Source organism: Gardnerella greenwoodii 00703Dmash (genome assembly GCF_000263635.1).
Lineage (GTDB): Bacteria > Actinomycetota > Actinomycetes > Actinomycetales > Bifidobacteriaceae > Bifidobacterium > Bifidobacterium greenwoodii.
In genome coordinates this window covers 173,015-217,576 of sequence record NZ_ADEV01000007.1, presented here as the reverse complement: position 1 = coordinate 217,576, position 44,562 = coordinate 173,015, and the positions used below count along the sequence as shown (strand labels likewise).

Annotated in this window: 41 protein-coding genes and 2 tRNA genes; 11 read left to right on the top strand and 32 right to left on the bottom strand. The window is 42.4% G+C overall.

What is annotated here, in order from left to right; all coding sequences use genetic code 11:
• The 14 genes from NG78_RS02630 to NG78_RS02695 form a co-directional block, all read right to left on the bottom strand.
• Positions 1-570, bottom strand: a 570-nt coding sequence (locus tag NG78_RS02630; protein WP_004134614.1) for a hypothetical protein, incomplete at its 3' end; no start/stop codon positions are given.
• Positions 571-712: 142 nt separating this feature from the next.
• A complete protein-coding gene (locus NG78_RS02635; protein WP_004128639.1) occupies positions 713-1,321 on the bottom strand; it encodes a recombinase family protein in 609 nt (202 codons plus the stop codon).
• Between the two features lie 544 nt (positions 1,322-1,865).
• Positions 1,866-3,344, bottom strand: coding sequence for an Lsa family ABC-F type ribosomal protection protein (locus NG78_RS02640; RefSeq protein ID WP_004113321.1), 1,479 nt, complete (start codon positions 3,342-3,344; stop codon positions 1,866-1,868).
• 107 nt (positions 3,345-3,451) lie between these two features.
• A complete protein-coding gene (locus NG78_RS06205; RefSeq protein ID WP_004114737.1) occupies positions 3,452-3,736 on the bottom strand; it encodes a hypothetical protein in 285 nt (94 codons plus the stop codon).
• Positions 3,737-3,827: 91 nt separating this feature from the next.
• Positions 3,828-4,421, bottom strand: coding sequence for a DUF4097 family beta strand repeat-containing protein (locus tag NG78_RS02650; protein WP_004134611.1), 594 nt, complete (start codon positions 4,419-4,421; stop codon positions 3,828-3,830).
• 274 nt (positions 4,422-4,695) lie between these two features.
• Entirely contained in the window at positions 4,696-6,102 is a 1,407-nt protein-coding gene (locus NG78_RS02655) for a class I SAM-dependent RNA methyltransferase (RefSeq protein WP_004134609.1), read from the bottom strand.
• Positions 6,103-6,171: 69 nt separating this feature from the next.
• Positions 6,172-6,945 (bottom strand): DUF3159 domain-containing protein, encoded by a 774-nt coding sequence (locus NG78_RS02660; protein WP_004134608.1) that lies wholly within the window; start codon positions 6,943-6,945, stop codon positions 6,172-6,174.
• A 30-nt stretch (positions 6,946-6,975) separates the two neighbouring features.
• Positions 6,976-7,737, bottom strand: a complete 762-nt coding sequence (locus NG78_RS02665; RefSeq protein ID WP_004134605.1) for a DUF3710 domain-containing protein — start codon at positions 7,735-7,737, stop codon at positions 6,976-6,978.
• 154 nt (positions 7,738-7,891) lie between these two features.
• Positions 7,892-8,758, bottom strand: a complete 867-nt coding sequence (locus NG78_RS02670) for an exodeoxyribonuclease III (RefSeq protein WP_004134604.1) — start codon at positions 8,756-8,758, stop codon at positions 7,892-7,894.
• A 153-nt stretch (positions 8,759-8,911) separates the two neighbouring features.
• Positions 8,912-10,927 carry a dipeptide ABC transporter ATP-binding protein gene (locus NG78_RS02675; RefSeq protein WP_004134603.1) on the bottom strand — a complete coding sequence of 672 codons (2,016 nt, stop codon included), beginning with the start codon at positions 10,925-10,927 and terminating at the stop codon, positions 8,912-8,914.
• Positions 10,928-10,951: 24 nt separating this feature from the next.
• On the bottom strand, positions 10,952-11,929 hold the full coding sequence (locus tag NG78_RS02680) for an ABC transporter permease (RefSeq protein ID WP_004134602.1): 978 nt from the start codon (positions 11,927-11,929) through the stop codon (positions 10,952-10,954).
• Between the two features lie 14 nt (positions 11,930-11,943).
• Positions 11,944-12,870: an ABC transporter permease gene (locus NG78_RS02685; protein WP_004128653.1), complete on the bottom strand. Its 927-nt coding sequence runs from the start codon at positions 12,868-12,870 to the stop codon at positions 11,944-11,946.
• A 213-nt stretch (positions 12,871-13,083) separates the two neighbouring features.
• Positions 13,084-14,721 carry a peptide ABC transporter substrate-binding protein gene (locus NG78_RS02690; RefSeq protein WP_004134600.1) on the bottom strand — a complete coding sequence of 546 codons (1,638 nt, stop codon included), beginning with the start codon at positions 14,719-14,721 and terminating at the stop codon, positions 13,084-13,086.
• Positions 14,722-15,105: 384 nt separating this feature from the next.
• On the bottom strand, positions 15,106-16,074 hold the full coding sequence (locus tag NG78_RS02695; protein ID WP_004134598.1) for a tyrosine recombinase XerC: 969 nt from the start codon (positions 16,072-16,074) through the stop codon (positions 15,106-15,108).
• Positions 16,075-16,152: 78 nt separating this feature from the next.
• Between NG78_RS02695 and NG78_RS02700 the strand changes: the two genes are divergently transcribed.
• Positions 16,153-16,446 carry a DUF6725 family protein gene (locus NG78_RS02700; RefSeq protein ID WP_004134596.1) on the top strand — a complete coding sequence of 98 codons (294 nt, stop codon included), beginning with the start codon at positions 16,153-16,155 and terminating at the stop codon, positions 16,444-16,446.
• Positions 16,447-16,483: 37 nt separating this feature from the next.
• Here the strand turns inward: NG78_RS02700 and NG78_RS02705 are convergent, their stop codons facing one another.
• The 10 genes from NG78_RS02705 to asnB all read right to left on the bottom strand — a co-directional run bounded on the left by NG78_RS02705 (position 16,484) and on the right by asnB (position 26,672).
• The gene (locus tag NG78_RS02705; RefSeq protein WP_004134595.1) at positions 16,484-17,587 is read right to left on the bottom strand and encodes a prephenate dehydrogenase; all 1,104 of its coding nucleotides are present in this window, start codon (positions 17,585-17,587) and stop codon (positions 16,484-16,486) included.
• On the bottom strand, positions 17,581-18,579 hold the full coding sequence (locus NG78_RS02710; RefSeq protein ID WP_004134593.1) for a prephenate dehydratase domain-containing protein: 999 nt from the start codon (positions 18,577-18,579) through the stop codon (positions 17,581-17,583). Before NG78_RS02710 ends, NG78_RS02705 begins: the two co-directional genes overlap by 7 nt.
• 71 nt (positions 18,580-18,650) lie before the next feature.
• Complete coding sequence (locus NG78_RS02715; protein WP_004134591.1) at positions 18,651-19,058, bottom strand: hypothetical protein; 408 nt, start codon at positions 19,056-19,058, stop codon at positions 18,651-18,653.
• Between the two features lie 45 nt (positions 19,059-19,103).
• Complete coding sequence (typA, locus tag NG78_RS02720) at positions 19,104-21,026, bottom strand: translational GTPase TypA (RefSeq protein WP_004134589.1); 1,923 nt, start codon at positions 21,024-21,026, stop codon at positions 19,104-19,106.
• 185 nt (positions 21,027-21,211) lie between these two features.
• Complete coding sequence (locus tag NG78_RS02725; RefSeq protein WP_004134586.1) at positions 21,212-22,051, bottom strand: ParA family protein; 840 nt, start codon at positions 22,049-22,051, stop codon at positions 21,212-21,214.
• 48 nt (positions 22,052-22,099) lie between these two features.
• On the bottom strand, positions 22,100-23,095 hold the full coding sequence (locus NG78_RS02730) for a site-specific tyrosine recombinase (RefSeq protein ID WP_004134584.1): 996 nt from the start codon (positions 23,093-23,095) through the stop codon (positions 22,100-22,102).
• 99 nt (positions 23,096-23,194) lie between these two features.
• Positions 23,195-23,578, bottom strand: coding sequence for a 50S ribosomal protein L20 (rplT, locus tag NG78_RS02735; protein WP_004105106.1), 384 nt, complete (start codon positions 23,576-23,578; stop codon positions 23,195-23,197).
• Between the two features lie 68 nt (positions 23,579-23,646).
• Positions 23,647-23,841, bottom strand: coding sequence for a 50S ribosomal protein L35 (rpmI, locus tag NG78_RS02740; RefSeq protein ID WP_004128670.1), 195 nt, complete (start codon positions 23,839-23,841; stop codon positions 23,647-23,649).
• On the bottom strand, positions 23,822-24,559 hold the full coding sequence (gene infC / locus NG78_RS02745; RefSeq protein ID WP_019260841.1) for a translation initiation factor IF-3: 738 nt from the start codon (positions 24,557-24,559) through the stop codon (positions 23,822-23,824). The genes rpmI and infC overlap by 20 nt, the downstream gene beginning before the upstream one ends.
• A gap of 226 nt (positions 24,560-24,785) precedes the next feature.
• Entirely contained in the window at positions 24,786-26,672 is a 1,887-nt protein-coding gene (asnB, locus tag NG78_RS02750) for an asparagine synthase (glutamine-hydrolyzing) (protein ID WP_004134583.1), read from the bottom strand.
• Positions 26,673-26,917: 245 nt separating this feature from the next.
• On the opposite strand from asnB, the gene NG78_RS02755 reads away from it, so the two are divergent.
• The 4 genes from NG78_RS02755 (at position 26,918) to NG78_RS06250 (ending at position 29,800) form a co-directional block, all read left to right on the top strand.
• Positions 26,918-27,715 (top strand): thiamine diphosphokinase, encoded by a 798-nt coding sequence (locus NG78_RS02755; RefSeq protein WP_004134582.1) that lies wholly within the window; start codon positions 26,918-26,920, stop codon positions 27,713-27,715.
• A 171-nt stretch (positions 27,716-27,886) separates the two neighbouring features.
• A complete protein-coding gene (gap, locus tag NG78_RS02760; protein WP_004134581.1) occupies positions 27,887-28,942 on the top strand; it encodes a type I glyceraldehyde-3-phosphate dehydrogenase in 1,056 nt (351 codons plus the stop codon).
• Positions 28,943-29,118: 176 nt separating this feature from the next.
• Positions 29,119-29,619 (top strand): Cys-tRNA(Pro) deacylase, encoded by a 501-nt coding sequence (ybaK, locus tag NG78_RS02765; protein ID WP_004134580.1) that lies wholly within the window; start codon positions 29,119-29,121, stop codon positions 29,617-29,619.
• Between the two features lie 106 nt (positions 29,620-29,725).
• On the top strand, positions 29,726-29,800 hold the full coding sequence (locus NG78_RS06250; RefSeq protein ID WP_369803150.1) for a 50S ribosomal protein bL37: 75 nt from the start codon (positions 29,726-29,728) through the stop codon (positions 29,798-29,800).
• Positions 29,801-29,860: 60 nt separating this feature from the next.
• On the opposite strand, the gene NG78_RS02770 is transcribed toward NG78_RS06250, so the two are convergent.
• Positions 29,861-30,433 (bottom strand): sigma-70 family RNA polymerase sigma factor, encoded by a 573-nt coding sequence (locus tag NG78_RS02770; protein WP_004134577.1) that lies wholly within the window; start codon positions 30,431-30,433, stop codon positions 29,861-29,863.
• A 131-nt stretch (positions 30,434-30,564) separates the two neighbouring features.
• Here NG78_RS02770 and NG78_RS02775 point away from each other — a divergent pair, with 131 nt between their 5' ends.
• From NG78_RS02775 to NG78_RS02790, 4 genes are all read left to right on the top strand, one after another.
• Positions 30,565-31,344 (top strand): exonuclease domain-containing protein, encoded by a 780-nt coding sequence (locus NG78_RS02775; protein ID WP_032837797.1) that lies wholly within the window; start codon positions 30,565-30,567, stop codon positions 31,342-31,344.
• A gap of 82 nt (positions 31,345-31,426) precedes the next feature.
• Positions 31,427-33,199, top strand: coding sequence for a UDP-N-acetylmuramoyl-L-alanyl-D-glutamate--2,6-diaminopimelate ligase (locus tag NG78_RS02780; protein WP_004134574.1), 1,773 nt, complete (start codon positions 31,427-31,429; stop codon positions 33,197-33,199).
• Between the two features lie 98 nt (positions 33,200-33,297).
• On the top strand, positions 33,298-34,539 hold the full coding sequence (locus NG78_RS02785; RefSeq protein WP_004134571.1) for a carboxylate--amine ligase: 1,242 nt from the start codon (positions 33,298-33,300) through the stop codon (positions 34,537-34,539).
• Between the two features lie 42 nt (positions 34,540-34,581).
• Positions 34,582-35,307 carry an aspartate/glutamate racemase family protein gene (locus tag NG78_RS02790; RefSeq protein WP_004134569.1) on the top strand — a complete coding sequence of 242 codons (726 nt, stop codon included), beginning with the start codon at positions 34,582-34,584 and terminating at the stop codon, positions 35,305-35,307.
• Positions 35,308-35,339: 32 nt separating this feature from the next.
• Here the strand turns inward: NG78_RS02790 and NG78_RS02795 are convergent, their stop codons facing one another.
• Entirely contained in the window at positions 35,340-36,797 is a 1,458-nt protein-coding gene (locus tag NG78_RS02795) for a bifunctional folylpolyglutamate synthase/dihydrofolate synthase (RefSeq protein ID WP_004134568.1), read from the bottom strand.
• A gap of 270 nt (positions 36,798-37,067) precedes the next feature.
• Between NG78_RS02795 and NG78_RS02800 the strand changes: the two genes are divergently transcribed.
• On the top strand, positions 37,068-38,663 hold the full coding sequence (locus tag NG78_RS02800; protein WP_004134567.1) for an aminopeptidase P family protein: 1,596 nt from the start codon (positions 37,068-37,070) through the stop codon (positions 38,661-38,663).
• A 285-nt stretch (positions 38,664-38,948) separates the two neighbouring features.
• On the top strand, positions 38,949-39,845 hold the full coding sequence (locus NG78_RS02805; RefSeq protein WP_004134566.1) for a carbohydrate kinase family protein: 897 nt from the start codon (positions 38,949-38,951) through the stop codon (positions 39,843-39,845).
• A 71-nt stretch (positions 39,846-39,916) separates the two neighbouring features.
• On the opposite strand, the gene NG78_RS02810 is transcribed toward NG78_RS02805, so the two are convergent.
• From NG78_RS02810 to ftsZ, 6 genes are all read right to left on the bottom strand, one after another.
• A tRNA-Ile gene (locus NG78_RS02810) sits at positions 39,917-39,990 on the bottom strand.
• Positions 39,991-40,074: 84 nt separating this feature from the next.
• Positions 40,075-40,800 (bottom strand): ECF transporter S component, encoded by a 726-nt coding sequence (locus NG78_RS02815; RefSeq protein ID WP_004134565.1) that lies wholly within the window; start codon positions 40,798-40,800, stop codon positions 40,075-40,077.
• A gap of 262 nt (positions 40,801-41,062) precedes the next feature.
• A tRNA-Glu gene (locus tag NG78_RS02820) sits at positions 41,063-41,134 on the bottom strand.
• A gap of 600 nt (positions 41,135-41,734) precedes the next feature.
• On the bottom strand, positions 41,735-42,574 hold the full coding sequence (gene trmB, locus NG78_RS02825) for a tRNA (guanosine(46)-N7)-methyltransferase TrmB (protein ID WP_004134564.1): 840 nt from the start codon (positions 42,572-42,574) through the stop codon (positions 41,735-41,737).
• A gap of 155 nt (positions 42,575-42,729) precedes the next feature.
• Positions 42,730-43,194 (bottom strand): cell division protein SepF, encoded by a 465-nt coding sequence (locus NG78_RS02830; protein ID WP_004134563.1) that lies wholly within the window; start codon positions 43,192-43,194, stop codon positions 42,730-42,732.
• 24 nt (positions 43,195-43,218) lie between these two features.
• On the bottom strand, positions 43,219-44,430 hold the full coding sequence (gene ftsZ / locus NG78_RS02835; RefSeq protein ID WP_032837773.1) for a cell division protein FtsZ: 1,212 nt from the start codon (positions 44,428-44,430) through the stop codon (positions 43,219-43,221).
• Positions 44,431-44,562 lie beyond the last annotated feature (132 nt).

Sequence of the window (44,562 nt, the reverse complement as noted above, 5' to 3'; positions counted from 1 at the left end):
CGCGCTAATTAAATTTTGCATCGCTGGGCTTTTTGATTTATAAATAAAAACTTCCATTGTGCTATTAATCTCATCATCATGAGAAGAATCCTCAGCAAAAGTTCTTAAGTCTTGTTTTTGCTTGTTCAATTCTGGGATTTGACTATAATCTGTATCATAAATTTTTTTATTGTCTTGCTGATAGTAATATTCATTTTGTAAGACTGTATAATTAAGTTCCGGATGTTTTAATTTATAAAATAGCATCCTTTTGATTTTCTGAAAATCTCCTTTTCCACCGTTACTAGCATACGTATCTTTCGTAGCATTTTCGTTTTTTGAATATTCCCCTGTGGCTTCATCGGTTTTTCCTGGAGATTGTTTATGATGATCCATACATAAGGACCATTCTGAATCTGTTGTTCCATTTTCACTTATAACTTTTCTATGCTGACTAGCATCATACGCCTGATAAGTCTTATCAGTTTCACTTGCACTTGCACTTGCACTCACATTTAATGGAGCCATGCTTATAAGCATGACCACCGCCAGTAATAGGATCATCCATTTTTTTATTATTCTTGCTGTCATATTTATTCACCCCGCATTTTCATGTTGATGGCAACTAAAGTAGGGTTTAATTTACACAATGGCTTTTTGTCAGCAAGCGTAGTAAAATCAAGAAAAAGGTAGGGTTGATTTGCAATATTTATTTGTAAATTAATTCCTAGATTTATTTACAAATTTTTTCAATTTTTCTTGCATGTAGCCACTTAGAAAAGGTAGTATGCGAAACAGAAAGCATTTCTGCACCCTCACGCAAATTTACCTGTCCACGCTGCCACCTAGTCGCCACAGCATAAAAATCATCAGGAAGCTCAATCTTTGCCCTACCAAACACCACACCTCTTTGTCTGGCAACACGAATCCCTTCCATCTGTCTTTGATGAATATTTTCTCGCTCAACTTGAGCAACATACGATAAAATCTGCAATACAAGATCGGCAATAAACTTACCTGTTACACCATTTACATGTTTTCTCGTATCCAGCAAAGGACAATCCAACACTACAATATTTGCTTCTTTTTCTTTCGTGATTTTGTTCCACTGCTCAATAATCTCATCATAGTTTCTACCTAAACGGTCAATCGACTTCACAAACAACTCATCACCAGATCTCAAACGTCTAAACAATCTCAAATAATTTCTACGGTTGAAATCCTTCCCTGATGCCTTGTCAACATAAATACAGCCTTTTCTAATGCCATTGTCTTCCAAGGCCTTAAACTGTCTGTCTACACACTGATCCTTTGTAGACACCCTCGCATACCCATAGCGCATACTTATTATCTACTCCTTTTTTGAACACCATTATTTCAAAAAAGAAAAGAATAATTCAGCATGAAGAATTATAAAACCCCACTTCATCAGCTGGGTGCAAAGTGGCGAATCGACTTGCATGAGCGATTAAATATAATTCGCGAATGCACTTCGATTCGCTGAGCTTGCTCAAAGTTGAAAGCACAGTGTGCTTTCAACGCAAGCGAAGTACGTTAACATCCTGTGCACTCGACCCCAGAGCGTCGACATCTTCCCTCAAACAGCCAAACTGCACTCAAAAATCACGAGAACCCAGCTTAAAGCCGCCGCACATTAAACCTTTTAACGATAGCCCTCGCTAAACCCTGCTATACAAGGGCAAATTTGCACCCACCTAATCAGCCCTTGACATCAATACGACAGTCTCACATGTTTCAAGACTACCCTGATGATAACCATGCATCAAAAAAGAGCCTTAACGTTCGTTGCAGGAAAGAAGCTGACAAGGGGAATGTCGTATGATGATAAAAGTCTAAGGCACTACAAACTGGGATTTGGATTTTACTTAAAATTGTATTATTTTATTAGCGATATCTTCTACAAATCGCTTATCGTGTTCCACAAATATGAGTGTAGGCTTTGCTTCTTTTATAATTTCCTCAATCTGTATTCTTGATATTACATCTATATAATTCAGTGGTTCATCCCAAACAAATATATGAGCTGGCTTTGAGAAACTTACAGCAATTAAAACTTTCTTTTTTTGTCCATCACTATAATTCTTCATATCCATTTCAAATAATTCTCTTGAAAAATCTAATTTTCTTAGAATTGTTTTACACAATGTTTCATCAACATCTTGCTTGTGAATATATTCATTTAGGCTACCTGTTAAATTAGATGTGTCTTGAGGAATATACGAGATTTTTAAATTACCTGCTAATTTTATCTCACCTGTATACTCGTGATTTATACCTAATAAAATTTTAATCAAGGTTGATTTTCCGCTACCATTACCCCCATATATAGCCACTATGTCGCCTTGCTTTATCTCGAAACTTACATTATTTAGGATCTGTCTCTCTCCATAGCATGATGATAAATTGCTAACCGATATTAGAGGATTTTTATGATGATGTAATGGATGCAATAATAGACTTTCCTTTGTTTCGATATCTTTTAGTAAACTCTGTTTTTCTTCTATTGCCTTGTTTTGTCTATTCTCCAAATTCTTAGATTTTTTCATCATCTTGGCTGATTGATGACCTATATGTCCTTTGTCTGGTTTTACACCTGATACTTTTACACCATTTTTAGTATTTTCAATTTTATCAGACCAAATTTGACTTTGTCTTGCAGACTCTTTTAATCGTTTAATATCTTTTCTTAATCTCTCATTTTGACTAATTTCAAATTGGTCTTTCATCACTTTGTTTTCATACCATGATGTAAAATTTCCCGATTGGACATCAATAGAATTCCTGTTAATAGAAATAACATGATTGATACAACCATCTAAAAAATCTCTATCATGAGATATAAGCAAAAATCCTTTTTTACTTTTCAGATATTCACTTACAATTTTTCTTCCGTCCATATCTAAATGGTTTGTTGGTTCATCAATAAGTAAAAAGCCATCTTCTCTTGTAAACAAAATAGCTAAAAGGATTTTTGTTTGTTCCCCTTTAGAAAGCGTTTCAAACTCTCTGTAAACAAGGTTCTCATCTACATTTAGCAAACTGAGTTCTCTAAATAACTTCCATTCTTCATCATCTGATATTAGTTCTTTATATAACTCAATTCCTAATTTTGAAGTATCGCTTATATTTGGTGGAAATTTAATAAATTCAACATCCTTGCTTATTTTACCTTGATAAGTTTCTTGATTTAAAAGTAACTTAAATAGAGTTGATTTACCGATTCCATTTCTTCCTATCAATCCCGTTTTCCAGTTTGTATCAAAGGAAAACGATACATTTTTAAATATGGGTTTTACATATCCATAATATGAGAAAGTGAGGTTTTCAATTTTAATTACTGACATAAAACGCCTCCCTAAATTATCATTTACCGCCCGGGTGCAAAGTGTGTGCACCTTTTAACGTTTAGTTTTTCATGTATTACTACGGTTATCACTGCTTTGCTTTTCAGTCATTTCAATTCTCGATTAGGTAATTTTCCAGTTCTCAAAGCGACAGTAACAAACTCAACCTCTTGCAAGCACTTCTCGCAAAGTTCATAACCTTCATTGAAGTTCACTCTTGACCTAAATGTGCTAGCAATGAATTCGCATGGTGAGGTGATCCTTTCAACTACACCGCACCGTTCGCACTCAGCATACACATTCCCATCCTTAATCGGAATAAACATTCCATGATCTTTCTCATTTCCCATGACGCTAACATCTTCGAAATCATCAAATTTTACATAGAGCATATACGGCTTCCTCCTTTATCGGTATGTCTATATACGCTCTAATTCCAACTTATATCAAGTTTTATTGCTTCTTTTTTGATCTATATGTCTGCTACTTCGCAATAGCTTTCCCATTAAGACAGTGCACCATGTAATGCGCAAATCCATCGTTTTTACAATTTACCTTCTTCTTATCTGAAACCTCGGTGACACCATTCTCACAATCTACTTCAAGGCTTGCATCCTTGGTGATTGTTCCTTCTAAAATACTCATGCCATTTAACGTATCAAGCGTACAAACATGAGTTACTTCTACGTTTGTTGCTGAAGCCAACCCATTATAACATTTAAGAAAGACATCATCCGCCTTCAAATTAACAACTTCTACCTTGCCATTGTTCACTTCTACATAAAGCTTACCAATCTCAATATCCGTGATGAGCACTTGATTAGAATCAGATTCAACCTCACAAACTTCCACATCATGTGGCAAACTCACAACAATTTCAGGCATACCCTGAGTAAACCACCTCAGCCAATTCGAAGCTGAGACTTTTTTAGTTTGAATAAGCCTTATAACATTTTGCGCTTCCTCAACCCTCAACATATCTTGTTCACAGTTAACAAAGCTCACGCCAAAGGTATCAGCGCGTTTCACCGTTAAACGAACATCTTTCGTCTCTGCGATAAACTTCTTATTATCCATTCCTTAAGCACCTCCTCGTGCACATACTAATAATCAGGTTTCATTTTACCTTTTGAGCTATATTTTCCCACTTCACAGGGTGGGTGCAAAGTGGGTGCACTTTTTAACGTTATCCATCTTGTACACTCGACCCTAGAGCGTCGACATGTTTCCTCAAACAGCCAAAACACGCTCAAAAACCGCGAGAACCCAGCTTAAAGCCGCTTTGCATTAAACCTTTTAACGATAACTCTCGCTAAGCCCTGCTACACAAGGGCAAAAATGCACCCACCTATTAAGCCTTTGACATCAATACGACAGTCTCGACGTGATGAGTGTTGGGATATATGTCGAACGCACGCAAAGACTGAACGCTGTAGCCAAGCTCCCTAAACGTACCAACATCGCGAGCAAGACTAGTCGGATCACAAGCAACATACACAACAGCTCTTGCTCCAGACTTCGCAATCTGCTTACAAACTTGAGCTTTAGCACCAGCACGCGGAGGATCTAACACAACAACATCAGGATGCGCAAATCTACGCACAATCTTAGACGACTTACTCGCCTTAAACACCTGCGATTCAAGCGTTTGCGCAACATCGCCTTCAAGCGCTTCAACAACATCCCTGCTAAGACCTGCGCGCCCAATGTTTCGCCTTGCATTCTTTACAGCAATCGGCGCACCTTCAATACTAAGCACGCGCGCTGGTGCTGCAGAACCAATGGAATCTGCAGCGCCAGAAGAATCTCCGCCAACATTAGCCAAAGTCGCAAGCGGAATCGTAAACAGACCCGAGCCAGAATACAAATCCCACAAAACCGTATTCTTAGTGCGCCCACCAAGCGCAGAACGAACTAATCTCAAAACGTAGTTCACCAAATGCTCTGGAGCTGCGCGATGAATCTGCCAAAAACCACGCGCGTCAACATCGTAGTCAAAAGTACGCATACGCGATGAATCACCATCAACCGCAACGCGCACGCGCTCTCGCAGCAAAGCCGAGCCTGCAATCAACTCATCATTTACTATAAGCGCATAATTTTCGCCAATCGCATCAAGAAGCGCAGCCTTGTCATTAAAATCCAAACCCTCAACCCGAGGCTCTGGAACAGCAAGACGAATTTGCGCATTTGGCAAGAAAGAACGATTCCACAAGTCCAAAGAATCCGCAATAGCCAAAACCGCGCGCGACGCAAGTGGCATAGTATCAATCGCAATGCGCTCATGCGACTCGCGCTTTCGCATAGACAATCGCCCTTCATCATCCGCAACCAACTCCATGCGCGTACGCCAATTAAATCCGTTAAGCTCCTCATCCCCCGGAATGCGCTCAACGCTAACATCGCTTTCCGAAACATCCATGTGCGCTAAACGCTGGAATTGATTAGCAATCACGGCTGCCTTCCAACGAATCTGACCAGGCAAAGAAACGTGAATTAAATCCGCTCCTCCAACTCCGCCGCCCTGTGCTAAAGGACCCGCGAGCTTCCATTGCGGCTCCACACGATACGCGCTAGGCTCCAAAACTTCCACAACTTCGCCAGTAAAAAAGTGCGCTTTTGCACGCATCGGCTCATCCATGCGCACAACAACCAACTCTCCAGGCAACGCAAAACGCACGAATACAACGCGTCCGTCAAGATGACCTACGCATCTTCCTTGATCCGCATATCGCTCGATTCGCATCGTCACTTGCATAAACTACCCCCTAGTTTTGCGTTTTGTTAAGCTGATTTTCTAACGCTGATTTTCTAACGCTGATTTTTGTTAAGCTGATTTTACTTCACTTGAATTTACATCGTTCTGATCTTCGTCAACCTGCTTTTCTTCGCTCTGTTTTTCTTCGCGATTTTTATGATGCAATCTCATAAACGGCGTTGCAATAATCAAGTAAGAAACCCAAATTGCGAGCGCCCAGAACGGCAATCCCATAATCAAACGCACCGTGCCAAGCCACACAACGTGATTTGTCAAATATAATGGCACTTGCAAAACCAGTCTCAGAGCAAAAACACCAATCCACAATCCGGTAACATACATATACGCGCGCTTAAGTGGCCTGTAATCAAGCCATTCGTGCAGCCACGCGCCAAAGTTTTCCGTAGGCATTTTGCGAATTGACTCAATCACAAGCCCTAAAGCAGGCACGCGAACAATCAGCGAAATCGCAAGAAGCACACCATAAACAGCGTTTGTAATAAAGCCCATCATGTAGTAGTCGCGCGCTTGATGACTCGTCCATACCCAAATAAGGCAAATTGCAATGGAAACAAGTCCACTAATTGCTCCCATAAGAGATTGCTTTTGAATAAGACGAACCACAACTTGCAAAACAGCAATCACAGCTGCCACAATAACTGTTGTTTGCACATTTCGTGTTACAACAAAGCAAATAACAAACAGCAAGCCTGGCAGCATAGATTCGATTACGCCTCGAACGCCACCTATGGAATCAATTACAGAAAAGTTTCTTCCATCAGAACCAATAGAGGCAAGGGAAGCAAGCCCAGAACTTTTTTTACCACAAGTGTTATTTTTCAAGACGATATCCTTATGCTACTTAACTTACTGCTATCTAACCTCAGAAAACATTGGTCCGCGAGAAAGCGTAGTTTTTACATCAACTTGCTGATCGTATCCTAAAGGCTTATCTTCTTTTTTTAAAGCGTCATCAGCATTTTCTTCAGATGAACTATTGCTTTCATCATTATTTTCTTCTAATTTCTGTGCTGATTCTTTTTCTTCACGAGTTAATGGCTCGTGCATAGGAATAAGATCGCGAGGAGCTAATGGTTCTTCACCACGATTTACAACAATCCCCTTAAACCATTCGTCTAATTGCTTAGTTTCATTATTATTTTCTGCCAACTCTGTTGCTGCAGGCCCGGAAAATACTCCACGAAGCATCCAGCGAGGACCATCAACTCCAACGATACGAGTTGTAATACTCTTTTCTCCAACTTTTACAGGAAGCAAAAGTTCAGTTCCAAATTCGCCTTGTGCGGTGCAAGCTTGGCTATTTCCGTCAAGTAAGTCTTTGCATACTTCATTCCAAATACCAGTAGATTTCGGAGCAGCAAAAGCTTCAACTTCAACACTTGACGACCCGTAAGTTACTGTTGCTCCAATTACTTGACCATTTTCGCGCTGCTTTTTTACGCGTAATTCTATACCTTGGAAATATGGAATATAAATTGAGCCAAAATCAAGATAATCACTGAAATCAGGAGCATCTTCATCGTTGAAATCCCATGGACCAGTTTTTAACTTTACAACTTCATCTACATCTTTTGAAGATTTTACTTCTTTACTTCGGCCAAATAACCAGCCCATTATTCCTCGTTTCTTAAAACAACAAGCACAACAATAAGCATAATGCCAATCATCGTAAATTGCTCAACTTCATTAGATTACCACAAGCAAAGCACTGAAAATATGCATATAAACAAATACTATTACTTAAGTTTCATTTAATGTAGGTTAATAATCACACACCATATTTTATGGTTAAAGGCGCGTGATCCGACCATCTTGCCTCATAACTTTCAGCGCGATCAATCACAAAACCACAAGCGCTTTCTGCAATTTCTGGCGTTGCAAACTGGTAGTCTAATCTCCAACCAACATTATTGTCGAAAGCTTTGCCGCGCTGACTCCACCAAGTGTATGGTCCTTGAATATCTCCTGCAAGCATGCGCATAACGTCCACAAATTCATACTCGTTAATCCAACGGTCAATATACGCGCGTTCCTCCGGCAAGAATCCTGCACTTTTTTCATTCGCTTTAGCGTTTTTAATATCTAACGGCGTATGCGCAATATTAAAATCTCCGCATAAAATCGCCTGATTTCCACCACTTGCCGCTGCATCTCGAAGCTCACCCAAGCGAGTAAGCATTGTGTCTAAAAAGCGGAATTTTTGCTGCATTTTTTGCGGATCGTCCACGTTTCCAGCGTGAACATAGACTGAAGCAACAGTAATTTCATAACCTTGAGGCGTACGAATATCGGTTTCAATCCATCGTCCAGAATCCACATCCTCGCTTAAACCTGGCAAGCCGTAGCGCTTTGTTACTACAGGAAGCGATGTAACTAGCGCTACCCCAGCTCTACCCTTTACGCGGCAGACTTCGTTTGCATAAGTAAAATTATCATTTTCTAAAGGATTTGCGATATTTTCAGATGCGCGATACCCCATTTCAATTTTTGTCATAATTGGGTCGATTGCGTCCTGCGGAGCGCGCACTTCTTGCATGCACCATACGTCAGGAGTGTGGGCATCGGACCAGTCAAGCATCCCCTTACGCTCGGCCGCACGAATACCATTTAAGTTTGAAGTAGTAATTGTAATCATAAATCTAACTCTAATATGCGCGTTACACAAATATGCACGCTGCACAAAGCAAAAATTAAGGTGCAGAAATTTATAAACCCAGTTATTAACCAAGTTATAAACCCTGCACCTTTATTTTTATTTTATTAGATTAGATTAAATATTTAGATTAAATTAATCCAAGCCAAGTTCCAAGTTTCCACCAGGAATTGCGTCGAGAAGATCGCGAGTGTACTCCTTTTGCGGATGATCAAACACCTCATCGGTTGTGGCATGCTCAACAAGCTTTCCGTGCTGCATAACAACAACCTCGTCTGCAATCTGTCGAACAACAGCCAAATCATGAGTGATGAACAAGTAGCTTAATCCGCGCTCTGCCTGCAAATCGTTAAGCAAGTGCAAAACCTGATCTTGCACAAGCACATCCAAAGCAGAAACAGCTTCGTCACAAACGATAACATCCGGGTCCAAAGCCATAGCACGCGCAATCGCAATGCGCTGACGCTGGCCACCCGAAAGCTCGTTCGGGAATCGAGTCATAACAGAAGCAGGCATACGAACCATGTCCAAAAGCTCACGCACACGATTATGTCTACTCTTTTTATCGCCAATCTTATGAATTCGCAAAGGCTCTTCAATAGAACGATAAATCGAATACATTGGATCGAGCGAACCGTAAGGATTTTGGAATACTGGCTGAACATGACGACGGAAATCAAGCAAATCCGCGCCCTTTAAGTCAGCAATATTCTTGCCTTCGTAAGTAACAGTTCCGCTTGTAGGCTTAAGAAGTCGCAAAACCATGTTTGCAACAGTAGACTTACCAGAACCGGATTCACCCACAATTGCCAACGTTGTTCCGCGCTTAATAGAGAACGAAACGTCGTCAACAGCCTTGAAAAGCTCCTTCTTACGTGGAAGCTTAAACTCGCGAGTTAAGTGGTCGACTGTAATAATGTGCTCGCTCTTTTCAAGAGTTTGCTCACCCACTACGTGATGCTCAAGCAAATTATCCGCATTACCACCATGCTCCTTAACAGAAATGATTCGCTGAGAAGCAAGGCTTGGAGCCGCAGCAACGAGTCGCTTAGTATAAGGATGCTGTGGATGCTGCAAAACATCCAAAGATGGACCAGATTCAACAACGCGACCCTTATACATAACAACAACGTGCTGTGCACGAGCCGCAGCTAAACCTAAATCGTGAGTAATGAACAGAACGGAAGTTCCGAGCGAATCTGTAAGCGTATGCAAATGGTCGAGAATACGCTTTTGCACAGTAACGTCGAGTGCAGAAGTTGGCTCGTCTGCAATAAGCAAATCTGGACGGCAAGCCAAACCAATAGCAATTAACGCGCGCTGACGCATGCCGCCAGAAAACTCGTGCGGGAACTGACGTGCACGAGTTGCAGCATCTGGCAAACCAGCTTCATCGAGCAAACCTGCAATACGATCGTCAACGTTTGCTCCAACAACATACTTTTTGGCAATTGCCCAAGCCTTGTCGTCGTTCACACCATACTTGATTAAGTCATCTGCAACGCGCCAACGAGTTTCGGAACCTGGAACCCACTCTTTTTTGTAGTATTCCATAGCTTCGCTGAGCTTATGATACTCAGGCACAACTTCAGACAAAGCTTCTTGCGCAGCATTCATCAATTCCGGTAATTCTTTAGAACCAAGGAATGTTTCGTCCTCATTGCTTTTAACTTCTACGGCATCGCCTGCAAGAGCTTCTGCCAAAGCAGAACGCTTCTCGTGACTTACATCAACACCATTTGCAAGAAGAGCTTCCTTAACTTGCGTTCCAATACGCCAAACAGGGTTCAGGTTGCTCATAGGATCTTGAGGTACTAAGCCCATTGCGGTACCACGCAAAGCAGCAAACTCTTTTGGTTTCAAGTTGCTAATTTCTTGACCCTTAAGCTTAATAGAACCACCAGTAACGTGACCTGTTCCTGGAAGCAAACCCAAAACAGCCATTGCAGAAGTGGACTTTCCAGAACCAGATTCACCTACGATTGCAACCCACTGGCCGGGATATACACTAAAGCTTGCGTCTCGAACAGCGTGAACAGCTTTCTTGGAATCAGTAGTGAAATCAACCTGAAGATTTTTCACTTCAAGCAATGGACCTTGCTCACGCTGCATAGCGAGAGCGTCTACATTTTTATGCGTTGAAATGCTCATAAGTTTTATTCCTCCACGCTAACTTCACGCCTTACGGCTCTTTGGATCCAACGCATCCTTTACAGCATCGCCCATCATAATGAAGGCAAGAACTGTAATAGCAAGCGCAAATGACGGATAGAACAATACTTCTGGACTGTTATTGAAGTACCTGCTGTAAGTAGCAATATCTCCACCCCAGCTCACGGTAGTAGTTGGCAGACCAATACCCAGGAAGCTAAGTGTTGCTTCCAACACAATGTAGGAGCCAAGAGAAGTTGTGCCAACAACAATAATTGGAGCCAAAGAGTTTGGAATAATGTGCCTAAAGAGATTGCGTATAGGCCTAGATCCTAAAGCTGTAGAAGCTGTGTTAAATTCTAGATTCTTTGATTCCATAACAGCACTTCTAGCTATTCGAGCAACACTTACCCAGCCAAATAGAACCATAACTAGAATTATTTTCCACATTGATTTTGTGGTTCTAAACATTTGAAGAACAACTATAGCGCCAAGAAGCATAGGCAAAGCCAAGAAGATGTCGGTAATGCGGCTAAGAACAGCATCAACCCAACCTCCAAAGAAGCCAGCAATAGCGCCAATTAAAGAACCAACTAAAACAACCAAAGCTGTAGCAATTATGCCGATTGTTACAGAAGTGCGAGTTCCGTATACAACACGAGCGTAAATATCGCATCCCTGCTTATCGAATCCAAGAGGATGACCATGAGAACTTGGCATCAAAGAGTTATTAAGTACGCAATACATAGGATCGTGCTTAACGAGCAATCCTGGGAATAATGCAATAAATAAAATTGCAATAATCAATATTGCGGAAATAATAAACAAAGGATTTCGTCTCAAAGTACGCCAGGCATCAGCCCACATGCTCGTAGCAGGAGCAGACTCGTCAACGGAATCAACTTCTTGTAACGGAGTTTCATCCAAGGAAGCAACATAACGTTCCTGTCCTGGAAGAGCAATATCTGCAGCAGTCAAATTTTCCTCAACTTTTTCTTGCATAATTATGCTTCTCCTTACGCGTAACGAATTCGCGGATCAAGAGCCGCGTACAAGATATCAACAAGTAAATTACTGACTACGAAAATCAGCATAAGCAAGGTAACTACAGAAACTACCAGGTTGCTTTCACCCTTCAAAATACCTTGATAAGTAAGGAAGCCAATACCGTGAATATTAAATATTGTTTCTGTAATCATTGCGCCACCCATAAGAGCGCCTAAATCCTGGCCTAGGAACGTTACAACTGGGATTAAAGAGTTTCGAAGAATGTGCCGAATAATAACAGCGCCTTCTTTTAAGCCTTTAGCGCGAGCCGTGCGAACATAGTCGAGAGCAATATTTGACGAAACTTCAGACCTTGTAAGTCGAATTACATATGCCATAGATACAGATCCAAGAACCATTGCAGGAGTGAGCATATCTAAGAATCCAGGATCATTACTTACATTAGGAGGGAGAATATGCCACTTAATACCAAGCAAATACTGCATAGCGTAACCAGTTACGAAGGTTGGTACGGAAATAAGAAGCAGAGAAACAATAAGAATTACGCTATCGTACCATTTGCCTTTTTTAAGACCAGAAATAATACCGAAAGTTACACCGAACAGCGCTTCAAATGCGAATGCCATAACAGCAAGCTGAATGGTTACAGGGAATGCACGACCAATCTCATCAATAACAGGCTGACCCGCAAAGGTTTGGCCAAAGTCAAGAGTAAGCGCATTCTTTAAGAACAGTAAATATTGAATAATAAATGGTTTATCTAAATTATAATTAGCTCGAATTTGTGCTGCGACAGCAGGATTAACTGGTTTATCGCCAAACATTGCATTTACCGGATCACCCGGCAAAGCAAATACTAAAGCATAAACCAATAATGTTGTGCCGAGAACAACAGGAATCATCTGCAAAATTCGACGCAGAATGTACTTACCCATCGGCTTCTCCTTGAATTGTTAACAATTACTCGCAAAAACAACAAAGCGCCACTCCAGTTGAAGAAATTTTTGGATTAATTCCTTCGTTCCTTCAACTGGAGTAGCAATTTCGCTATAAGCGATATTAAATTATTGAGAGGTGATATCAGAATTAAGTATTTTTCTGAATATCATGAAATTAATTTATATAAACTCCATATGAAGATTTAAATCTTACTTATGAAGCTGGTAGTACAGTGGCATGTTCTGCCAATCCATTACGAATCCCTTCAAATTGTGATTCATAACAGCCTTAGCATTCATGTAAAGCAGTGGTACAGTTGGGAGATCCTCAAGAAGGGTTTCGCCAGCCTGATGATAAAGCTTAGTTGCTTCGCTTGCATCGGAAGATGCAGTAGCCTTGGTAAGCAATTCATCAAACTTTGGATTCTTGTAATCGCCATCATTAGAACCATTGCCATCAGCTGCAACAGAAGCGAACTGCTGAGTCAAGTAGTTTTCTGGGCTTGGATAATCTGGCATCCAGCCTGCACGCCATGCGCCCTTAACCTTACGCTTGGTGCATGCATCGCGGAACTCCTGGAAGGTTGGGATTGGCGTGGTTTCTGCCTTAACACCCAAATTGTTCTTCACATAGTTCACAACTGCATCGAACACAGACTTAGCAACAGCGTTATCAGCATTGTAGGTGAAGGTAAGAGGACCATCATACTTGGAAATTGCTTCTGCCTTAGCCCACAATTCCTTAGCCTTCTTTGCATCGAACTTCAAATGCTCGCTACCCTTCAAATTAGGATCGTAGCCTGGGGTCTTTGGAGAAGTGAAGTCGTTAGCAGGAGCAGCAGTCTTGTTCAACACCTTTTCAGCAATTGCCTTACGGTCGATAGACATAGAAACTGCCTGACGACGCAAGCGGCCTTCTTCAGTCTTAACATCGAAGTGTGGCAAGCTGGAAGCAATGCTGAACTGAAGAATTACAGAACCAGGCTTGTTGTAAGCAGTGATTGTGCTATCGCTCTGGAAGTTGCTGGTTTCAGTATCTGGAATGTTATCGGTCATATCAAGGTTGCCGGACTGTACGTCACGGTAAGCAGCATTACCATCGGTGTAAATCTTGAAGGTAACGCCGTCATTCTGAGCCTTACGAGGGCCTTCGTAAGCTGGGTTCTTTACAACCTCAATCTGCCTGTTGTGATCCCAAGACTTGAACAAGTATGGGCCAGAGGAAACAGGCTTTTCACCATAAGCCTTTGGATCCTTGTAGAAGGATTCAGGAAGTGGAGCAAATGCCAAGTAACCAACCTTAATTGGGAACACGGAATCTGGCTGCTTCAAGTCAACGGTGAAGGTGTTCTTATCTACAACCTTCAAACCGGAAAGCTGTTCGTCGCCCTTCAAGCCTTCCTTCTGCAATTCGTCATAACCCTTAATGGTCTGGAAGAAGGAAGCGCACTTCTGTGCATTCTTAGCGTTAGCAACAAAGCTCCAAGCCTTGGTGAAGCTTTCAGCGGTAACAGGAGTACCATCGCTGAACTTCTTGCCTTCTTTAAGCTTAACAGTGTACTGAGTTGCGTCTGCGTTTGGAGTAACGCTTTCAGCATCCTCATTTACCGGGTTGCCCTTTTCGTCAAAAGTGACCAACGTTGAGTTGACCAACATAGCAGGACGTGCACCAGCGTTTTCATTAATGTTGCCAGGCACCAATTCGTTCTGTGGCTCAGTGTTATTTACGGTAATAATAACTTTTCCACCGTTTGTCTGCGCAGTCTTCGAAGCAGATGAGCCGCAGCCACCAAGCAACATGGCCAACGAGCAGGCTGCAGCGGCAAAAGCTAAAGCCTTATTCTTCATATTTATTCTCCTAACGTCTGGTAGGCAGGATGCTATATCAATACAAAAAGCCAAGTCATGAATAAAATAAAATCCATCTAGTTTTTATTGCCAGATGGATTCTTTTAGCCAATGACAAGGCCTCTTCGTTGATTAAAATTCAATAATACGTATTTTTGCAAACATTGCAAGAGCATAAGTAAATTGTAAAATTTACTGTTTATATCTAAAAATTACTGATTAAAACACCATCTTTTCGCATAAAAACTAAAAAATTTACTATTTTATCAATAATTTTTACTGTTTTTTACTAATCTAGATATATTACATATATGTAAATTATGTAATAAATTATGTAAAGGCCTTGTTAATTAGCGAGAAATTATGCATCTAATATACAGATACTTAAGCACGCGGAAAAGCTTGTAAATAGCGCTGCTTCAACGCTTCTATAGAAACATGCGTATAGCGTTGAGTAGTATTAAGCGAAGAATGACCCAACAATTCCTGCACTTCTCGCAAATCTGCCCCACCGTTAAGCATGTGTGTAGCCGCGCTGTGACGCAAAGAGTGTGGAGAAATATCCGGAACATGCGCACTTTTAGCCGCATCATGAACTACTTGTCTTACTAATCGCTGATCAATGCGCTTGCCTCTAGCACCAATAAATATTGCAGTTTGTTCAGAATCTTTCAATAAAATTTTTCGCCCGCTATTAGAAAGCCATGCAGATAAAGCTTTTGCGGCAGGAATTCCAAAAGGAACAACGCGCTGCTTATTTCCCTTACCTGTAACTTTTATAGTATGCGAGGAAAAATTAATATCTTGAATATTTAAGCCAGTAAGCTCACCAACGCGAATGCCAGTGGCATATAAAAGCTCAATAATTGCAGCATTGCGAAGTTCAATAGCTTTCTGATTTTTGCTACACGAAGATGAATCATTAGCTTTAGAATCAATATTATTCATTAGAGCTTCTGCTTGAGACTCATCTAAAACAGATGGAAGAACATTCTTAATTTTTGGAGTCATCAAAATTTCTGCAGGATCACTATTTATAAACCCAACATGCTGACACCATGCGAAAAATCCGCGCACAGCAACAACTTTTCTAGCCAAGCTTGAACGAGCATGATTTCTGGAAGCGTCTGCCATCCAAGAGCGCAAATCATCTGTAGTAAGATCTGAAATATTTTTAAAACCGTGGCGATTACACCATGCTAAGCACTGTTTAATATCACTTGCGTAAGCCCGATTCGTGCGCTCCCCCAAGCCTTTATTCGCCTTAGCGTACTCAATATAATCATCTACTAAACTCGCATATTTGGCAGGAAAATTTACGAAACTATTGGAAGCCACTCGCTTATTTTCCATGCTTAATCACCCTTGCGTAACTTTATAAACGTTTGCCATACGCGTCAGTCACATGCATAATACAACAAGGAGCATGTTATGGAAACACGTATAAAAAACTTGACTACACTACCACAGCGAATACCTGCAGGCACGCGCATAGTAGTAAGAACATACAAAATTATAGAAGAAAATAACGATGGAACGCAAAAAATAGAGTATCACGATGTAATTGGGCACGTGCTCGAGTGGGATGGGGCAATGCTTCATTTGCTTCGAGATCCTGCAGCAAACGGCACTAGAGCTGCCGAAGAAATGTTCATTGATGCCAAAACTATTTACCGTTTAAAGCCAATGCCGGAACGCAAATTCCAAAAGCCGCTTAAAATATAGACATTAAAACTCGCGCAACATTAAAGAGAAACTCGCATTATAAGTTTCTTAGCGAACTATCTGAACGCAACAGCAGTTGCGAAGATTCGTTGGTATTGGATCCGAAAAGTTCAACAATGGATTCGCCTAAGCGCGCAGATTCTAGTAATTCTTGCTGCCAATTGCTTCTGGAAGCATACTTCCACAATCTGCTATTAGCAGCATCGCTTTGATTCATATCATCGCTTTGATTCGTATTAGTTTTAGACGAGTTGCGCTGCTGGTATTTATATTCTCTCCACGATTGAGCTTTAGCAAAAAACTCTTGCTCATTATCGTCAGCAACTTCTACATCCTGATCCAGCATATTCGCAGCAAAAGTTAGCTCAGAAATTACGGAACGCAATAATTTTGCAGTATTATGCCGATTTTCGCTTACCATTGCGCGAGTGCGTTGAGGATCTGTAAGAGCAACGCGCGTCATATCTCGCCAAGAACCTGCAGATAATTGCAAAGCAATAGCACGATTAGGCTGATCGCATAATACGTTTGCAAGAGAAGTCGCAACAACGTGAGGCATGTGAGAAATAAGTGCCGCAGAATTATCGTGCGTTTCGTCGTCTAAAACTATTGCACGATTCTTGCACAGCGAAACAATCATTTGTAAAACATTTGCTACACGCCAAAACTCTGTGTTGTTATCAACAGTTAAAGCCCACAAAGCACCATTTAAAAGCTCAGCGCTAGAAGCTTTCCAACCAGTAAACTCACTTCCAGCCATCGGATGCGCACCAACGTAGCAATCCTGCAAACCTGCTGCAGCAACCTGATTTCTAACTAAAGTTTTTACGCTACCAACATCGCTAATAGTTGTGCGAGATTTGTCAATATAAGGTGCGATTTCCTGCAAAATACTTGGCATAGCAAACAAAGCATTGCACAAAATCAGAACGTTTGGACGAAGTTTAGCTAAATCTTGCACATTTTCTACGCAGTCAATTCCTAAATTTTCAGCTTCTTCGTATGGGTCATGATGACGATTCCAAGCGTATACTCTACATTCCGGCAATTTTGCAAGTCTTTTTGCAAGAGATCCACCAATAAGACCAAGACCAACAATACCAACAGAAAAATTTTGAGAAAATTCAGCATCGTCTACCATAATAATTCTCTTTCTGCCTGCATTACGTTCAAATTGCGCAAAGCATCAACCGAAGGCTCCACGCACACTCCCCCATTAGGCAACATCCAATCGTTCATCACCGGATTATTGCGCTTATTAGAAGGATACACTGCTAAAACTCGAACCCAATCTCCGTGCTCAACAACCTCTTGAATCATATCTTTACACATAGAATCCCAAGGAGAAGAATCAACAGTTGCAATAAAACTGTATAAACCATCCTGCCCTTTAATCGGCCTAGACATAAAAGAAGTCATATTAAGCCCATGATCTCGCACAACGTCAAGCAAATTTGCTAACACGCCAGCACCAGTAGAACGCGGAATAAAAGCAATAATTGAGGAAAAAGATGAAGAGCTTTCGCGCTGAATATTAACAAAATTTAAAGCCTCATCTCGAGGAGCTAATACTAAAAACTCAGTGCGAGCGCCAGAAAAATCTTCAACGCCTTCGCTCACAATCTGCCTATTGTATAAATCGGCACAAATTCTAGGACATAAAGCAACTTCGCCAGGAACTAAATCCCTACAAGCAGCAGCGTTTGAAGACGCAGTTTTTTCTTTCAATCCGCGCTCTTGAGCAAACTTACGGCATTGTGCCAGCGCGTGCGGATGAGCAACAATAGTAGAACATTTATCAATTGAATCTGACTTACAAATAACAGCATCAAAACTAATATCGACACCTACGCGAGCAATGCCAACCATATTTTTTGCATCAATTAGTAAATCTAAATTAGGTATTACAACGCCCTCAATATTGTTTTCCCACGCAATAACACCCCAATTGTTATGCTCTTCAATTTCACTAGCAATACTAAGAACATTTTCGCAAGCAGTTGGAATAAGTTGCAAATTATCAAATGATTGTAACTGCTGTTGAACTTTTAAAGATGCCTGATGAGTAAAAGAACCTTCCGGCCCTAAATAGCATAATTTATGGGCACTATGACTGTTCTTATTACCATCCATGACTATTTTCCTTAAAAAACTATTGTAAAAACTACTGTAAAGACTACTGTAAATTCTTTACTTATTTAACACTATTCAACAACAAACCAACGCTGAGGCATACAAAGCAAAATTGCGTGGGCAATAAGAATGCCATAAAGCCAAAAATATCCAACGTATTTCACACACCAAGGCATAGGAATAGTAAAGCCTACAGGAACAAGAATTGCGCTACCAATAAAACCAAGCGCTAGAATCCATACAACAGCAGAAAAAACTACTGCGTGAATAAATAATCCCCACCATCCACTACGAGCTCTGGAACACCAAGCAGAAAGTGCGAGCAATATCATGGCAATAACAAAGCCATATGGCAAATTATTCATTGCTCCCGCGCGATGCACAAAAGTTCCAATTAGTGCGCATATTGCAGAAGAAACACACGTGGTCGCATACCTACCCCATAAAGGTAAGCGATGCGACCACGGTTTTGCTGTCATAGTAAATCAGCGCCTCAATTTACAAATAGTATTTTAGAGAATGCATCACGCAGCATTGTTCTGACGACGCTGCTTAGCACGCCACTTATACCATTCGTCACGGCTCAAAATAATCTTGCGAACGCGAATTGCTTCAGGCGTAACTTCCACGCATTCGTCTTCGTTAGCAAAGTCAAGAGACTCTTCCAAGCTCATCTTGATTGGCGGAGTCAAGGTCTCGAGAACATCAGCGGTTGAAGAACGCATGTTAGTCATGTGCTTAGCAAGCGTAATGTTTACATCCAACTCGTCTGGCTTGTTGTTAATACCAACAATTTGGCCTTCGTAAACTGGGCTTTGCGGATCAACGAAGAAGATACCGCGAGCCTGCAAACGCTGCATTGCATAAGGAGTTGCAACACCCTTACGATCGCAAACCATGGAACCGTTCTGGCGAGTAACAATCTGGCCAGCCCATGGAGCATAACCGGCGGAAATAGAGCTTGCAATACCAGTTCCGCGAGTAGCAGAAAGCAAAGCAGTGCGGAAACCAATAAGACCGCGAGATGGAACAGTAAACTGCAAACGAACCCAACCGGAACCGTGGTTGCTCATAGAATCCATGCGACCCTTGCGATCAGCCATAAGCTGGGTAACAGTACCCATGTACTCTTCTGGAACGTCAATAGTTGTGCTTTCCATAGGCTCGTTAATTTGACCATCAATAGTCTTGGTAACAACCTGAGGACGGCCAACCGTAAGCTCGTAGCCTTCGCGACGCATCTGCTCAGCCAAAACAGCCAAAGCAAGCTCGCCACGACCCTGAACTTCCCAAGCGTCTGGACGCTCAGTTGGAATAACCTTAATAGAAACGTTACCAATAAGCTCGCGATCGAGACGATCCTTAATCATACGAGCAGTAAGCTTATGATCTTTGCCTTCAGTACCGGCAAGAGGAGAATCGTTTACGCCGAAAGTCATAGAAATTGCAGGATCGTCAACGTGAATTAACGGAAGAGGCTTTGGATCGTTCTGATCAACAATCGTTTCGCCAATCATAATGTCATTAACGCCAGCAACAGCCACAATATCGCCAGGACCTGCAGAAGCTACAGGAGTGCGCTCCAAACCTTGAGTGCGAAGAAGCTCGGAAACACGGAAGTTTTCAATGGAGCCATCTACGCGGGAAAGACCGTAAGTCTTACCCTTTTCCAAAACGCCGTTATAAATACGAACCAAGCCCAAGCGTCCAAGGAAGTCGGAGGAATCGATGTTTGCAACATGAGCCTGAAGAGGAGCGCCTTCTTCGTATTGCGGAGCTGGAATGTTTGAAATAATAGAATCAAACAGTGGTTCCAAATTGTCGTTATCTGGCAAACCGCCATTTTCTGGCTGATTTTGAGAAGCGTAACCGGCTTTAGCAGCGCAATAAATTACTGGCAAATCAAGCAAAGCATCGAGATCAAGATCGATACCTTCCTCAACAACGTCCTGAGCAAGACCTAGAAGCAAATCTGTTGATTCTCCAACAACCTCTTCAATGCGAGCATCCGGACGATCAACCTTATTCACGCACAAAATCACAGGAAGCTTAGCTTCCAAAGCTTTACGAAGCACAAAACGAGTCTGCGGAAGAGGGCCTTCAGAAGCATCAACAAGCAGAACAACGCCGTCAACCATAGAAATACCGCGCTCAACCTCGCCGCCAAAGTCAGCGTGGCCAGGGGTATCAATCACGTTAATAGTAATGCCTTCTGGGTGACCATATTTTTCAGCCAACGGACCGGTGTACTGAACAGCCGTGTTCTTAGCAAGAATAGTAATGCCCTTTTCGCGTTCCAAATCATTGGAATCCATAACGCGATCTGGAACTTCTTCACGCTCAGAAAATACGTGCGACTGCTGAAGCATGGCGTTTACCAGAGTGGTCTTACCGTGGTCGACGTGCGCCACAATTGCCACATTTCGAATATCACCGCGAACAGTCATCACAAACCTCTTCCATTCTTCGCGTTTAAGTAATTATTTACAAGCAACTATCTTAAAGCTGAAGCCAATCAAATAGCTGCGATACGTTATTGGCAAAACCAAAATCGGCAAACTGCCAAACCTCACCGATTTTACTCGCGAGCTAAGACAGCATTTAATACACACTAACGCAGAATCACAAGAACTTAAGCAACAACGCCTTTAGCAATAAGCTCGCGCGCAACCTCACGATACTCTTTTGCAGTCTTGTGCTCAGGAGCAAAAATAGTAATAGGTACTGCAGCAACAGTAGAATCCGGCAATTTAATAGAGCGGGAAATCACGGAGTGCAAAACTCGGTCTTGGAAAGCTTCGTAAATGCGCTGTAAGACTTCTTCGCTGTGCAAAGTGCGAGTATACATAGTAACCAGAACACCAAATACTTTAAGATTTGGATTAATTCGAGACTGCACTTTTTCAATAGATTGCATAAGAAGAGCAACGCCTCGAAGTGCAAAGAACTCTGCAGCCAGCGGAATAATTACGCCATCTGCTGCTGTTAGCGCGTTTACAGTAAGCAAGCCGAGGGAAGGCTGGCAATCCACAATAATAACATCGTACTCGTCTCTAACTTTACGCAATACGCCTGCGAGAATCTGCTCGCGGCCAACTTCTGTAACCAACTGAACTTCTGCCGCAGATAAATCAATATTAGCCGGCATAATATCAATATTTTCGGTTTCAGTATGACGAATTACGTCGTGAACGTCTACTGACGAATCGAATAATGCTGTATAAACTGTGTTGTCAAGCGCATTTGCGTTAATGCCAAGACCAACAGTTGCAGCACCTTGCGGATCGAAATCAACAATTAAAACGCGACGACCATACTGGCTTAAAGCTCCAGCAATGTTAATAGAGCTGGTTGTTTTACCAACTCCACCTTTTTGATTGCACATAGCAATAATTCGCGCAGGACCGTGAGAAGTAAGCGGCTCCGGCGCATGAAAAGTCTCGTATTCGCGTCCAAGTAAATCAGTAGGCATGTTCCCCACTTTATCAACAGGTATACTCACGAAACTCTGAGCATAAAATTATCTAGCACGAGGATGACTCATTACATACGCTTCAAATAAAGCATCTGGGCTAATATGCGTGTAAATTTGCGTAGTTGTTACAGAAGCGTGACCAAGAAGCTCTTGAACTGTGCGCACATCCGCACCACCTGCTATTAAATGCGTAGCAAGCGAATGACGTAAAGTATGTGGGTGCAATGGGCGTCCAAGTTTTGCGCGCTCCCCTGCTTCAACAACCACAAACCATGCTGATTGGCGAGATAAAGCATTGCCACGTTTATTTAAGAAAATAGTGTGCAATTCTTTCTTGCCTTTTGAAGATAATATTGGGCGAGATTTTTCAATATACTTACGAATAGCCCTAATTGCGCAACCACCAATGGGAACTAAACGCTGTTTTGCGCCTTTGCCAGTAAGTTTTACAACGGAGTCGTCTAAATCAATATCTTCAAATTTTACGCCTACTGCTTCTGAAATTCGCGCTCCTGTAGCGTACAAAAATTCTAGTAAAGCTGCGTCTCTAATCGAAATAGCGTCCTCGCTACCAAAATTTCCAGCAGCTTCAATAACACGATTTACTTCGTCAATACTTAGCACGTCCGGCAAGTAATCTGCCTGTTTTGGCGCTTTTACAAATGCTGAAGAGTCAGAGCTAATATCTCCATGAGCAAGCATAAAACGATGCCATTCGTGAATACTTGCAAGTCTTCTAGCAACAGTGCGAGATCCCAAACCTAATTTATGCAAAGTTCTAATATAGGATTCAATATCTAACTGCGAAATAGCGGTAATATCTTTGATTTTTCGTTCACTGTAAAGCCAAGATGCGTAATCTTGCAAATCTGAAGCGTATGCGGATACAGTTTTTTTAGAAAGACCACGCTCAATATCAATATGCGCAATAAAACGTTGAATATAAGGTTCAAATTCTTTAGGAATATTTCTTGTAATACTGCTTGTGTAACTGCCAGCAACACTGTTTTCAGCATTGTAAGAATCAATATTTTGGCGCATAAAGTTAATTATATCTAATAGCTATTTGTTCATATAGATTTTAGTACGAAAAAAGCCCACCGAAATGGGTGGGCTTAAAATCAAACTCTATTAAAGCAATCAGGCTTCAACTGGAGCGTTAACATCAGCTGGCAATGCAGCCTTAGCAGCTTCGACAACAGCCTTGAATGCTTCAATATCGGAAACAGCGAGCTCAGCAAGAGCGCGACGATCCAATTCGATGCCTGCCAAGTGCAAGCCCTGAATGAAGCGATTGTAGGTGATGCCTTCAGCGCGAACTGCAGCGTTGATGCGCTGAATCCACAACTTGCGGAAATCGCCCTTGCGAGCCTTGCGGTCGCGGAAGTTATAAGTAAATGAGTGGAGCAGCTGTTCCTTTGCCTTGCGGTAAAGACGGGAGCGCTGACCACGGTAGCCAGAAGCCCTCTCAAGAACAACGCGACGCTTCTTGTGAGCGTTTACTGCGCGCTTTACTCGTGCCATAAGTATTCCTCAGCTTTCTTAAAAATTTATGATTGCGTATTCGTTTACAAGCAATTCTTACTTGTTACTTACTTAACGAGCAAGCCCTTAAGCTTCTTGCTCTGCGCAGTAGCCAATACTTTATCTTCGGAAAGAGCACGACGTTTACGAGCCGACTTGTGCTCCAAGTTGTGGCGCATGGCGCTACCATCGTGCATCACCTTACCGGTACCGGTAAGACGAACGCGCTTGGACGCTGCGGAATTAGTTTTCATCTTCGGCATTGCTGCCCTCCTTGTGATGTTGATCGGATTGCATAGCATTTACTGCAGCTGCAGCCTGTGCCTGCACTTCTTGCTTTGCCGCAAGGCGTGCAGCCTGGCGAGCTTGACGCTCTGCACGAGATTCAGCGCCTCGACGACGCTGCTCAGACTGTGTATGAATCTTCTTGCCCTTTGGAGCGAGAGTCATAATAATATTGCGACCCTCTTGCTTCGGCGCAAACTCAACGGTGCCACTTTCAGAGACCTCATCCGCAAGTCGGCGTAACAGTTCAACGCCGCCAATTGGACGAGACTGTTCGCGGCCACGCAACATAATAGTGACCTTTACCTTATCTCCACCGTTCAAGAAACGAAGTACATGACCCTTTTTAACGTCAAAATCATGATCATCAATCTTGAGGCGGAAACGAATTTCCTTAACCTCAGCAGTGGTCTGATTACGGCGTGCTTCACGAGCCTTCATCTTTTCGTTGTACTTGTACTTACCGTAGTCAATAAGCTTGGCTACTGGAGGCTTAGCAGTAGGCGCCACCTCGACGAGATCGAGGTTAGCTTCCCTTGCAAGGTTTAACGCGACAGAGGTTGCGATAACTCCCACCTGCTCGCCTTTTGGACCAATAAGGCGCACCTGAGGGACTCGAATCTCCTCGTTAATGCGTGGTTCGTCGCTAATGATGACTCCAATCCTTCTAAATACTGGTAGAATGCAATACACCAAGAAGTCCAGGAGTTTAAGGATTCAACACTTCACATCAATAAAACGCGTAAAAATACACGCGGCAAGTAGCTTAAACAAAGCCAACTCGCATGAGCGAAGTAATGAACCCGAAACCACAGTAGGCTTCCAGGTGGGGACATCCCACTTTCTTGATTACTCAAGCCAAATGTTCAGTATACTACACGCCTTGACAAATAACCATTGCGCAAATTGTTAATGGACTTGCTTACGCAACTTGAACAGGATCAGGCTTTAATCCATCGTGATTAAAGTACACGTCATACCAGGTCAAGAAAGTGTAAACTGTCCAAATCTTACGACGATCGTCAGTACGCTTAGCATAGTTGTTATCAATCATTTGAAGCAAAGCGTCACGGTCGAAGAACTTTGCTGCGTCGTCACTTTCAAAAGTTTTGCGCACAATCTTATAAAAACGCTCTTCGCGCAACCAATCTTTAACTGGCACTGGGAAACCAAGCTTTTCGCGGTCATACCAAGCTTTAGGCAAATGACGTGCAGCCGCCTGACGGAAAGCAAACTTCGTATTTTCATCAGTAATCAAATACTTAGTAGGAACCTGCTCTGCAACATCCATAAGCATGCGGTCAAGCAAAGGCACACGAAGCTCCAAAGAGTGAGCCATTGTCATTTTATCTGCTTTAAGCAAAATATCTCCCGGCATCCACTGATGCATATCGAGATACTGCTTCTTCTTAACTTCCGAAAGACCCTTACCTAAAATTCTGTTATAAATAGCGCCAACAATATCCATAACATGCGGACCTTTACGGTATTCAGGCTTCAAAAGTTTTACAGCATCTTCTTCGTTGAAAACCTTTGACTGGCCAATAAAATGCTCCTCAGCTGGGGCCAAATTAGCGTACAAATGCCATGCTCCGTGGAAATGCTTTCCTTTTGCCGCCCTACCAATTGCATAACGCAACTTTTTTGGCAACTTTGCAAGCATACGAGTTACAACTTTAATAAGCTTGGAACGCGTGTGAACACCATAATCAATGTATCCTGCAAATAATTCATCTGCGCCTTCGCCGCTTAACACAACGCGTAAATCTTGCGAAGCTAACTTAGCTAGGAAGAACAATGGAACGCAAGAGAAGTTAGAATCAGGTTCGTCCAAATACCATTGAATCTGCGGGAAATAGCGGAATGCGTCTTCAGCGTCAATAATTTCAGACTTATTATTTAAGCCAATAATTTTCGCCAATTCTCCAGCCTGCTTGGACTCGTTATAACGTCCGCCAGCAAAACCAATTGAATACGTGTGCTCTGGGCGAGCAACAGCAGCAACATAGCTAGAATCTACACCTGAAGAAAGGAAGGAACCAACTTCAACATCTGCAATCTGATGAGCTTTAACAGAATCGCAAACAGTTTTATCAATCAAATCCACAAGCTCATTCAAATGCTGCTTGCTTTCACGGAAATTAGGATCGTAATACTGTTCGATTTTCATCTCACCATTTTTATAGGTGAAGCAATGGCCTTCAGGAAGCTTAAACACGCCCTTAAAGAAAGTCTCACTAATTGCAGGATACTGGAAAGTCATAAAAGGCTTAAGCGCATTTTCGTTAAGTTCCTTCTTAAAATCCGGGTGACGAAGAAGAGATTTAATTTCGGAACCATACATAAAAGTGCCATTCATTTGCGCATAATAGAAAGGCTTAATACCAAAATGGTCGCGAGCGCCGAACAATTCTTGAGTTTGCTTATTCCAAATAACAAACGCAAACATTCCGCGCAAACGCTTAAGTAAATCCTTACCCCACTGTTCGTAACCGTGCACTAATACTTCTGTATCGCAATCAGTGTGGAAAGTGTGACCAGCTTTAATAAGTTCTTCTCTAAGTGGCTTGTAGTTATAAATTTCACCGTTGAATGTAACTGCAAGATTTCCGTCTTCGTTATACATTGGCTGAGAACCGCCGTGAAGATCAATAATGCTTAAACGACGAAATCCCAATGCTGCATGATCATCAATCATTGTGCCATACTCGTCAGGCCCACGGTGAGCAATTACATCCGTCATATCTTTAACAATTTGTTCTTTGACGTTAATTGGGGTGTCATTAATGAACCCAGCAATTCCGCACATTTATTTCTCCTCGTAAGGTGCACAACACAAGTCATATTATTTTCCGACAAATTATTTTCCCGCTACTAATGCAGAAAATCTATAATATCTTGGAAAATCTAGTCTGATATTCAATGTTACATCAAGCGCTTTATGTTATTGAAAAATATCAAGCAAAAACATAACAAAATACTACTCAATACAGCGTTTGTAAACTATTGTTTGGAAGCCTTAAATAGATACTAATAGCGCGTTATTATGATGATATGGAACCTTTGCAACGCTGCGTAGTACTAGCAGCAGGAGATTATTACGACAATACACGTGAGCATGTGCCTGATCGCGCACTGACTATTGCTGCAGATGGTGGATGGGATCATGCATGCGAATTAGGTTTGCATGTAGATGCTCTTATTGGAGATTTTGATTCCGTGCGCCTTAAGCTTCCTACCGACGCAATTATTACACGTTTGCCATCGGAAAAAGACGATCCAGATTTACTTTCCGCACTAAAAGTTGGATGGTCTAAAGGCGCTAGAGAATTCCATATTTTTGGCGGCTTAGGCGGACGCGTTGACCATACGATTTCCAATATTCAGCTTATGGTTCGCTTAGCTCGTCGCGGTGGAATTGGCTTCTTATATGGCGACGGTCAAATCGTTACTGCTATTCATGATGGTTCACTTGATTTCCCAGCATCAAACGGAAGCGAATCGCGCATAGTTTCAGTGTTTTCACACACTCCTGTTTCAAATGATGTAAACGAGACTGGCTTAAAATATCAGCTTGAGCATGCTGTTATGCATGGCGACGCCGTTCAAGGTTTAAGCAACGAATTATTAAACGACACACCAGCGCATATTGATGTTCATGAAGGAACACTTATTGTAACCTTCCCAATTAACGCTCCTTTGCCGCAAGTTAGCTGGTTCAAGAGGCCTGTTGGAGATTTAGGTAAGATTGACACTTCTATTTCTGAAGCGTTAGCTGTTCCTCTGGAAAGTGAAGCAACTCCAACTGACTCAACTACTGCAGCTGCAGAGTCTATGACTTACAACGATTAGACCTTAAACTCTTTACACATTACGTGTGCTGTTCTGCAACTTTTCGTACAGACCGCACACTAAAATGAACACCGTTAATTCAAATAACGATGACCACAATGCGTGAGTTTTCATCGCGAAAATAGCGCGACTTAAACGTTGCGCACGAGGTCTCACTCAAGGGAGAACCACATGACAGTCAAGATTGGTATTAACGGTTTCGGTCGCATCGGTCGTCTTGCATTCCGTCGTATTTTTGAGCTTCAGGCTCGCGGCGGTCAAGCCGGTGATATCGAAGTCGCAGCCATCAACGATCTGACCACTCCTTCTATGCTCGCCTACTTGCTTAAGTACGACAGCACCCACGGCACATTCCGTCACGATGACGGCACCCCAGTTGAGGTGACTTCTACCGAAGACGCAATCGTCGTAGATGGTAAGACTTATAAGGTATACGCCGAGAAGGACGCCAACAACATTCCATGGGTTAAGAATGATGGCGTTGAATTTGTGCTTGAATGCACCGGTTTCTATACTTCTGCAGAAAAGTCCCAGGCTCACTTGAACGCTGGTGCTAAGAAGGTTCTTATCTCCGCTCCTGCTAAGGATGAAACCACCCCAACAGTCGTATTCGGCGTAAACCATCAGATTTTGAAGGCCTCCGACAACATTGTTTCCGCTGGTTCTTGCACCACCAACTCCATGGCAGCCATGGTTAAGCTTTTGCAAGATAACTGGGGAATTAAGTCCGGCTTCATGACCACAATCCACGCTTACACCGGAACTCAGATGATTCTCGACGGCCCACGCGGCTCCAAGCCACGCAACAACCGTTCTGCAGCTTGCAACACTATTGAGCACTCCACCGGCGCTGCTAAGGCAATCGGCAAGGTTGTGCCAGAAGTTAACGGCAAGCTCCAGGGTCACGCACAGCGTATTCAGGTTCCAGATGGTTCCGTTACCGAGTTGACCACTGTTCTTGAGAAGCCAGCTACTACTGAAGAAATCAACGAAGCCTTCAAGAAGGCTTTTGAGAACTGCGAGTACTTCGGCTACAATGCCGACAGCATCGTGTCTTCCGACATCATCGGCGACACCCACGGTGGCGTTTTTGATCCAACTCAGACCGATGTTAACACTGTTGACGGCGTAACTTTGGCTCGTACCGTTACCTTCTACGATAACGAGTGCGGCTTCACCGCTAACATGATTCGCACCCTTCTTTACTTCGCTGAAATCTCCGAGTGATTTTATCCAAGTAAAAATCAGAAATAATCTGATTTTGTAAGGTTTATTAAACCCCTTGTGCTGCTTTCTAAGCTCACAAGGGGTTTATTATTTAAATTTACATTAAGTCAATAGTTGGTATAGCATATCATGTAACACAAAATTGCTACTAAGTCACGCAACATAAGGGGAACGCAATGAGTAAAAAACATGCAGAAACCGGCAAAGCAACTCCTGCTATTGCTCAATTAGAAGAAGCCGGAATCAATTTTAGAATTGCGCAATACGAGCATGATGCAGATCATATGGATGACGGCTATGGGGTTGAAGCCGCTGAAAAACTTGGAGTAAGCGCCGCTCAAGTGTGCAAAACACTTATGGTCGATACTGGCGAAAAGCGAGTAGTTGGTATTGTTCCAGTAAATGGAAGACTTAATATGAAAGCAATTGCTGCAGCTGTTCATGCAAAGAAAGCTAGTATGACAAGCCCAGAAGTTGCGCAACGTGAAAGCGGATACGTGGTTGGCGGAATTTCGCCGTTTGGTCAGAAAACACATCATGAAACAGTTCTTGACACTAGCGTAATGCAATTTGATGAGATTCTTGTTTCTGGAGGAAAGCGCGGATTGGACGTGGTGCTTAATCCTCAAGACATCGTAACATTGTTAAATGCAACCGTTGCAGATATTGCAGCATAAGTTTGCTGCAACTGGATTTAGCATAAGCTAGGCGTGAGCTAGTATAACGTCTTGGCAACGTGCGATAATCCCTAAGGTTGTTAATTAATCGTTAAGGAGTACCATTATGGGTATGCGTGGCCGCAAGCGCAAGGCGCGTCGTAAAAAAGCAGCAAATCACGGCAAAAGGCCAAATGCTTAAGCTGTAATTTTTGCTTATAAATACTATAAAGCCCGCTTCTACGCGGGCTTTTTGTTTTGATTATCTGCATAAATCTGCAAGTTCGTGCTTTAACTGAGTTCTAGCACGATTAAGCCTACTCATAACAGTACCAATTTTTATGCCTTCTTCTTTGGCAATCTGCTTATAAGATTTCCCATTAATAGCAGCCTCAACAAAAACTTTTCTGCGATCAGGAGTAAGAGTTCCTAAAGCTGCAATAATCTCCTTAGGAGCAAATCCTTCAAAATACTCTTGTTCCGCAGAAACCAATCCACTTGGAGCATGATTAGAAGCTTCGTAAATATCCCAATCGTTATAATCGCCAGTTTTATCGTTTGCTCGCTTAGGCGCACGCTTTTCTTTTGCGTATTGATTAAAATACAAATTGCGCTCAATCCTGTTAATCCAAGCTGAAAAATTTGTGCCAGTATGAAAAGTTGAGAAAGATTTTAGCGCACGCTCAAAAGTATCTTGTACTAAATCTTGAGCATCCTGCGCATTATTGGTTAATCGCATAGCTTGAGTGTATAAAGAATCAACACATGGAGTAATAAGCTGCTCAAATTGCTCATATTTACGCTTAACAAGCGCGCACTTATTAGACTTACTCATAACTTAATAATACTTTTTACTTTGCACATAGATTTGCAAATATCTTGACGAATTGCTTTATGAATCGCTTGACGAATCGCTTTGTAGATTGCCCGCGCGCCAAAACCCGCCATTGCGGTAATATTGTGACTATGCCAACAAATATTAAAGAATTGTTAGATGCTTTAAATGCAGCGCCATTCCAAGAGGAAAACACTCCACTTTCAAAATCGTGGCTGCTTGGTTTCGATACTGAAACAACCGGAGCAAATATTGGTAAAGACGCAATAGCTTCCGCAACCTTGGTTTTAAGAAATCCTTCTTTGGGGCACGATGGCGACGCTGTTTCTACATGGCTAATTAACCCTCATCAGCCTATGAATCCTAAAGCAAGCGAAGTAAACGGTTTCACAGATGAATACCTTCAGGAATACGGCGGAGAGCCTGTAGAAGAGCTTGAGCTACTTGCACAAGCAGTAAGCTTGGCTCAAGAGAAAAATATTCCACTGTTGGCTTATAACGCGCCGTTCGATGTTGCTATGCTTCGTCATGATTTGAATCGTTGGCAACTAAAATCTTTAAATCAGCGACCAACTTGCAGCATAAGCACTCTTAGCGCAAACGATGTTCTTACAGTAGATCCGCTGGTTATTGATCGCGCTGTTTCTATAAGACCTGGAAAGCGCACCTTAACTCTTACTTCCCAATTCTATGGAGTTGAACCAATTGGTGACTTCCACGATGCAACTGCAGATACTGTTGCGGCTCTTGATTTAGTTGCACCTATTTGCAATGCGTATGAGCAAGTTGCAAACATGACATTAAGCAACCTAATGAGTTGGCAGAGAGAAGCATATATTCGTTGGAGGGACAGTTTTAACAAGTGGCTTGAATCTCATGGCCGCGAGCCAATTCGTGGAACTTGGCTTTAAAACTTGTTTATAATAAACAATTTATAACCCAAATTGAATTATTGCTTAAAAATATTTACTTATGTTTAGCGAAAAGAAAAATATGACTATGCACAACACGTTGTCACTAACAAGCGCAAGTAAGCTTTTGCAACAATATGGCTTGTTGCGCGAAATGATTCAGCATCACGAGTCACAAGATTTGGCTTCCAATAGCGAACAATCTACAGACTCTACTCATTCCCGTAATGAAATATGGTCTTTAAATCCGTATTATTTTGCCAATGTTGATGCAGACGAGTGTTTTGCTCATGCAACTTACGATACTCGCGATATTAAGCCTGGAACTTTGCTTTTTATTAAGGGCAATTTTAAGCCTGAATATCTTTTAGACGCAGACAGCAAAGGTCTTAGCGCATACGTTGCTGAGCAAAGTTACGCTGAGTACACAAATGCCGTTGGCTTAATTGTTACAGACGTGCGCAAAGCAATGAGCATACTTTCTGCAGCATTCTTTGGAAATCCTCAAGAAAAACTCACAGTTGTTGGAATTACTGGAACTAAAGGTAAAACAACTACCGCATACTTTACTCACGCTATTCTAAACGCGCATTCTGGCTCAAAAGCAGCATTATTCTCATCCGTAGATAACTGCTTAGACGGTGTTAATTACGTTGAATCAGATTTAACAACTCCTGAAAGTTTCGACGCTTTTAAAATGATGCGCGAAGCTGTAGATAACGGCATGAAATACCTTGTTATGGAAGTTTCTTCACAAGCTTATAAGGTAAATCGCGTGTACGGACTTAAGTTTGATGTTGCAGCTTTCTTAAATATTAGTCCGGATCATATTAGCCCTATTGAGCACCCAACTTTTGAAGATTACTTGTATTGCAAGCGTCAAATTATTGCGAATACTAAGCGATTGGTATTAAATGCGGATGCTGATCACGCAGATCTTTTGTTGCAAGACGCAGAACGTAATAATGTGCCTGTAGCAACTTTTGCAAGAATACAAAAAGATGAAATAGAAAACAGCACTTGCGAAGTTATAAATAGTGACGATTTAGAAGATAATCACACAGATTATTGCGCATCTGTTAACGACGACGACTATTCAGAGCTACTTACGCCTGACTACATTGCAATTCCTGCAGAAAACAGTGAGTCACATTGCATTTCTATTAGAGATACGGACGAAAATAGCAATGATGAAGACGTACACTACTCTACCGTTGACGACTTTTCGCTCGCAATTGCTGGAGATTTTAATTACGAAAACGCTTTAGCAGCTATTGCTATTGCTGGAGAACTTTCAATCAATCAGGAAACTGATTTAGCAGCACTGAAATCTATTGAAAATATTAAGATTCCTGGACGCATGGAAGTATTCAAAGACGCACAGTCTAGCACAATTGCGGTTGTTGATTACGCGCATAATTATATTTCCACTAAAGCACTTCTTGATTTTGTTGATGAACGTTTCGGTAAAGAAAATCCTAGAATTACGCTAGTAACAGGATCTGCAGGAAATAAAGCTTACGATCGCCGTAAGGAAATCGTCCAAGCTGCTCAAAATCGTATTTACCAGTTTATTTTTACAACTGAAGACACAAATACAGAAGACGAAATGGATATTTGCAAAGATATGCGAGGATACATAACTAACGAAAACGTTAAGTCGCATATTATTATAGACCGTCCAGATGCAGTTGAGTACAGTGTTGACGACGCTCGCAAAAGCTTTAATCGCGAAGAAAAATTCAACGTTATTCTTTTGATTGGCAAAGGCGATGAGCGTTGGATTAAGCACGAAAACAAGCATGTGCCTTACGAGGGTGATTCAGAAATCATAAAACGTCTTTTTACGCTTTAACATTAAGTATTGCAAAAACGTAAAAGTAAACGCTACGAATACACGTTAAAAATACATGCTACAAATAAACGTACAAATAAACCATAAAGAAGACACAAATGACTAATCAAAAATTCCAACCAGTGCTGCTCGGCAGCGATATTAACGCTTACGGAATGGCTAGAGCATTCCACGAAGCATACGGTATTACTTCTATAGCTTTTGCATATTTCCAACTTTCTCCTACAAAATTTAGCAAGATTATTGATGTGAGAATCGTCCCAAATTTTGGCGAGCTTACAACATTTCTAAACACAATGCTTTCGTTTGGAAAATCGTGGAAGGAAGAGAACCCAAATACTAAGCTTCTACTTATTCCTTGCGGAGATGTTTACGCAAATTTGTTAAGCCAGTGCGGAGAAAAATTGCGCGACTATTTTGCCTTCCACACTTTGCCAAACGAATTAAACCGACAGCTTAGCCTTAAAAGCTCGTTCTATAAAACTTGCGAAAAATACAATCTTCCTCATCCAAAAACTAAAGTAGTAAACGCTCAAGAAGTAGCAGAGCACGCTTATGAAGATCTTCCATTCAACTTCCCTATTGCAATGAAGCCTGCAGATAGCGCCAAATGGCTTAAAGTTGATTTTGAGGGGCGTAAGAAGGCTTTTATTATCGACACACCTAAGGAGCTTGATACTCTTATTAAGCGCTCTTATAAAGCCGGTTACGATGGCGAAATGATTTTGCAAGACTTTATTCCAGGAGACGATAGCCGTATGCGCGTTCTAAACGCATACGTAGACAGCGAACACCACGTTAGAATGATGTTCTTAGGCCATCCTTTGCTAGAAGACCCAACGCCGGAAGCTGTGGGAAACTATGCTGCTATTATTCCTGACTACAATATGGAAGTTTTCCGCAATATTAAAGCGTTCTTGGAAGATATTCATTACGTTGGCGTAGCTAATTTTGATATGAAATACGATGAGCGCGACGGAGAGTATAAACTTTTTGAAATAAACTTGCGTCAAGGCCGCTCAAGCTACTTTGTGACTTTAAACGGCTTCAATATTGCGAAATATTTTGCGCAAGATTTGATTTTCCATGAGCCTTTTGACGGAAATACTGTGTTTGGTCGTGGAGAAAAATTGTGGATGGAAATTCCACGCTCTATTTTCTTAAATTACGTAGCAGAAGGCGAAGAAAAGAAGCGTGGTACTAGTATGATTCGTCGCGGCGATTGGGGCACTACGCTAGAATATAAGAAGGATATGAACCCACTACGCTGGCTTATGATTCGTCATATGTTTTCAATTTACAAGAAACGCTATGCTGAATTTTTCCGCAATAAGGCGTGAAATACTCCGGCACAATATGGGTTCCGAAAGGAAAATTACACGATGAAACGGCCGTTTTTTGCTGTACTTGGCGGAATGGGTACTCTTGCAACAGAAAGCTATATTCGTTTACTGAATAAAGAAACACATGCGCATAATGATCAAGAGTTTTTGGATTATGTGGTGTTTAACGACGCTTCTGTGCCAGATAGAACGGCTTATATTGTTGGTAATTCCGACGAAAATCCATTCCCTGTTCTTGCGGACGATATTCAAAAAGCAACGCAAATGGGAGCTTCTTTTATTGTATTAACATGCAATACGGCGCATTATTTTTACGATAAGTTCCAAGCGCTTACCAACGTTCCTATTATGCATATGCCTCGAGGAGCTGTGGCTGAAGTTGCTCGACGCTACCCTACTGCTCGTTGCAAGCGCATTGGATTTTTAGGCACTGAAGGATCGCGTAAAGCGGGAGTGTATCAGCATGCTATTGAAGAAGCAGGATACACGTTTGTAGCTCCAGACGACGACTTGCAGAAACGTATTACTTCGCTTATTTACGATGACGTAAAAGGTACAGGAGACCTTGATTTTCACCGTTACGAATCTGTTTTAAGCGATATGCTAGACCCTGCAGGAGCATGCCGTTGCGATGCGCTTATTTTAGGATGCACAGAGCTTAGCGTGCTAAACGAAGCTTTCCCACTACCTCAAATACCATTGGTTGACGCTCAAGCAGTGCTTGTAAAAGACACTGTGCAAAAAGCTAAATCTTTGCGAAATTAGCAAATTAAGCAGCTAAATAAAAGCTTAATTTTTCAGGACTCGTCAATATTCGGGTGAATTGCAACGCGCTGATCTTTAGGCTTTTTTAAATCAGGATTCACATGCTCAACAAGCATTGTGCGAGCATCTCCTGCCGTAACAAAGCTTCCGCAAATAAGCACTCCGTGACCGTAGCCCACGCCAAGCTCATCGTCTTCATCAACAAGATTCACAGCCGTTTGAATAGCATCCGGAAGCTCGTCAACGCGAATCACACGATCCCTGCCAAACACGCCTACAGCAATCTTTTCGAGCTCTTCCGGATCCATTACGCGGTCGCGCCAAGAATTACGAGTCACAATAATCTTCGTCAAAATAGGCTCAAGAACACCCAAGTATTCTTCAACCTGCTTATCTGCCATCATTGCCACAACGCCAATAAGCTGCTCAAAATGATAGTTTTCTTCAATAGTTTCACGAAGAGACTCAGCAGCATTCACATTATGACCACCGTCAACAATAATCGTCGGCGAAGTACGAACCTGCTCAATACGACCCGGAACCTTAACCTGACTTAAAGCTTCAGCAACCAAATCGCCATCTAAAGCTCCATTTACCGGTAGCACAACTTCAGCCGCAGCGAGCGCCGCCAAAGCATTATGCGCCTGATGCTTACCAAACTTATCTATTGGAACATCCTCATAAGTGCCAAGAGGCGTGCGCAAGGTAACAAGCTGGCCGCCAACTGCAGGAGTACGAGAAACAACTTCAAGCTCGCCGTCACCATAAGAAGAATCGCGCAATAATTTAGCATTATTACGCTCAGCAACTTCTTTAATAATTGGCAAAACCTTATCTTCATGCGGTTGAGGACCTAAAATTACAGTGCAATTTGGCTTAATAATGCCAGCTTTTGTGCGAGCAATCTCTTCAACAGTGTTCCCAAGCCACTGCATGTGATCCATGTCTACAGGCCCAATAATTGCAGCATCCGCATTCATAACATTCGTAGCATCCCATTCGCCACCCATGCCAACTTCCATAACAGCAACGTCAACAGGAGCGTCCGCAAAAGCCCAAATCGCCATGGCTGTAAGCACTTCAAAGAAGCTCATTTTTGGCTTACCTTCAGCCTCCATGCGAGCATCAACCATGTCGATAATATCTTTCATTTGATCCCAAACGTCAATAAAATCGTCATCGCTGATTTCTTGGCCGTCAATCATAATGCGCTCATTTATGCGCTCTAAATGCGGAGAAGTGTAAAGACCAGTGCGCAAACCGTATGCTCTGCACAACGACTCAGCCATGCGAGCAGTAGAACCCTTACCATTCGTGCCAGTAATATGAATAACGTGCATAGACTTTTCTGGATGCCCAAGAATATCGAGAATTAAGCGCATTCTGTCTAAATCAAGATTAGTTTTATTATGCTCAGGAGCGCGGCTCATAATATTACGCTCAATATCAACAATTCGCTCATTATTGCGATTTGGATGTTCCATAGACATAACTGCACTCCCCTAATTTTGTGCTCACTTACTCATTTTCCAAATATATAGATTAGTTTATGCCAACAACAGAAACCCAATAAAATATTGTGACAATATTCACATAACAAAACTTTCATTAACACACTTTGTAAATTACATATAAAATCTGAGCTTTTTAAGACAAAAAACTCGCATAAAACAGTAAATAAGACTATGTTAGTTATTGTCTAGTTTAATTCCTAGTTTATTTTTATTTACACACAAAAAGAAGTGTTAAGGAGTCGCATAATGGCAGAAAATACGCCAACAGAGCACGGTGAAGAATTAAAATCTGACGGCACGCAAAAGGCGGAAGACCGCGTTAACAATCGTTCTCTTCGACCAAATAGCGATTCTTTTAAAGATTTTATGACAAGCAGCTGGGATAATCAGGAGCCAGAAGTTAAGCCTCTTGAATCCAGCAAGTACATTCCAGCACGTTTAGAAGCACTTTCTAAGCGCTTCCCAGGAGAACGCTTAGTTATTCCTGCAGGACAGCCAAAAGTGCGCAATAACGATTGCGATTACGCTTTCCGCCCAGACACGACTTTTGCCTACTACACTGGCTTGGGCCAAGATTACGAAGCCGGAGCTGTGCTTGTTATGGAACCGGTTGAAAAAGACAGCGAAGAAGCAAAAGCTGGTAAAAATCATATTCCAGAGCTTTTTGTGGCTCCACGCGCAGATAACAGCACCTCAGCATTCTATAAAGATCCACACTACGGAGAATACTGGGTTGGTCCACGCGCAGGCTTGAAGGAACTTAAAGCCATGACCGGTATTGAAACGCGCGATATTGCTGAACTCGACGATGCTATTTCCAAGAATGTAAGCGACGATGCAAATGGTGAAGGCGTTCGCGTTCGAATCATTCGAGAAACCGACTCGGAGCTTACCGCAAAAGTTGAAACAATGCGCGAAGCAAGCGGATTTACGGACGAAGACGCTAATAGTTCCGCCGACGACAAGCTGCACGAATTTGCTGCAGAAGCACGAATGCTTAAAGACGATTACGAAATTCGAGAAATGCGCAAAGCTGTTGCCGCAACAAAGCTCGGTTTTGACCGCATGCTTACTAGATTGCCTCAAGCGCTTGGAAAAGAACATTCCGAACGCATGGTTGAAGGCGCTTTTAACTCTGTGGCTCGCGAAGAGGGCAACGAAGTTGGATACGACACGATTGTTGCTTCCGGCAAGCACGCGCCAATTTTGCACTGGATGCGAAACACAGGCGTAGTTTCTAACGGAGAACTGCTTCTTATTGATGCAGGCGTTGAAGTAAACAGCCTCTACACCGCTGACATTACGCGCACTTTCCCAACAAACGGCAAATTTACTGACTTGCAAAAGAAGCTTTACCAGTGCGTTCTTGACGCTCAGCAAGCCGGTTTTGAAGCAGCAAAGCCGGGCGCAACCTACTCCGACATTCACCACGCTTGCATGCGAGTATTAGCAGAGCATTTGCACGAATGGGGAATTTTGAAGGTAAGCGTTGAAGAGTCACTATCTCCAGAAGGACAGCAGCATCGACGCTGGCATGCGTGCGGAGTTGCTCATCATCTTGGCTTAGACGTACACGACTGCGCTCAAGCACGCTACGAGTCTTATCAAGGCGCAAAAATTACTCCAGGAATGATTTTTACGATTGAACCAGGATTGTATTTTGCAGCTAACGATTTAATGCTACCGGAAGAAATGCGCGGTATTGGCATTCGCATTGAAGACGATGTGTTAATGACAGAAAACGGTCCAGAATGGCTTTCTATTGACATTCCAAAGCAGATTGACGATGTAGAAGCCTGGATGGCTGAGCAAGCTCGCAAAAGTGATATTTTTCAGCATTAATCAATAAATTAAAATAATAGAAAAATATAATAAAACGAAATAATAATAAATATAGTACGCCAGCATAAGTTAAGTTAAACGTACGCAATATAGCACTTATGGTGCGCTCTATAGAAACGTAACATGCATTGCGCATGTTACTTATCGCAAGGGCACACCATAATTGTTTATGTAGCATTTTTACAAGCAAAATTTGCATCAAAATGCTTTTGAAGAAGCGAGAAGATATTTAGTAAAAGTATAGCTCTACAAACTTGCTGCACTGACGCGCGCGAAAGGAATATTATGACTAAGCCAATTGTTCTTTCACTCGGCGAACTTTTATGGGATTTACTTCCACACGGAAAACGTGTTGGCGGAGCGCCAGCAAATTTTGCATATCATGCACAGTGCCACGGAGCGCAAAGTTGCATGATTAGTGCTGTTGGTCAAGACCAACTCGGCGACGAGCTGATTGACAAAGTGAACAAAGCTGGAATCACTTCAATTATTCAACGCAACGCGTGGCCAACAAGCACTGTGGAAGTAACGCTAAAAAAGGGAATACCAGAGTACACTATTCTGCGAAATATAGCATGGGATCATATTCTTTACACTCGAGAACTCATTGATTTAGTAGAACGAGCAGATGCGGTATGCTTTGGCACTCTAAGCTTACGTTCTCAAGAAACTCACGACACAATTTTACAATTGTTAAAGCATACTAAGCCTGGAGCAATGAAGTTCTTCGACATAAACATTCGAAGCGACCACTATTCTAAGGATCTTATTGATACTCTTCTTCAGCAAGCCACCGTTTTTAAGCTTAACGATTCTGAACTGTTCCTACTTAGAGACATGTTCAATATTCGCGACACTTCAGACGAGGAAGCTTGCAAGTGGTTCCAAGCTCGTTACGCACTAGATTATGTGATTCTTACAGGCGGCTCTACTTTTAGTACGATTACTACTAGCACCGGAGAAAGCTCTACTATTCCAACGCCACACGTTGATGTTCTTGACACAGTTGGTGCTGGAGACTCGTTCTCAGGAACATTCGCAGCACATATTCTTAAAGGCGAAAGTCTTGAAGAAGCGCATCGAGCAGCCGTTAATACCGCTGCATTCGTATGCACTCAGGAAGGCGCGTGGCCAAAGTATCCTAAACAAATACCGGATTATTTAGCAAAAGCCGGAAAATAAAAAATAAAATTTAACTCATAAAATCAATAACGCCACTTCATAAACTTAATGAAGTGGCGTTATTTAGTTCGTGGGGCCTCAGGGGCTTGAACCCTGGACCGACGGATTATGAGTCCGTTGCTCTAACCGACTGAGCTAAAGCCCCACGCTAACAAAGTTAGCAACGACTAGATTAGCACATACCCATAAACGTCGCCAACCTAAGTGAGTCGAACTCAAATAAAAAGCATCACACGCGCTCAGTTCGTCCGGAAGCAAAATTATCAAGAGCACCGGTTGCGCGCAAAGCCAAGTAAACAAACCACACAAGCACGCCGGAAAGCAAAAGACCACTTACAAGCTCAGTAATCATATGAATCGTAATATAAGTAGGAGCTTTACCCTGATACTTAGTGAAGGTTAAGAACACACCATACTCAAAAGCCACAAGCAAGCCAGAAAGAACACTCAAAGTCAAATTAAACTTTCGATACTTAGCAATCAAGAATGGAATTTCCGCAAAAACACCCTGCAGCAAAGCAGAAACAACAGTATCCCTAATATTAAAAGGCGATCCAAGCAAAACCTGCACAAAAGCTGCAACAACATTCACATACACTGCAGAACCAGGCTTACGAATTAAAAGAAGCGCAAGAGTGCCAGACAAATACCACACGCCGTGCGTAATACTTGCGAAACCAGGAAGAACTGCCGCATTAAGAGTACGAATTATTGGAATAAACACCAAGCCGTATCCGCACAAAATAACGCCAAAAACAGCAGATAAAGCAGCTCCCAAAGCAATATCTGCCACACGCCAGCGCAAATTAGCAACAATTGAAGGCTCCGGATTAGCTTTAGCATTCGCACTATCCGTTACAGGAGTTGCAGAAGTTGCAGAATCTACAGAAGTAGATGATTTCGTTTCATCACTATCAATACTATTATCAATATTCGTGTTAAAAATATTGCTCATAAGAAATCCTTTATCTTAAAAATGCTGCGCATTGTAAATACTTAACTGAGCACTTCCTGACCTACGCAACCCGGGCAGAAGCACCAACGAGTAAGTCTATCACCTTAAACAAAAGAAACACATGCTATAACAAATTTGCGTTATCAAAGTAAGTTATAACGCAATATAAAACCGCAGAAATCTAGGATTATAGGCCAAAACTTTAGCAAGATGCAATCAAAAACAAAAAACACCGCTGAAATTTCAGCGGTGCTATAATTTGTACCCCCTAAGAGAGTCGAACTCTTGTTGTCAGATTGAAAGTCTGGTGTCCTAACCGTTAGACGAAGGGGGCTTCGAACCAAACCATATGATACTAACACTCAGAAAAGAGTCGCGCAACTTACGGCGTGTTGAGATTAAGTACGGCTTAATTGCGTGCGTGTTTACGGTGTTTATGAGATGTGGTTATGAGATGTGGCTGTGAGAGATAGGAATTACTTATCTCGCAGCGCTACGCTCGTGTTTGCTGTTGCGCGAGTTTGTGGGGATTTCTTTCCTCGCACGTCCCGTCCTTCGGGCGCTCTGGCTGTTAAAGGCGCTTAGTGTGTTCGCCTTTCTTAAAGAATGTAGCTTCTCAGTCCTCTTTTAGTGCTCGTAAAGAAATCCCCCAAACTCTGCGTGCTAATTCGTTAATAACCGTGCCTTATCGCAGAGATTTTTCGATTTTTCTTCTTCGCTCGACGAATCAGCAGCCTTCGGCTCTGACGTTCGCCTCGCTCAGTGCGAAAAATCTCAAATCTCACCACACGAATATTCCTGCAACTAAAGTAACGCAATTAAGCTGCGGGTGGGTGCGTAGATAGGAGTGCTTGGTGTGGCGTGTGCAGCAGCGATAATACTAGTGTTCGCTAATCAACAGAAATCAGCGTCAGCAGAGCACTGGTGCAAAGCCTCACAAGCATCGTTCACAAAGCACTAATGCGCGGTAGGTGAAGTCGTGAATCGTGCGACCAGCATCCAAACCTTTACGCTCAAAATTAGTAAGAACTCGACCAGCAAAGCGCTCAGATTCGTTAAAATCTGCGTGTGGAAGAGCTGCTGCAGTATCGGCAGTACCTTTTCCAACATGCTCAATTGGAAGACTTACTTTTAATTCGCCAATGTTCGCGAAATCTTCGCGAGAATCCATAACTTCGTGCACGTGCAAAGCATAGTCCTCAATATCTGTAGCAATGCGCCAAACACCCTCTTTACGCAACGCCTGGTGGATTGTAGAGGCAAGCTCTGGTTGCACAATACGACGCTTATGGTGACGCATCTTAGGCCATGGATCCGGGAAGAAAGTCCAAACTTCTTCTAAAACTCCGCGGTCACAAGCTGCGAAGAAATCAGGAGCGTTAATTTGCGCAATACGAAGATTAGTTAAACCTTGTTTTCCAGCTAAAAGCATTGTGTGAGCAACGCCTGGATCATAAACTTCAAGCGCCAAAAAGTTAGTTTTCGGCAAACGTTCTGCTGCAGCAACAACGTTTTCGCCCTGACCGGAACCGATTTCAACAATAAGCGGATTATTATTGCCCCACTTATCTTTGATCCAATCATGCGTAATGTGCAAATTTTCGCGCAATCTAAAAGAGCCAGGAGCTTCAGTAACATCTAATAAGTACTGACTTGCATAACGCTCCTGAGCGTGCTGTAAACGCGCATCTAAGCGTCCAGAACGACGCACAAACGACAATACAGTGCGTTGCTTGGCTTGCATAGTGTTTTCGTTTTCATTTTCACTGCTCATTAGATTACTTTCGTTATTCGGCATACGCTTTTAGTTAAATTCACATGACTTTAGTCATGCTCGAACTCTTGTTTTATGCTACCAAAAAGTATAAAAAAGCAGCGAAAGTGTTAAACAAACGCTGCTTAATTAAGATTTTTATTTCGTAATACGCTTTAAGAGAACAAGTCTCGAGCAGTATTTCCGTTTGGAGCATCCTCTACTTTAATATTCACTTGTGCAGGACTGAGCAAGAACACGCGAGGAGTTACACGCTCAATAGAACCACGCACGCCGAATACTACGCCAGCAGAGAAATCAACAATGCGATACGCCACAGACTCAGTTACGCCAGTTAAATTAAGCACTACTGGAACGCCATCTCTTAAAGCGCGACCAACCATTTGCGCATCGTCATAAGACTTTGGATGAATGGTAGTAATACGGCTCATGCGATTAAGACTTGCGCGAGCAGAAGTGCCACTAGAGCGAGAATCGTCTCCGTGCTGCGACGCAACAGGTGTTACCGATCGATCGTTGTCAAAGGAAGTTTCTGGAACATCAGCTTCAACATAATCATCATCTTCTTGAACATCTGCCATACCAACGTACGACATTACGTTCTTCATAAAGCTAGCCATGAAGCCACCCTCCTCTCGTTACACCTAACGCAAAAAATCAGGAATATCTAGTTCATCCGGTTCAGAAGACTGCGGCTGAGCAGGTTCTGGATTAGATGCATACTGCTGATTTGCTGCAGTATCAAACATAGAAGGCACAGAAGCAGGCTGCTCTGCTTGTGTAGCAGCAGATTCTTCCCTCATAGCAGAAGTAGACTTTGCTGGAGCAACAGACTTTACATCTGCCTGCATATCAACAAACTGGCCGGCTGTTGCTGAAGATTCTTCCGACTTAGAGTGAGCGTCGAAACCTGCAGCAATAACAGTCACACGTACTTCGTCACCGTAGGAATCATCCAAGGAAAGACCCCAAATAATTTGTGCTTCTGGATGAATAGCCTTACGAACAAGCTCAGTTGCAGCAGACGCTTCTTGAAGCTTCAAATCGCTTGGGCCTGCGATGTTAATCAAAGCACCGTGAGCACCTTCAATGCTTTCCTCAAGAAGAGGCGAGCTGATAGCGATTTCGGCAGCCTGAGTTGCACGATCTTCGCCCTTTGCAGAACCGATGCCGAAGAGTGCTGTACCTGCGCCGCGCAAAATAGCGGTAACATCGGAGAAGTCCACATGAATGTACGAATTTGTGGTAATCAAATCCGTAATACCTTGAACGCCAGCAAGCAATGCGGTATCTGCCGTCTTAAATGCTTCAATAATACCGATTGTGCGATCCGAAATTTCCAAAAGACGATCGTTTGGAATTACGATTAACGCATCAACTTCTTTGCGAAGATTTTCGATACCAAGTTTTGCAGATGCAGCACGCTGCGGGCCCTCAAAACCGAATGGACGCGTAACAACTGCAATAGTTAAAGCACCCTGCTGATGCGCAGCACGAGCAACTATTGGGCTAGCACCAGTGCCTGTACCGCCGCCTTCGCCGCAGGTAACGAACACCATATCAGCGCCCTTAAGTGCTTCTTCAATATCTGATTGATGATCCTGTGCAGCTTTTGCACCCTTCTCAGGATCAGCACCAGCACCAAGACCTCGGCTTGAAGCGTCCGATAATGAAATCTTTACATCAGCATCAGAACGCAGTAAATCTTTAGCGTCAGTATTAATGGCTACAAATTCTACATTCTGTAGACCCTCGCTGATCATCCGATTGACGGCGTTACCGCCGGCACCACCGACGCCGACTACCTTGATGATGGTTTTGTCGTTGAAATTGTCAGTCTGGGCAATCTCGCTCACCGTTTTCTCCTGTCACTCACGCACGTTTACACAATATTTTAGCGCAAAACGCTCGATACTGACGACGTTTTAACAATAAACTGAAAAAATGTCACTGATTTGATAATACACCGGGCTATATGCAAATATACA

Coding starts and splice junctions, on each gene's coding strand:
- NG78_RS02635 (WP_004128639.1), bottom strand. CDS start 1,321: ATGCGCTATGGGTATGCGAGGGTGTCTACAAAGGATCAGTGTGTAGAC.
- NG78_RS02640 (WP_004113321.1), bottom strand. CDS start 3,344: ATGTCAGTAATTAAAATTGAAAACCTCACTTTCTCATATTATGGATAT.
- NG78_RS06205 (WP_004114737.1), bottom strand. CDS start 3,736: ATGCTCTATGTAAAATTTGATGATTTCGAAGATGTTAGCGTCATGGGA.
- NG78_RS02650 (WP_004134611.1), bottom strand. CDS start 4,421: ATGGATAATAAGAAGTTTATCGCAGAGACGAAAGATGTTCGTTTAACG.
- NG78_RS02655 (WP_004134609.1), bottom strand. CDS start 6,102: ATGCAAGTGACGATGCGAATCGAGCGATATGCGGATCAAGGAAGATGC.
- NG78_RS02665 (WP_004134605.1), bottom strand. CDS start 7,737: ATGGGCTGGTTATTTGGCCGAAGTAAAGAAGTAAAATCTTCAAAAGAT.
- NG78_RS02670 (WP_004134604.1), bottom strand. CDS start 8,758: ATGATTACAATTACTACTTCAAACTTAAATGGTATTCGTGCGGCCGAG.
- NG78_RS02675 (WP_004134603.1), bottom strand. CDS start 10,927: ATGAGCATTTCAACGCATAAAAATGTAGACGCTCTCGCTATGCAGCGT.
- NG78_RS02680 (WP_004134602.1), bottom strand. CDS start 11,929: ATGCAAGAAAAAGTTGAGGAAAATTTGACTGCTGCAGATATTGCTCTT.
- NG78_RS02685 (WP_004128653.1), bottom strand. CDS start 12,870: ATGGGTAAGTACATTCTGCGTCGAATTTTGCAGATGATTCCTGTTGTT.
- NG78_RS02690 (WP_004134600.1), bottom strand. CDS start 14,721: ATGAAGAATAAGGCTTTAGCTTTTGCCGCTGCAGCCTGCTCGTTGGCC.
- NG78_RS02695 (WP_004134598.1), bottom strand. CDS start 16,074: ATGGAAAATAAGCGAGTGGCTTCCAATAGTTTCGTAAATTTTCCTGCC.
- NG78_RS02700 (WP_004134596.1), top strand. CDS start 16,153: ATGGAAACACGTATAAAAAACTTGACTACACTACCACAGCGAATACCT.
- NG78_RS02705 (WP_004134595.1), bottom strand. CDS start 17,587: ATGGTAGACGATGCTGAATTTTCTCAAAATTTTTCTGTTGGTATTGTT.
- NG78_RS02710 (WP_004134593.1), bottom strand. CDS start 18,579: ATGGATGGTAATAAGAACAGTCATAGTGCCCATAAATTATGCTATTTA.
- NG78_RS02715 (WP_004134591.1), bottom strand. CDS start 19,058: ATGACAGCAAAACCGTGGTCGCATCGCTTACCTTTATGGGGTAGGTAT.
- typA (WP_004134589.1), bottom strand. CDS start 21,026: ATGACTGTTCGCGGTGATATTCGAAATGTGGCAATTGTGGCGCACGTC.
- NG78_RS02725 (WP_004134586.1), bottom strand. CDS start 22,051: ATGCCTACTGATTTACTTGGACGCGAATACGAGACTTTTCATGCGCCG.
- NG78_RS02730 (WP_004134584.1), bottom strand. CDS start 23,095: ATGCGCCAAAATATTGATTCTTACAATGCTGAAAACAGTGTTGCTGGC.
- rplT (WP_004105106.1), bottom strand. CDS start 23,578: ATGGCACGAGTAAAGCGCGCAGTAAACGCTCACAAGAAGCGTCGCGTT.
- rpmI (WP_004128670.1), bottom strand. CDS start 23,841: ATGCCGAAGATGAAAACTAATTCCGCAGCGTCCAAGCGCGTTCGTCTT.
- asnB (WP_004134583.1), bottom strand. CDS start 26,672: ATGTGCGGAATTGCTGGGTTCATTAATGACACCCCAATTAACGTCAAA.
- NG78_RS02755 (WP_004134582.1), top strand. CDS start 26,918: ATGGAACCTTTGCAACGCTGCGTAGTACTAGCAGCAGGAGATTATTAC.
- gap (WP_004134581.1), top strand. CDS start 27,887: ATGACAGTCAAGATTGGTATTAACGGTTTCGGTCGCATCGGTCGTCTT.
- ybaK (WP_004134580.1), top strand. CDS start 29,119: ATGAGTAAAAAACATGCAGAAACCGGCAAAGCAACTCCTGCTATTGCT.
- NG78_RS02770 (WP_004134577.1), bottom strand. CDS start 30,433: ATGAGTAAGTCTAATAAGTGCGCGCTTGTTAAGCGTAAATATGAGCAA.
- NG78_RS02775 (WP_032837797.1), top strand. CDS start 30,565: ATGCCAACAAATATTAAAGAATTGTTAGATGCTTTAAATGCAGCGCCA.
- NG78_RS02780 (WP_004134574.1), top strand. CDS start 31,427: ATGACTATGCACAACACGTTGTCACTAACAAGCGCAAGTAAGCTTTTG.
- NG78_RS02785 (WP_004134571.1), top strand. CDS start 33,298: ATGACTAATCAAAAATTCCAACCAGTGCTGCTCGGCAGCGATATTAAC.
- NG78_RS02790 (WP_004134569.1), top strand. CDS start 34,582: ATGAAACGGCCGTTTTTTGCTGTACTTGGCGGAATGGGTACTCTTGCA.
- NG78_RS02795 (WP_004134568.1), bottom strand. CDS start 36,797: ATGTCTATGGAACATCCAAATCGCAATAATGAGCGAATTGTTGATATT.
- NG78_RS02800 (WP_004134567.1), top strand. CDS start 37,068: ATGGCAGAAAATACGCCAACAGAGCACGGTGAAGAATTAAAATCTGAC.
- NG78_RS02805 (WP_004134566.1), top strand. CDS start 38,949: ATGACTAAGCCAATTGTTCTTTCACTCGGCGAACTTTTATGGGATTTA.
- NG78_RS02815 (WP_004134565.1), bottom strand. CDS start 40,800: ATGAGCAATATTTTTAACACGAATATTGATAATAGTATTGATAGTGAT.
- trmB (WP_004134564.1), bottom strand. CDS start 42,574: ATGAGCAGTGAAAATGAAAACGAAAACACTATGCAAGCCAAGCAACGC.
- NG78_RS02830 (WP_004134563.1), bottom strand. CDS start 43,194: ATGGCTAGCTTTATGAAGAACGTAATGTCGTACGTTGGTATGGCAGAT.